Raw genomic sequence first — 57,671 nt, 5'->3', positions numbered from 1 at the left:
GATGAACTGTCATATTTGGAAAGTTTTGCCCCTGATATAATTGGATTAACATCATTTACTCATTATTTCAAAAAAAGCGTCCAAATCAGCAAATTGCTAAAACAAAAATTTCCCCAAAGCTTGCTTGTATTCGGCGGTTGCCATATATCTGTAATGCCTGAGTCATTGCAGGGCGATTTCGATTTGGCTGTAATCGGCGAAGGCGAACAAAGCTTTCTCGAGATAGTGGAAAATTTCTCGGACATCTCCGATTTATCTTTCAAATCTATTGATGGGATTGCGTATCGGGAAAATGGCGGTCTGTTCAATCATCAACCGCTTTATATGATTTAAATTTGATAATCCCCTGTATTATTAATAGCAACCTACTTTTTGAAAGTATTTTAACTGCTATTTTGTGCTTTTTAACCTACGACTTACACCTTTACTATATGCAGCCTGGCATCGTTTAAGATTGTATTTACCTTAAGAAGCTTAACCTTTATACGTATGTGTTATTTTGGTGATACTGCATTACACCCTTACGCTTCCCAGCTGTATGCCAAAGCTATTTGTTTCTTAACTTGATTATTTTTGTGCTGTGTTACCACGCATTTATTATGGCTCGATATTAATATTTTATGCCTCTGCTTGCCTTGGCATTGCCCACATATTGTTTTTATGGCATCCCTTTTACATTCGCATTTTCTTTGATGTATCTGATTACAAATCAGCTCTGTTTCTGACCATTTTCAACTTATAAACTTTTACGATTAAGGCTGTTTGAAAATGCTGGGACATTATGTTCATTCTTTTTGTCATTATTGAAAAATGATCATTCTCCCTTACCAGTTTTTAAAATGACTGTTTACGCGTTGTTATTATTTTTTAATTTTAATTATTTAAAATCCACTAATTACGACTATTTATTTTTATGGTAATTAAAAATAATTTTTTGTGATTGATCAACTATGTTCTTTTTACTTTTTAAGTTGGTTTTACCTTTCCATACAACTCGTCATTTATACGAAATTTTCAACACTTCGTCTATTATTCACTTAAAACATTCTACTCATCAACTTCTCGATCTAACTCTTTCCAAGTATTTACCTCTAACAACTTTAATCGACTTTGACTTCCCGCTCACATGTTCTCACTACCTTTACGATAACCCTACTTTCTGTTATTACCATGTTTAGGCTCGTTATTATTTTCTTTAAATATCAACTACACCTTGTTTCTATTGTTCCTCATTTTAACAACTTCATTTGGTGAGCAATAATACCTTTCGTTGTATTGTTTACTTTAACATGTTCTTCGTTTGCGATATTGCTTTCTAAATGTTGAAGTTCATTTGTGACATATTCAATACCGATTCTTTCATTCCAAAGCTCTCCACTATTGCTGTTCATTCACTATTACCTGTTTCGTCTTTGTTTCATTCGTTTCTAACGACGATTGATGATACGATCAATTTCCTTTATAACACCCACATGATAATAATCCTACTATCTACTTAAGCTTTCTTTACCATTTCATCCTTTATTTCATAGAAACTCGTTCTTGTCGTTGTTAAAACTCGTTTACCACCCTATGTGATGCTTTGGATTACGTTCACTGATACTAAGACCATTTACTCACTGTTTTGATTAAGCTTTTTCACTTCTGTATTCACTGTTTCATACGTGCGTTCTTTTACTACATTTTAATCTGGTGTCTGCTTTGATCTACGTTTCTTTTCCTTTACCTACATTCTGGCGTTTAACTTCTGGAACATTGGCTTATACGGCATTTACCTGATTATAAATACCACCTGTTTCGTATACGTTTCGATCGCTTGTATACGGAAAATTTTATTCCCATGCTTTCTGTACTATTGAACTTTACTTTGTATTAACTTTGTTGTATATTTTTGTTTTTACCTGCCTTGTATTATTGTGCTCTGTTTAAAGATACGTTTTTATCGATCATTATAATGTTCAAATTCTTGGAAGCTGAATTCTGCTAATTCGGCGTTGAAAGTTGCTCGCTCAGTCGCCATGAGCCTTTGAGGAAATTGCTCTCGTCTTCGACTGTTATGTAGGAGCGGTTCGGGTTCATTTTCAACTGCTCAATCAATTCTTGCGCAAAAAGAGTAAATCAATACCTCGAAGAAATTATCCATTTTCTCTTTTTCGATGGATGATTCAAAATCCTTGAGTTTAGCGAAATTATAGCCATACTCAAGCATGAACATAAAGTTTTTAATGGCTTGTTTCTTATTGCCCTCTAATTTAGCTCCTGTATATAGTTTCGGGAATACATTGATTTTCAGGTCTTTGTGTTGAAGAGTGCCAACAAAGTTTTTTGCCTTTATGCAATTTTTAATATCTGCTTTTGTTGGGTGCAAAGTGAATGGCAGATTTTTAGGGAACTTATCTTGAAAATCAAGTAGTGTATCCCACTGTTCTTTATCTACTGGTTGTCTATCGTATTCTACTATGTTAATCGTGTTCATATGTTTAGCACTGCTATTTTAAAACTGTTTTTATGCTTCAATTTCTTCATCTTGCTCTTCCGCTCCGTTAGTCTTTTGATTTGCGTTTTTTCCATACACAGCAAACTCATAAACTTTAGCAAATTCATTTTCAAATTTGCCTTCACTTGCTTTCATTTTCAGTTTCCATTTTTCATTATCTTTCGCAGGTTTTGCAAGATACTCAGACTCGCCTATCACTTTTGCAAGATTGCCATAATCGGCATAGAAATATTCCTGCAAGAGAGGCATAATCCTGTTTTCCCAAGCACGGCGAAGCTCTTCAAAAGTATTCACTTTCATCAAAAATGAATGCCCGATTTGATGTTCGCGGTCGTATTCTTTACAGATTTTTTCGTTAAGTTTGTAGAGGAAAATTGATAAATCTTTATCTCCAATTATCCCTGAATTTGGCCATTTTAATTCATCAATAGCGGTCTTTTCATTGATTATTATGATTTCGTCTGTATGATGATACTTCGGCATCATCTCCTCGAAATCGAAGCGGCGGCGAAGTGCTGTATCGAGTTGGACGAGTGAGCGGTCGGCTGTATTCATTGTGCCGATGATATACAAATTGGGTGGCACACCAAACTGCTCGCCGGAATACGGCAGCGTCCGATGCATCTCTCGTTTATCCTCGCCCAATCGCTTATCTTCTTCGAGCAGCGTTATCAATTCGCCAAATATTTTGGAGATATTCCCGCGATTAATTTCATCAATGATGAGGACGACGGGCTCACGTTTGCTTAAATATTCCTTCCTCTTTTCCTTATCGTCATATTCTTGTAAGAAGTTTTCAAAATCATCAAATCCAATTGCTTCTACACACACTTTCTTAAAGATTCCACCTTTAACGTCATAAATGACAATTTCTTTGTTCCCTTTATCTGTGCAAACCGAAATCCCTTCAACAAATTGTTCGTATGAGAATGATTGGTGAAATGTGATGAAAGAGTTGCTCGACGTACCATCAATTTCTTGAGCTTTGATTTTGCTATTAAACGTTTTCCCCGTGCCGGGAGGTCCATAGAGGATTAGGTTTTTGGCGAAATTTTTGGAATTGCTGGGTCTTAATTTGAGTAAGAATTCAAACTCTTCTTTGGTTGCCTTCAAATTTGTGCCTTGTTTACCAGCTTTCAGATTCTTTAATTCTTCAATGTTCATTATTTCACTTTTTAATATTGGATTGTCAATATAATTATGCGTTATTGTAATTGGAGCTCTTAATCCGCTTGGTTTTGTTGTTTTCCAAAAATGATCATCAGTTTCCAAACCGACTTCTTTTGGGTTGTCGCTTATTTCAGCAAGTGCATAACATCCACTTTTTTCACCTGTCACCCATAAAATTACTTTATCGCCACTCCTAATATTTCCTTTGTTTTGATTTATTAACCAGCTATTGACCTTGTTTTCCTTTAATGCTGAAAATACGTCAAAAATATCAGGATTAGCTTGGAAAATCCAATAGTTGCGGGTATGTATTAATTTTTTATCGAAACATTGATACAAAATATCTTGTGCTAAAAGTAATAAATTATCATCATGAAAATCGTCAGTATCTAATTGGCTTTGGATCAAACCGATGAGCTCTTGGTCATGTTTGATATAATTATCAACTAATTCATTCATCAACCCCAAATAATGATTATACTTTTGCCCCGTTTTTTTTGTGTTGACTTTTATATATTCGCAATAAGCCTCATAAAAAGATGATTTATAAAAGGTGTATTTGGTTGGATTGTGATATGTTAAAAAAGTGGCAGCAGTCCTTTCATCATGTTGATGAGAATGCCTTTCTACAGCTTTTACAGATTTGTATAATTCATCAGCAGTGTCAATAAAAGACCTAATTCTATCATTAAGAGGTTTAGTCTCATCAAATAATTCACTTAAACAACTTTTATACTCTATTGGTTTTGTTTTAACTAATATTTACCACACAAGCCTATATTAAGTATTAAAAATGAAGATTCAAGTCTGTCATATGCCTTCCCTTTATTACATTCACTTCATGATTTACTTGTAAAATGTTACTTTAACTTTATTTATATTATAACTTTTTTGTCTTGTTCTTATATTATGTTTTTCACATTTTATTTAGTTAACAAATATAACTGGTAAAGTACTTTTCTATCCACTATTTGACATTATATAGTCAATTTTCCTCTTAAATCCTCTCCTCTGCCGATTTCAGCAATTAGCCCGTCAGACTTAAAATCAAAAAGAAGCTGGGCACATTTCTTATGATTAGTAAATATTGAAGGAGTAAATAACAAGGAAGCAATATCTCTACCTTGAGCCTGGAAGCCATTAAAATCAATAGAATGAGAACTAAATTTAATATTGAAGTTAGTTGAAATATAGTTTATTGTGTAATCGGATATTTCATTTAGACATTTTTGTACTTTAAGCTGGATTTCACGCTTGTTTTTGAAGTAAAAAATTGTATAAAGCAGTCTAAAGGGCATACTCCAAACTATAAAAGATTTGTCATTGATATTAGAGTTCTTAAGCATACTATTATCAATAATTGGAACATACGTTTGTATAAAAGCAAGATTTTTTAATATTGGCTTTCTTAATTTCTTCAATATCATTATTTGTAATTTCTGTTCCTTGGTTAAGTTTAACTAGCACAATTCTTCGTAACAAATTAACCGGATATACTCGTGTTTTGCTTTGCTTATAATCCTTGTCTAGTAAGCCATTAATTTCATTTTTAGTAAGCAAATTAAGTTGTTTAAATAAAATCTCTGGTATATGATTTCGTTGAAATATTTGGCAGTTTCGACCAAATAATCTATTGAATCTTTGATGTTTCTTTCAATTGCAACTTCCATCTTCCTTCTCCATTTATTATTACACATGTTAAATTTCAATAGTATATTCAACCCCTTCGGGGTAAAAAGCCATCCTAAAAAATTTACTTGTTATAGATTATTAAATTCAGATTTTCTTTGCTAATACGTTCCATCTTTCTTCTCCAAATTTTTGAAATATTACATTTTTACAAATATAATGTTTAGAATGCAGCAATTTGTCATTTTGCAACAAGCGAAATGAAAAATGTGAACTATTTGCTAACCCACGGTTGAAACCATGGGCTATGTTTCGGGCAGAACGCTGTTCTGTCCATACGACACGAGTCTTTCTGAGGCTGTCTCATAAGGGCAGCCATTTTTTATATTTTTGTGGAAAAAAAGAAAATACTAGGTACAAATCGGCGTCATAACGGTTGTAATCAACAATAAGTTAGCGATGCAATGAGACAAGTTTAAATACTATAATCAATCACAAACGTTTCTACTACCTCCATCTCTTGATGAAATGATTAAACTCATCCTGTTAGGACAATAAATAAAATTATTGATGGAAATTGATATAAGCGATATCGAAAACAATTACATCGGTGGTGGCGCGACCAGCTACAGCCCGAGAATGCTTTTTTGAAAATACTCGTATATGCTTATATGAATAATGTTTATTCAAACCGACGAATAGAAAATTTAGTGCAAGAAAATATTCATTATATGTGGCTAAGCGGTATGCAAAGCGGATCCGTACAATCAATCGCTTCACCAGTAAACGCTGGCAAGCGGCTTGAAAGAAGTCTTCACTAAGGTAGTAATGCTACATTCATAATGGGAATTTTGGATATTAAAGATCTATATACAGACGGCACAAAAATAGAAGCAAACACAAATAAATACAGCTTTGTCTGGAGTAAAAATATCCGAACACGTAAAAGAAAAATATTACAACAAGTCAATGAGTTGTGGAAATACGCACTTCAGGTAAGCGCAGAAGAAATGCGAGACGTCCGACCACAGAGCTACGAAAGAGATAATCCGAGTATAACTGAAACAATAGAAGAAATAAATAAAGTATTGGTAAAAAAAGATTGATAAAAATGTACGTGCCAAACTTACAAGTGACTTGGTCTGAACAATTAAGGAAATATGAAGCATACGAAAAGCAAATGAACGGTCGCAACAGTTGTTTAAAAACCGACCCTGATGCAGTATTTATGCGAATGAAAGAAGATACCGTATGCAGAACGGACAACTAAAAGCCGCTTACAACTGGCAAATAAGTACAAACAATCAAATAGTGGTCAATTACAGTATTCATCAAACAGCCGGTGACACTTCCACATTTATTGAACATATAGAATCATATAAACGCCAATATCGTGAATACCCTGAATCAATCACAGCTGATGCAGGTTATGGGGTCATGAATTACAAATGTACGAAGACAATAAAATCAGCCCTATATCAAATACAACTATTTTCATAAAGAGCGCAGCAGTAGCAAAGGCATCAATGATCCGACAATTTATATTACAGCATAGCGGTATATGGTAGGCCAAAAACTGCGTCGGTTACCAGCTGCGATACTTGCCACGAAGGCGCTGACAATCCGAACGATAGAAATGGCAAAGAAACAAAACGAAGCTAAAACTGGCAAATCCCGACTGATGAGTCCTGAAGGTGTGAAAAAACGAAAACAACGATAAATTGAACCGGAAGCGGTTTGGCAATATCAAACACAACAAACAATTTAGAAGATTTTTTACTGAGAGGCAAAGAAAAAGTAGAAATCGAAGTTGGACTATTGGCTCTAGCCCACAATCTGAGCAAATTTGTAGCTTAAAATAGCAAATATCTCACTTTCCCATCCAAAATTGCCTCAAATTAGCATCAAAACATACCAAAAAATGGAATGTACCTACTATATAATAACGATACATTATATTAATTAGTCCCATTTTATCACCTTATTGAAAGCCAAAGAGGCTGCCCTTGTGAGACAGCCTCCTACGATTTCCCACACAAAAAAAAGCTGCCCTTGTGGGACAGCCTCTGTTTTATTTTATTAAGCCAAGTTCTTTGCCGGAGATTTCGAATACTTCGAGTATTCGGTCGAGATGTTCCTTCTCGTGGGATGACATGTACGATGTTCGCATCATGCTCATGTTTGGCGGTACGCCGGGCGGTATGAATGCGTTCACGAATACTCCGCGGTCGAATAGTTTTCGCCAAGTGTAGAGGGCCATTTCGATTTCGCCAACTACGACGGGCACGATTGCTGTTTCGCTATCTATGACGTTGAATCCCATTTTGCCGAATGCTTTACGCATGTAATCAGCGTTTGCAAGGAGTTTGTCAACGAGTTGGGGTTCGCGTTCTAAGATTGTAAGTGCTGCAAGTGCCGATGCACATGAAGCGGGTGTTGGGCTGGCGCTGAAAATTATCGCAGGGGAATTGTGTTTCAGATAGTTGATTACGCGTTCGGGTCCGGCTACGAATCCGCCGAGCGATGCAAATGTCTTTGAAAAAGTTCCCATTATCATGTCGGTTTGGTCTGTGCAATTGTAGTGACTTGCTGTGCCTCTGCCGCCTTTGCCGATTACGCCGACTGAGTGAGCATCATCCACAAGCACTCTTGCGCCGTATTTATGTGCTACTTTTATCATATCGGGCAAGTTGACGATTTCGCCTGTAACGGAAAATACGCCATCGGTGACTATTAATTTTCCGGCTTTCTCGGGAATCGTTTTGAGTAAGCTCTCTAGGTCTTCCATGTCATTGTGCTTGTAGCGTTTGAATTCTGCGAATCCGCCTTTGGCAAGCATACAACCATTTACGATGCAAGCGTGATTTTCCTTGTCGCTGATGATGTAATCACCTTTCAGCACAAGCGATGAAATTACGCCTAATGCTGTTTGGTATCCTGTACTGAAGAGTAAAACGGCTTCGAATCCAAGAAACTTTGCGAGCCGCTCCTCGAGTTCGATATGCAAATCAAGTGTTCCCGTCAAATATCGGGAACCCGAGCATCCCGTTCCATACTTTTCGATAGCATCTATAGCGGCGTTTTTAACTTCCGGATGCGCTGTAAGCCCTAAATAATTGTTAGAACCCGCCATCACCATATCCCTGCCTTCCACCCTGACTACCGGACCTTCATTTTCCTCAATCGGGTGAAAATACGGGTACAATCCTGCGGCTTTAACTTCCTCGACCCTTGTAAAATTGTAACATTTCTCGAATAAATCCACTGTTTACTCCATTTTCTAAAAATTTTAATATAAATTTAACTAATCGTCCAAATTATTCTTGTCGAAAGGTGACCAGTAATGCTTAGTCATATCCACTGACTCGTTTACGAAGCTGATTCCTTCCGATTCCAATAGCTCTCTCATCATGTTGGGAGTATGGAAATAGTTTTTGCCGGTTAGTTGTCCGTTTCTGTTCACTACTCTGTGATAAGGCATAGTAATATTTCCGCGGTCTGAGTTCAACGCCCAACCGACCATTCGTGCCGAAGATTTGATGCCAATCGCTTGCGCAATTGCACCATAAGTTGTAACTTTACCCAAAGGGATATTTTTTACAATTTCGTACACTTTTTCGAATATATTTTCGCCAACATTCATAAAGAAAAAAATATTTTTGCAAATTCTACATTTACCAAACTGAAATATATAATATTTATCTCGATGCTCCAAATTTTTTAAGTGAAACAAACAATTCCGATGCATACTTTTTTTGAAATTATTGATAGATTTAAGCGTTTGGCGGGGTCAAATCTTAGCGGTTTTGATTCGCACATCAAGATGGCGCCTACGTTTCGGGGTGTCAGCTTTAGAAATTTTGCTCCTTCGGGCGAGTATAAAAAAAGTTCTGTGTTGATTTTGCTTTCACAACAAATTAACGACGTTCAAATCCTTTTTACCTTGCGAAGTGAAAAAGTGAATAGTCACAAAGGGCAAATTAGTTTTCCCGGCGGACGAATGGAAGCAGGAGAAACGGCTGTGATGACTGCTTTACGCGAAACGCACGAAGAAACGGGAATCCAACCGTCGCTCGTGAACGTGGTTTGCGAGCTTTCGCCATTGTTTGTGCCACCATCGAAATCGCTCATTACGCCGATTGTAGCATATGTTGATTCGCCTCCGAACATTGTAATCAACCCTGATGAGGTGGAGGATTACTTTTGGGTGAGCATTGATACCTTGCTTGATGTTGATTTACTCAAACACGAAGAATCAAAATTTGAAGATAAACTTGTCACAATACCATTTTGGGATGTGCATCCGAAAGCTAAACTTTGGGGTGCCACTTCGATGATTTTAAGAGAATTTTTAGATATTTATGAACTAATAAGCGTGGAAGAATCATGATAGACCGTACAAAAGCGCCATTTAACAAGGAACCGAACGTGTTCGCATTCCCAAAGGTTCGCTCTTTTGATAGCAATGATGTGACAATTGCATCATACCGAGACGAAACGCAGCCCTTGATTCACCTCAAAGTGGTGTTCGGTCGCGGAAGTTCGGCTGAAAAAATCCCGGGAAGCACACAAATAGCGATGCAATTGCTCCTATCTGCAATCAAAGGTATGAGCGAAAATGATGTTGCCGACAAATATGAGTTTTTCGGAGCGTCCTTGAATGCTTTGGCGTATTGGAATGATGCAGCTTTGACATTTTCCTCGCCATCGGACCATTATTTGAAATGCTTGGATATGCTCTTGCGAAGTGTGACCGATTTGGATTTGAAGCAAAATGAGCTTGATAGCATCAAAAAAAGACTTGTCGCAAATATTGACTATAATCTGTCCGATTCGGGATTTGTATGCCAATTGGCATATAACAAGTACCTTTTGCACGGAACTGCATATGAGCGTCCCCGTTCGGGCAACAAATCGGAAATAATGTCCGTAACTTTAGAAGATTGCAAGAAAATTTTGGTTAATAATATTTTACCATCGCTGAAGGTTATCATCGTAACGGGCAACTTCGCCGATGCGGAACTGAACTCCACCGCAAGCGGAATAATGGGAGCAATCAATAGAATCAAATTTGAAGATGAACATGTAGAAGCAAATTCTGTCAAATCAATCATATTGGCACCTAAGCAAAATGCTTCGCAAACTGTTTTGAGATTGGGCAGAACTACAATTCCGAAAAAGCATGAGGATTTCCCTACATTGCAAGTAGCGAATACAATTCTTGGCGGATTTTTCATGTCGCGAATCAATGCTTACTTGCGAGAGGAAAAGGGGCTGACTTATGGCGCCGGCAGTACAATTGATTCGCTGAAACATTTTTCGGTATTCACGGCATTTTCATCCTTGAATAGCGACGGCATTAACGATTCGATAGATTTTTTGAACAAGGAGTTGAACTCTTTCGCCGAGAATCCTTTTACTGATGTAGAATTAGACAGATGTGTCAAATTTATGTATGGTTCCTTCGTTCGTGGCACCGAAACGCCCGGGCTAATCGCCAACATGGTTCAATCGCTCTTGTCGGACGATTTGGGACTTGATTATTACAATCGTTTTTACGAAAAAATCACAAGTCTCACCGCTCAGGAAGTCACCGCCAAAGCTATCGAGCATCTCTCATCGCCAAACTACACGATTGCAGTTTGCTCCGACGAAAAGACTTTGCAAACGAAATTTGCCGGCATGGAGAATTTGATTTATTATGATATTGGGAAAGAGATGTTATAGTGAGATTTTGTAAGAATGAATTAGGAATGAAAAATTGACAAAAGCATTCTTCATTTCGTTTCAATTTCACATTTAAAGCTTATTCCTAATTCGTCAATCAATTGAAAGTCGTTTATCCAAGAAACCTTCATTTTCTCGCAAACATTAGGAATCTTTATTTTCATCGAGTTTGCTGCTGTTACTTTTTCTTCTTTGGTTACAACTATCGCATTTTCGCTGAGTGCATGAGCAATTACCCAAGGGTCAGCCAATGACCGTGATTTTATATTATCAACTAAGTATTTATGGTTAGGGTCGGCTGAATAGATGTCCTTCAGACATTTTGTAACTTGTTCATCAATCTTTTTAATCGGAATCATACTTGATTTCAACCATTTTGATAGGTCATCATCTGTTTTCACTATTTCGTCAAATACCATCTCCGGCATGAAGATGATATTCTGAATTCCAAGAGAATTAAGCACGTCCCAATAACTCGGGCATATTTTGGGAGAATAGTATTTTTGCCATGCTTGAATAAGCACATTAGCGTCTAAACAATATCTTTTGACAGCCATACTCACCTATTCATTTGTGCTTCAAGTTTGGGAAACCTGTTTACCTGAACATTTAATAAGTTGCTTGCAAGTGAGGGTTCAATAGCGCCTCCTCGAAAAGCATCTAATACTGTTTGGGTAAACAAGCGGCTATTTCGGTTTAGCTGCAGCAAAAAATAATCAGGACCACCTGGATTTTGTTTTTGTTTAATCTTCTTTGATTCTTCTCTTCTTAAAAATTCATGGAAATCGATGTCTGCAAAATGCTTCAAATTTTTATAAGTTCTTAAAGAAATGATGTTGAGATTTAATGCCCTGACCAACAAAGCAAATGAGCTAACACCGATTGCTTTTGCATTTTTGAAAACTTCTTTCGCATTATCAAAAGCGCTTTTATCAAGGTTCTCAATGAACTCACTTGGCATTAAGGCATTAGCCGCAACTTCGTTGCAGAATAATTCAATTGGGTTTTTGTTCCTTTGATTTTTGATTGTTGGCTCAATGTCATTTGATATACCCGTTTCAGCAATCCAAAGGTGAGCGAGTTCATGAACTAAGGTAAATAACTGAGGTGCATTCCAATCATCTGAATTTATAAAAACGAAAGGTGCATATTTATCCGCAATTGCAAAACCTTGAATCTCATTTGAGTCCAATTTAAGTCTTGAATGGATGAAACTCGTCCTTGAAATAAAGACTCCATGAGATTCTGCTTTATCAATCCATTCCAAAATTGGATTATTTGATTTGTAATTTAGTGGGTTAATATTTAGCTCAATCAAAATGTCTTGAGCCACTATTTTCGGGTTGTCCTTTATTGAAAATCTTCCAATGAATGGAACCTTGTTTTCATTGTTTTCCTCATTTACTTCACTTATCCATGCTTGTTTTTGTTGAATTTCACGAATAATAAAAATTGAGGACGTACTCAATTCTTTTGAGCCGGTTTTTCTGAAGTCTTGTAAAGGTTGAAAATCATTCGGCACATCAGGTAGAAAGAATAAGGCGAATGGTCTTCTATATGCTTTCGCCAGTTTTTGTGCTTGTTTTATTGTAGGGTATGCTTCCCCATTTTCCCATGCTTTGAATCTATCAACAGACACGGCAACTTTAGATGCAGCAATTTCTTCAGTCATTTTAGCTGATTGTCTCGCCCATTTAAAAACCTTTGCCGTTATGTATGCTTTATCTGCCATATAATGCAAAAATACAAATTTTTATATCAATCATAAATGTAGAAAGAATAAAATGTATATCATCTACAATGACGTAGCAAAAGAGATGTTATAACCTCAGTCTCTCTATCTTCGCCTGCTCCTTCTCCGTGAAGTTTTGCTGCTTCAAGAAGTTGGTGATTGCTGTTTTGAATTTTTCATTTTCTGCGAATTTTTGCATTACTTCTTTGGCGGCATTGCTCAATTTGAATTGCCAATCTAAATAAGCTGATATTAGGTTTGAGACTACGTGACGGTCGTAATAATTTAAGTTTTGCAAGGCGTTGAATGCGTTGATGCGAGTTTCGAAATCGAAGCTGATGCTTGTGTAATCCACCAATTCTGCTGTATATTCCAGTTGCCCTTTGGCAATCGCCAATTCAATCCATTTGATACGAATATTTTTGCCGCGCCACCCGATTTCATCTTTTGTCTGTGTCAGATAATCATTGTCGGGGAAAGATTTTGTCAGATTTTCCAAAGATTTTTCAACATTGATATAGCAAGAATCTATGAGTATTTTCCGATACTCCTTTTCGAGCTTTTGCGGTACTTGGGTGATGTTTGTTACGATTGAGCGAACTACCCACTCATCACCGGAGTTAATCGCTTGAACAAAAATATCGTGAGATTTATCATCATTTGCGATTTGGCGAATGATTTCACTTCGTATCAAATGATATTTCTCCTGTTTGAAAGCTTTGTGCAATGTTGCTCGCTTATCGTCAATAGGGAATTTGTCCAATTCGAGCAGGGCATCGTAACGGTCAATCATATTTTTCGCCATCAGTGCTTGCGATTTAATTTGCTCAATTTCGCGAATGTGGGTGAGTTTTTTCAATATTTTTCTTTCCGGGTCGAAGACTACGAAAAGGGGCTTTTCCTTTACCGGAAAATCACGCACCAAATTGGAATCAACCCAAATATTGAACGACTCGGATTTGCCGTCTTTGTAGTAAACATCGAGTTGCAAAGGCACTTTGAAATATCCGATTAATTCGCTTCTCGGGTGGATTTGAGCAATATCGCAACGGATGACATTCGCTCCATCGCTTGATTTTGTATAATCCCATTTGAATTGAAAATGCGGCTCTCCCCCACGCAAAATCCATTGGTCGAAGAACCAATCCAAAGCCATTCCTGTTGATTCGCGAATTGCTTTGAGCAAATCATAGGTCTCAGTTACTTTGTGCGAATGTTGCTCGGCGTAATATTTGAATGCAGTTCGGAACAATGTGTCGCCCATGAAATTTCGCATCATATCCAGCACTAATGAGCCTTTGGGATACCATCTGTCGGTGCCACCCTGAGAATGTCCGACGGGCAAATCGTTCACTTTTGCAGCATTCATTGTGCGTTCATATTCTTTAACTCGCTCCCATTGATAGTAATCTTCGCCAAAAATTTCCCGCTCGAAAATTTTCGCATAATAAGTTGCAAAGCTCTCTGTGAGCCAAACGTGCTTGTTGTTCAGATGCGATATAAGATTGCCGAACCACTGATGATTTAACTCGTGTACGTTGACGTTTACGTAATTCCGCATCCACCATGCTCGAGGGTCAATGTACATGTAATCACCGAAAACGGTTGCCGTTGTGGTTTCCATTCCGCCGTAAAGGTAATTGTTCAGAGGTGCTTGCCTGTAAATGCTCCAAGGATATTTGATGCCGATTTCCTCTTCAAAATAGTCAACCATTGCTTCCATGTGCATATAAGTAGTTTCAAAACGGTCTTCCAAGTCGGGATAATACCACATTTCGAGCGGAACTCCGCTCTTGGAATGCAATGTGCGATAGTTGTACTCTCCAATCACAAGACAAATCAAATAAACTACGTGCGGTTTGTCCAATTTATAATGCCATGTTGTCGTGCCGTCTCGATTGTCACGTTCCATCAATCTGTCACCGTTGGAAAAGACTTTATACTTAGAATCAAAAGTTACGATGAATTCGCTTGTCAAAATGTCATGCTTTTGATTAATAAATGGCATCCAATTCCCGGGGCTGTGTGCCCAAATTTGCTTTCTCATTCGGTCGCTCGGGTCTCTCCAACCTGTGAAATATAGCCCCTCTGTTGGCGTTGCACGGTAATCAATCACCATTTCATAAACACCTTGATAATCCAAATTATCCTTTGGGTATGCAATTGTTTGATTACCCACGATTTTGAAATCAATGCTGTCGTTTTGGATTTTAATGGATTTAATCACGATTTCCGGACTATGAAAAATCAGAGAGTCTATTCGAGGTCGCAATGTGCGGAATGACATAGTCGCAATGCCATCTACGATTTGACCGACAGGTTCGATTTTGAGCTCGCCTTTGAGGTGAATAATGTCAACGGTCATATCAACCGGCTGTTTGTAAGCGTCGAACGGATAGGACTCGCTTTTGGGGTTTTTTTGACTAAAAATCTCAGTGCAAAAAGCTAAGAATATTAAAGTTGTAAATAAGATTTTCATGATTTATTTGAATTTTTAAAATTACAAAATGTGAGTATGCAATTTAATCATTGATTTTCAAATTTCTAACAATGCCTTTGCATTTTCAGAAAAATCAATGTGGGAGAATTCTATAAAAATTGATTATTTTAGCTAAATGAATTTGATTAATTCCTAAATATTTTCGGAAATGTCCAAAAAGAAAATTACATATTATCCATTTACGCATCAAGAAATTGAACGCTATCAGAGTGAGACATCGTCTGAGCATATGCGTCACGAAGAGCTGACCAACAAGGCTCTCGTTGCTTTGAAACGCACTTTCTTGAACGAAATGCAAAACAACACTAAGCTGAAAAGCACAGTGAATCATTTCTCGAAAGTGACAAAAACGAAATCTGTTGAGGAATTAGCAAAGTTGATAAGAATCCTGCTAGCAAAATCCTAAGAGTGGCGAAGTTCAAATCGGACAAATGAAACGGTCATTTTGATGATTGATTTGTCAATCTCTTCTTCAAATTTAGCTTGAAGTTCCTTAGTTGTTATGTCGGCATTCTTTTTGTAAGCAGACTTAACTTTTGTATAAATTTTTTCATCTAAAAACAATTTCCGGTTTATATAGTGGTCGGCTTCGAGCAGTTCGATTATGCAATTTGCAGCCATTGTCTTATTGCCACCGAAAAGACGCTTTTGCAAATCATCAAATGTATATCCTTGCTGAATCATTGTCAGAGTATCTTGGGCTAACTTCGAGACCTTGTGCTCTTTGGGTTGAGTCCGTATCTTCTTTAGTTCCTGCAAAAACACTTTTGCATACTTTTGGACAAAAATTTGGCTCAATCCGGATATTTTCTTCAAATCTATTTCCGAATTCGGCATTGATCTAAATTTTCGGAGTGCTGTGTCGCTTATTATTCCCGCGGCACTACACCGGCAATTTCAGCTATATCTCTCAGTATTACTAATCGCGAAAATACGAATTCTGCGTCTGGTGCTTCCATATCTTAAGCCTATTGCCTTTACTTTTGTATTATCTTCAAAAAACTTAATGTATTCTTCAAACTTAGATTATTCTTTTTCAATTTTAATTAAAAAAGTACAAAAATAATAAAAAATTTAGAAATAGAATGAATTTTCTTTTATTTTTATTAAATATTTTTTCATTTTTGACTTTTACAATAATAAAAGTTACTTTCGTTTCAAAAATTATCGTTAATATGACATCATCTTATCATAAATATCAAGGAGTATGCTATGAAATTATTCATAATACTATGTGCTATGGCGTTTATCACTACTGACGCATCTGCTCAGGGTTTTCTTAACAAGTTGAAGGAAAAGGCTGTGAAAAGTGCGACTAAAAAAACTGAAGAACGAATTGAGAAAAAAATGGACGAAAAAATTGACGAAGGCTTAGACGAAGCCGAAGATTCGATGAAAAGCAGCGGTGAATCATCCACGAATCAAAACGAAGACCAAGACGCTGCTGCTGCAAGAATGATGAGCAAAATGTTTGGCGGTAGTGCTGACGTTAAATTGCCCGAAAATTATAATTTTGACGGCTATTTCGCTATGGAGACTGAAACGGTACAAGGCGACAAGCGTAAACTTAATACCAAAATGATTATGCACCTCGACAAATCCGGCGATAACGTTGGAATGGAAATTATCGAAGCGGACGGAAAAAAAATGGACGAAAAAGCTAAATCCTTCATGATTTTCGATAATGATTTGAAATCCATGGTTACTCTTACACAAAGCGGTGACATGAACATGGCGATGATTATGAACCTTGAGGGATTCGGAGACATGGCGGATTCGCTCGTTGAAGAAAAATCTGAAAATGTCAAAATCAATAAAACAGGAAAAACTAAGTCAATTTTGGGCTATAAATGCGAGAACTATATCATCGAATCTGAAGAGGGTACTACTGACGCATGGATTAGCCATGAAATCAAGATGTCCACATTCAAAGCTTTTCAGTTTTTGCAATCACAACAAAAGAAGAAGAACTCCCCTTACAGTAGCGTTAGAGATGGTTTTGTGCTCGAAGCTGAATCTACTATGAAAGGTGAAAAAGGCAAAACCGTTATGAGAGTTACCGATGTTAATTTGAACAAAAAATCAAGCATATCTACCAAAGGATATACTGTGATGAATTTCGGAAATATGGGCAAATAAGCCAAATAAATGGAAGAAATTAACGAAGAAAATGACGATTTGCTTGTGATAGGGCTGGCAGGCGGAATTGGTGCCGGCAAATCTGCCGTTGCATCAATTTTCGCCGGACGCGGCTTTGTAGTGATTAATACTGATGATTTGGCTAAAGATGTTATGGCAAGTAACTCTGAAGTAAGCAATTCTATCAGAGCTGAATTTGGCGAGAAAGCATTCAAAGACGGCAAGCTGAATTCACAATTTTTGGGAAGTATCGTTTTTGGCGACGACAGCGAAAAGCTCGACCGTCTGAACAGAATTGTTCATCCGCCCGTTATTGAAGCGATGATTGCGAGAATCGAAGAACTGCACAAATCGGGCGAAAAGGTGATTTTTGTCGAAAGTGCGCTGATTTATTCTGCCGGAATTGATGATGGATTTGACTATGTAATCGCTGTGGTGGCTGATGACGAACTTCGTATCAAGCGATTGACGGAAAGTCGCTCGATGAACGAGAGCGAAATCCGAAAAAGAATGAGCACGCAAACTTCGAAAGAACAATTAATTTCTTTGGCTGATTTTACTATCGAAAACAATGGCTCCATCAATGATTTGAGCCAATCTGCTAATTTCATTTTGTCTATGATTCAGTCATTACCTCCTAAAAATTTTCAAAATATAAAAGAAAATATTTTGTAGATTCCCAAAAACCTATTATTTTTGTATTCCTATTAAATGTAATAGGATACTGGGACGTCGCCAAGTGGTAAGGCAGCGGGTTTTGGGTCCGCCATTCGCAGGTTCGAATCCTGCCGTCCCAGCTTTTTCTATCGTAAGGTCTATTTTTAAGATGCATGATTTCAAAGTAGCCTCCGGCAGGTCCAATATTGGGCTCTCCAACAAAGTTGCAGGGCACCTTGGTATTGAATTGTCCGAAACTACAATCCGCAATTTCTCCGATGGGGAAATATGGGTCAAATTCGAGGAGAACGTCCGCGGAGTTGACTTATTCTTGATTCAATCAACCTTTGCTCCAGCGGATAATATCTGGGAGTTGCTGATTATGATTGATGCTGCCAAAAGGGCTTCGGCTAAGCGAGTTACGGCTGTGCTACCCTATTACGGATATGCCAGGCAAGACCGCAAAGACCAACCGCGTGTATCGGTGACAGCTAAATTGTTAGCAAATTTGATTACTCGTGCAGGCGCTGATAGGGTCATTACAATTGATTTACATTCGTCGCAAATTCAAGGATTTTTCGATATTCCGCTCGACCACTTGTATGCTTCGCCTGTACTGATTAGGGCTTTTCGGAAGATGAATCTCGACAATTTGATTGTCGTGGCGCCGGATGTCGGTGGGGCAAAAACTGCTCGCTCTTATGCGAAAAGATTGAATACGGATTTGGTTCTGCTTGATAAACGTCGTCCTGCTCATAATGTCTCCGAGATTATAAATATTATCGGCGACGTCCAAGGCAAAAATGCAATCATTGTGGACGACATGATTGATACAGGCTCTACTTTTGTGAAATGTGCCGAAGCACTCAAAGACAAGGGCGCTCTTGATATTTACGGTATTACTGTGCATCCTGTCTTTTCGGGCAATGCAATAGATTTAATCGAATCCAGCGATGCTGTCAAAAAAGTTTTAGTAACCGATTCGATACCTTTGTGGAGAGAATCGGAAAAGATTCAAGTTGTCACTGTCGGTGAATTACTTGCCGAAGCGATTATTCGCACTCATGACAATAGGTCTATCTCATCACTTTTCGAGATTGAAAGATAAGAAATTAAGATAATAAAGGATTTAATAATATGATGCAAGAAATTACATTAAACGCTAAAACCCGCGATACAGGTAAAAAAGGCGCCAAAGCTACTCGTAATGAGGGCTATGTTACCGGTGTTTACTATATCAAAGGCGAAGAAAACATCAGCATTAAAGTCAAACCTATTGACTTGCGCCCGATTGTTTACACTAATATCACAAAAATCGTTCAATTGAACGTCGAAGGACATACAGAACCATATCAATGTCTTTTGAAAGCTATTTCTTTCGACCCCGTTACTGATGCTATCGTGCATTTCGATTTATTGGGCTTGAAAAAAGGTCAAAAAATCACTGTCGATTTGCCTATCAAGGTGGTTGGTCAAGCTGTTGGCGTTCGCTTAGGCGGTAAGTTGATGCATACTTTGCACAAAGTCAAAGTCCATTCATTACCTTCCGACCTGGTCGAAGCTTTCGAAGTTGACGTTACCAAACTAAACATGGGCGATAGTATAATGTTGAGTGATATTGATTTCGGCAATATGGAAATTGACCTTCCGCTCGATACCAATATCGTTCAAGTTACCAGACCAAGAGGCGGTACAGTTACCACTACAGGAACTGAAGCTGATACTGCCGTTTAGTTCCATTCTCTTTTCATAGAATTTACACCCTTTGCCCCTGCTTTTCTTCGAGCAGGGGCTTTTTTTTTGGCAAAAATATATTGACTTAACACCAGAGGGAGAAAGGCTTTTGAGGAATATTCAATCATTCTTTGTCATTCTGAACGAAGTGAAGAATCCATATATTTTTGAAAACTTGATTCTTCGCCTTCGGCTCAGAATGACAGTACAATTTTGCCTGCCTCGTCCTAAAAAAATTAACAGAAAACAACCGGCTATCTAAGTAAATTTACTTAGACGCCGGTTTCAGGTATGAAATATTTTACATTTCTTATATGTGACAAAGGGAAAAGAAAATTTTTCTATATAAATAATATGTGATAATTGTGGATAATTATTTAAAATATTATTTGGTAGTTTACTTCTTTTTAGTATCTTTGTTGTCCGTTTATAAACAAAATCAAGTGCTAATGAAAAATTTTTGTATAATAATCCTTGTATTTAGCCTTAACGTTAGTCTGGGCTATGCCCAATTCATAGTTAATGCTCAGACTGAAACTGAAATTTATGTCACAGTCGCCCCTGTGGCTAATACAGCTATCTCTCTCGCTTTCCGCAATCTTGACTCTCCAAAAATTATGATGACCTACGATTCGACTAATCATGTGGCTTTAACAAAAGTAATGCCTGCCGATTTCGGCAAAATTGCTTATTCAAGTGCAAAATTCCATGATATCGCAATCGAAAATCTCAAACCCGCTACTGAATATGTCGTGGATTATATTGTTTACGACAAAAAATCAAATAAAATCACTAAGATTGATTCTATTATAATCAATACCTTTGATACAGAACCGGTTCAACCGGCTCGCGCTATCGCATTCAAAAACAAAAGCTACAACAATGTAGGATTGCTTTGGATAGCCGGAAACGGCTCCAATGTACTCGTTACAGTCTCCGAAAACGCTCCGGGTGCCACGCCTACCGACGGAGCCGAATATTTTGCTGATGCTACTTTTGGCAACCCCCAATCTCTAATCCCAGGCACTAATACTTATGTGCTATACAGCGGACCGAACACAGGTAAGTTGGACATACAGGTGACGGGATTGAAATATGCCGAGTATCATTTCAGAATTTTCGATTATAACGGCGAAGGTAAATTTACAAACTATCTAATTAATACTTCCCAAAACAATCCACGCTCTACGTTCACGCTGATTCCGCCGCCTAAGAATTTGAGGGCGCTAATCGGCACTGACGGCGAAAGTGTCTTGCATTGGGACGGAGTTGACGGTGCGGAATCTTACGTTATAGATATCGCATTAGACGAAAGCTTTATTCAAAAAGTTGAGCCTTATGCTGAGGCTAATATTGGGAGCATTTCTGAAATTCCGATTGTTGTTTCGGATGAAAAAGGTCCCTTGAGATTGTTTTGCCGCATCAAAGCTGTCGGCAAAGCCTCTGTTAGTCCGTATTCTAAGGTGCTCGTCGTTGAAATGAAGCAGTAACACTAAGAAAATTTTGTAGTCTTAGCGAAAAATTAATTTTGCTATTATTCAAAAAATATTTATTTTATATCAAGAATCAGCCCCAAAGTCTGATTTTTGTTCTGTGATTTGCATTTTTTATGATAATTCGTTAATTTTTTGGAAAATTATCACTTCACTTTTTACACATTTTGTTTCATTTATTAAAGGAAGTTTTTTTATGAAAAAACTTACACTAAGTTTGGCTCTCGTCCTATTGGGAGTCTTACTTTCGTGCTCCGACATGTTTGCCGCAAGCCAGCAAGCGCGTTATATTTTCATGCAAAATATAACAGCTAATAGCGCTACTGCTAAATGGCTATACAATGGCGATGGAGCAGGAAGACTTGTTGTCGTGAGAGCCGACAACAGTTGGGGCGATACCGAAACAGCACTTGGTACCACAACTTCAGCTTTTGCTGACGTTAACGGTTCTTACGGTACGGCTCCACAGATTGGCGCTACAGGCTCATATGTTGTGGATGTCCATACAGGAATCTCAAAGCAAATCGCTTTGTCGGGACTCGCATCCGGAACTACGTATTGGATACGCATCTTCGAGTGGGATGAAGATGCAGGTGAATACGACTACTTCACCACATCCGGCGGATTTAATAACCCGCGCAGCTTTGTTACTCTGACGGCGGTTCCTCAACCTCCAACAGATATCACTATCACTGCAGGGAATTGCGACTTTGACATTAGTTGGACTGCCGGAGTAAATTCCACAGGTACAATTATGTCTCTATTTTACGATGATACTGATAGTTTGTGTGCAGACATACCAACAGGTGTATTAGGAACCTTCAGTGCTGTAGCAGGTGATACAATTCCAACTGATTGGATTGACATTGACCTCGGTGACTTGACTTCTATTGAAGGTTTCCCAATTGAAAACTTTAATGCTGACCACCTTGTTAGAATGTGGGGTTATAACGGAAATGTTGATAATGTAAGTTCTACATTTACAGATGAAATGTTTACCCCTATCGAAGATTGCGACGGTCCTACTTTTACAATTACAGTTTTCCATCTAATTTGGCAGGATTCGGTTTGGGTCGTGGGTGACTCAGTTGGTCCAGGTGCTTGCGAAGTTGGCGGAAGATACCGCGTTTATGTCAATTGGACAGAACCCGTTGAAGACTTCGACGAAACGAGTATTATTTTGGCTGGTGCAACTATGGTCGGAGGTACTTGGATAGCAAGTGAAAATCTTGAGGATTACCAATTCGACATAGAAACATCCGGATTAACCGGCGAAGTTGGAATTGATATTGACGGTCTGTATGCTGATTGCGTTGGCAACGAAGGCGGCAGCGGTGAATACAATATTCCACCTTTGAACTTGCTTTCTACTGAAAACTTTGCCGTTCTTTCAGGCGCGGGAATCACCGGCACTACTAACACTGCCATAACAGGTGATGTCGGTACAAGCCCAATAACCTGAGCAAGTATAACAGGATTTGACGCTTCAAATGTAACAGGTATTATGTACACTGTTGATGCAGCCGGTCCCGCAGGTTCGGTACCAAATGCTACATTATTATCTGCAGCGAAGGGCGATTTGACAATAGCATATAATGATGCTGCAGGTCGTACTCCAATTCCTACAGGTACTTTCTTGAATCCTACAGCAGGCACTTCACAATTGTCCGGTACGATAGCACCGGGTTTGTACAAATTTACTACTGCTACTGCATCAATCCCTGCAAGTATTATTCTTGATGGTGGAGGCAATCCTAATAGTGTTTGGATTTTCCAAATCGCTGCAGCATTTAATGTTGCAAATAGTGTAGTTATTACTTTACAAAACGGTGCATCAGCTTCAAATATATTTTGGCAAGTAGGTACATCAGCTACAATCGGCACGACTGTTCAATTCGCAGGTACAATTCTTGCTGACCAAGGAATTACGATTGGAACGGGTTCTACAGTAAATGGTAGGTTATTGGCTTTTGAAGCATCTATTACATTAGATGATGCTGTTGTTGTGACCCATCCGGGTTCATTGCCATTTGACTTTGCATTCTCATTTGATAACGTTGCTCCGGTATTTACAACAGGTCCTGAATTTACAGATTCACTACAAGTAACTTGCATATCGGTTAATAATTGGAGTTTCCCCGATTCTCCTTTACCAACGAATGCAGTTAACGCACCCGATAGTGTTGATGTCGAAATCGGTTTCGATGTCTTTGACATTGGTTGCTGCGGTGATGCAACTCCTACAGTTAACCTTCAAGTTTGGGACCCGAATGTTGACACAACAGGCGCTTGGGTATATCATGCAACTAGCTTGACATTAGGCTCAGATGGTTACGACTATACAGCTACATATACAGTTACATCAAGCACTCCGGATGGAGATTACCAGTTTGAAGTAATTTTAGCTGATTGTAACGATAATGAAACAACTTGGACAGGTCTTCCTTTCACAGTTGACAACACTCCTCCTGATGGTTATCAAGTTGAATGTGCAGTTGTTGAAGAAGAAACAGTTTGCACAGAAGTAACAGAATGGGATGCACCATGCTTAGGCGAAGGTGATACTCTTACTTTATGTACAGCAATTATAGAAGAAGGTTGTGGCACATTCAATATTGATTCAATTGCTATACCTGGAGAAAACGGTTTGGGATTGTTTTTTGACCCGATACCATCAAATGCGGTTATTACAGACATATCAGGTACGGGAACAACAGAAGACCCATATATTTTATGTGTCACTGTTATTGTTGATTCTACCGATATAGAAGGTTCTTATAACGTTGGCGTCTGGGGAACTGACCCTGCAGGCAACTTCGCATTTCAACTTGACTCAGGTAAATTCACAATTGACATGACTCAGCCTGTAATTGATGAAGACGATTTGTTATCATGTTATGGCGATCAAGACACTGTGAACTTTACATTAACTGTAACAGATTCACTTGGTTGTGGACCATTGACAGTTACAGCTATATGGACTTTTGCAGATTCAACAACTCTTGGAATGACATTAGACGTTACGGAACCTTTCTACAACTTTATTTATCCTGTAGTATTAGGAGTAACACCTGAAGGACCTGCAACTCTAACATTAACTGCAACAGACGGTGCCGGAAACGAAACAGTAGTTGAACAATTTACTACATTCGACTTTACAGCTCCTGCTTTAGTAGGCGAAGTTATGTGGCCCGAAGATGATTGTTTGAGCGAAGGTCAACAATTCTGTGTAACATTTACAGTAGAAGACCTCGGTTGCGGACTTGACTTTGGTACACAATACGTTGATTGGACTTCTTATTCAATATCAGCTACCGAAAGTTCAGAAGGAGGAACTTGGGAAATTACAGTATGTTATGATATAAGTACTGAAGAAAGCGGCTCATATGATTTCTGGTATGAAATATCTGACTATGCAGGAAATGGTTTCCTAATAGACGAAACTTCTGCATTCTCAATTGATAATACTGACCCTATTGTTACAAATTTGATGATTGATGACGATTGCGTTACAACTACAGATGTGGTAACAATTACTTTCAACGCAGATGATTCATTTACATGTTGTGCAGTTGACTCATTCTTTGATGTATATGTAACTCTAACGTTTTCAGATTCAGAAACTGCAAGTGCTACATTCGTAAGTGTTGTATCAGGAAGCAGCGGCGGATGGGACTATACATTTAATTATACAGTTCTACCGGCTGACGCCGAAGGTGCTGTTATGGTTGAGGCGATAGCAGAAGATTGTGCAGGCAACGAAGGAATGGACTTTGACGGATTCCAAATTGACCGCACAGCACCTGTAGTATCAGGTCTTGTAGTTGCGCCTAACGATTGCGTTGCTCCGGGAGTTGATTTAGTTTTGACTTTCAACGCAGAAGACATTGGCGGTTGTGGTATTCTTGATTGTGATGCGGCATGGGCTGTATTGACATTCTCGAATTCTACTACAGTCATGGTTGACTTAGTTGAAACTGAGGGTGGAAATTGTGAAGCTGTCATCATTGAAGGCGCTACCGCTTATACAGCTACATATACAGTTGGAGAAAACGACCCATCGGGTCCTGTAACTGTAACAGTATTTGTACAAGACGGAGCAGGCAATACCGGCTCACAACAACTACCAAATGCAGTTACAATTGATAACACTGCCCCAGTGGTAGCAAACATCACTGTTGATGAAACTTGCGTAACAGCAACAGACATCGTAACAATTTGCTTCGATGCAAGCGACATTGGTTGCGGCAGTTTTGACGACGCAAACTTGGAAGTAGTTGTATGGTTTGGCGAAATGTCATGGTCAGCAACTTATTCAAGTGACTTTGAAGGCAATTATTGCTATACAATTACAATTGGCGATAGCATCTCATTCCCATCGGGACTATATGATGTAGCTGTTACAGCTACTGACGTAGCGGGCAACGAAACCACAGCATCTCTTGAAGATGCATTCCAAGTAGTTCACGCACCTGTTACGGCTGATTGGTCAGTAGATTACAACGAAGATTGCGATGTAACAAATGCAAATCCAATTTGCTTCGACTTTGATTTCGACCGCGAAGTATTCGACTTCACATCTGAAGATATTTATGTTAGCTACGGATTTGAAGTTTCAAGCGTCACAGGCGAAGGCAGCAGTTGGACAGTATGCGTAAGTGCACTTTCAGGCTCGGGTACAGGTACATTATATATGTATGTATCGGAAGTTTATGACTGTGCAGGCAACGAATATACAGCTTATGATATCTCCGCAAACTACGACTACGATGCACCAAGTGGCTACACAGCAACATTTACTAATTCTACAGGCGGTCCAATTGACTATATCAATGCCGAAACTTGTGACGAAATTTATGTCACTATCACAGGTGGTGTAGTTGGTGAAGTAGCAGATTGGGAAATCACAGTTGGTTTAATGACTTACTCAGGTTCGACATTAATTACAACAAGCCCACAAATAGTGCAGTTAGGAATTGACCAATATATTGACTTCACTGGTCCATTTGCTCCCGGAAATTGGGATGTTGTAGAAGAAGAAAATTCCATGGCTGAATTTATCGGAAATACTATTTTGTTAGTAACTTCGGCAGATAATGAAGAAGAAGCTTTAGGAGAAAACGACGTTGACGTAACAATTACAATACCCGCAAATGGTACAATATCATTTGATTGGTATTTTGAGACATATGATGTCGGTGGCTCAGGTTTTGACCCATTTGGTTATACAATTGATGGCGATTTCACTCAGCTTACTACTAATGGTGATTATGATCCACAGTCAGGCAGTGAATCAATTCCTGTTCTGGCAGGCGAAGTATTCGGATTTAAGCAAAGAGCAACTGATACTTGGTTGGGAGTTGGTATAACCGAAATTGATAACTTCATGTTTGAAGGTGATTCAGAATTACCGGTAGTAATTTGCGACGACACAGAAGGACCTGTTGATTTAGCAGTTACTTTGACTGATTGTGCAGGTAATACAGGCATTGATGCAACAGACGAAGTCATTCTTGACGTTACTGCTCCTTGCCTTGTAATTGATGCTCCGTCACATTCAAATGTTAACTTTGAAGTATCATTTACTTGGACTGAAGATGTAATCGACTTTGACGTTAGTGACCTTGTGGTAACAAACGGCACAACTTACGATTTCGCAGGTTCAGGTGCTGATTACACAGTAGGAATTGCTCCTACAACAGAAGGTCTTGTAATGATTGGTATCTATTCATCAGGTCACGGAATCACTGACTTAGCAGGCAATCCGTTCAATCCTGAACAAGAAGATTGTTACGCTCCTGCTGAAACCATCTATGACATTACTCCTCCGGAATTTTATGACATAGCATGGAATAATGACAACGTAGAACTTACAATTTGGTGGAATGAAGATGTAATGGGTAGTGTTGATGATGTCGTCTTAGGCGATTTGGCATTGACATTCGTCCAAAACGGTGGTACAGCTACCGGTGCATCTATTACAGCAATTAACCATACAGCAGGCGATGATTTTGCATACTTGACAATCGCAGTAGTTGGAACTCCTAACGGTTGCGAAGTATTAGAATTCAGACCTACTACAGGTGCTTCGGTATATGACTTAGCAGCAAATGCTCAAGTCGTTACTGATATGATTTCTATCAACCTTGTTAATGCAAGCCAAGCAACAGTACAAGCAAGTGGCGGTTTTGCCGACAATGTGTATGCAGTTCAAGCTCAATTGAATTGGACACGCGGCGATGGCGATGCAGTAATTGTTATACTATTCGAAGATACTGATTGCGAAGTTGACCCTGTTAATGGCGTTAGTTACTATGCAGACAGCGAATTTGGATATGGCGATTATTTAACATGTACTACAGGTGGTAGCGGTTATGTAGTTTACTACGGAACAGGCACACAAGTAACAGTTGATTATTTGACAGGATGTACTAATTATCGTGCAGTAGTTTATGAAGTAGTCGGCGGCGAATGTAACAATCCAAATTACTTGACTCCGGGTCATTCATTTGAATTTGAAACAGGTCCGGTCGCTGAATACTTGTTTATTACGCATATTAATGGTGTTGAATATGACTATGATTGTGATTTGACATTGCCATCAGCAGAAGTATTCAGCGTTACAGTTGGATTGTTTGCTGAACCATGCGATGGTGGAGTAAACCTTGTCCCAGCTTACTTAGATTATGACCAAGACTTCTATCTTGACCACTATGCAAATTATGGTACTCCATTAGCTGACGAAAATTGGCCCATAAGCCAAACTTCTAAGACATTTACCAATTTGCAATTCGGTTTAGACAACGAGTGTAGTAATATCGAAAGCCCACTCGGCAAAGACTCATACTATGACTGGTGGTGCGACGCATTATTTGCTGAGTTAGATGGTGGTTGGGATTATTACGATGACGGACCTTTGAGTTTCTTGGGTGGCGAACCAGGGCAACAAGCTTATGGTATCACATTCTCAGGAACAACGAATAGTAAATTCGATATTAGTTGGTTGAAATCAGGCGCTTCTACAGCCACCGGCGAAGGTAGTTTGCTTGTAATCAAACAAGGAAGTTCAGTCAATGTATTCCCATCAGACGGTAACGTTTATGGCGCTGAAATGGGAGTTACATCAGTAGCCTTCCCAACTGATGGCGAAGACATTGGTTCGGGCAACAGAGCATTGTACTATCAATTGGATTGCGCTTGCGACGAAGCCTTTACACCAAGAGCAGTTACCGTAACCGGATTGAATTCGAACACTACTTACTATGCAAGAGTATTCGAATTCCGTTATGATGTTTATTTTACTAATTATGGCGGATTCTATGGAGATGATATTCCTCCACCAAATGGAGACCAAAATGGCGGTTATTGCGAATATCTCCAAGAAAACTTCAAATACCAAGAACAAGTAGTAAAATACAGAACAACGACAGGAACCGGTAACCCACGTAGCAAGAAAACATCTTCGATGGAAGGTATGTTTGCAGGTCTTGAGTTAATCGGCTTTGACGGACGTTCATTCGAAAGCAAAGTAGAACTCGCTTGGGCAACTGCTTCAGAAGGTGGAAGCTTAGGCTTTGAAATCTACCGTGCAGACGCTGAAACATTCGAATTCGTTAAGATTGCCAACGTTGCCGGAAATGTAAACGGTGGTACATATAAGTTGCTCGACGATGACTCACGTCTCGAAGTGGGCAAAACTTATGTCTATCGCTTAGCATACATAGCCAAAGACGGTACAATCGAAGACCTTTCGGAAATCGTAGTGCCAATACTATCAATGCCTAACTCAATGCAAAGTATCTATGTTTCACAAGTAACTCCGAACCCTGTTACAGATTTCGGTAAATTACAAGTCGAGATGACAACTGAGCAAAACTTACGCATTGAAGTCCGCAACGCAGCCGGTCAATTAGTATCCGTACTATCTGACCAAATTCGTGGCGCTGGCGTTCACAACTTCAACATAGACCTTACGAATCGTGCACAAGGAAGCTATAGCATCCTTATCAGCACAGATTACGAAGCTATTTACGTACCATTCATGTACGTCAAATAAGCCTCAGGTTTGATTTAAATAATAGAGACCGGCTCGAAATGAGTCGGTCTCTTTTTTTTTTGCTAATAAATTTAGCATAAGTCAATAAACTTGAAATATTTATTGGCACCTTTCGTTTTTATTATCAAAGCAAATTTAATATTTCGTAATGAGGAAGCTACACTCTATATGAATTTTTTAAAACATTGTGCCGTTAAAGCAATCTTACACATGTTATTCTTTGCGGTCTTACTCAAAGTAAGCGCCCTCGTTCTTACGTGGTTTTGGAACAGCTATTTGATAAGATACAGCGATTTAGAGCCAATAAACTTTCTCGAAGCTGTCGGTGTAGTAGCTTTTGGCTATTTAGTGTTTGCCGGAATCCGTTTTGGATTCAACCAATATGAGTTAGCACAACAAAAAATTGACATACTTGCCTCCGAAGATATCCCAAATTGTAAAGAATGTGCTAAGGCAAATGAATATGCCACTTTGTCTAAAATTCGTAACTTTAACCGTGCCGACCAAGAAAAGCTCAAAGAAGCAATTGCAAAATATTGCGGAATCAACCACCACTCGCTCAAAAACAATTCCCAAACTGCCTCCAATACTCCTTATAGCAAATCTCAACTTACAGAAACCGAGATTTAATTTTTAAATCAACTTTTTCACGTAAATTTCGTCTATTTTTAGTAGTTTTGTAATGCAGCATATAGTATCTTTTCGGAAGGATTGATAAGGAAGTCCTATTTCCTGTCGAAATTGATACACATTATTGAAAATAGGATGTCTCAAACAATATGATAACACGAATACTGTTGTTTTTTGTGGCATTTAGTACATTTGCAAATGCGACTGTATTGGAGATGCCAATATCTTATGGAACGCAACTGACCGACAAGAGCGAAGCATACTTCGAGCGTGGTTTGATGCACCTTAGCGAATATAAGATACTTGATAAAATCAAGAATTTCCCCGATGACCCATCGGGTGACAAGGCAGAATTGCTCCGCGCCGAACTCGATTTGGTAGCCGGAAACCTTTCTATGGCAGATTCGCGTTTGGCAGAATTTGCCAAAACACGAACAAATTCGCCCTTTGTGCCTTTTGCTCTCATTCAACGCGGGTTTATCGCTTTTAAAGCTAAAAAATTCGAGAAGGCAGAGTTGCATTTTACCTCAGCCAAAATATCTTCACTCGAAGCTTTCAGCACTCGTAACGATAGCGACTATTACTATAACGCGCACATTTCCAATTATCTTTTGGCGTTGTCTCTGTCCCAGCAAGGAAAGCACCTCGATGCCATCCCTGTGCTTTTTGATGGAGTCGCAAATTTATCCCAAGGGCAATATACCGATGATTCGTATTTCCTTTTGGGCAGAATTCACGAAATTAATAGGAACTACGATTCGGCATTGGTTTACTACCGGATAATCGAAAATAAATATCCGGGAACGCCCGTTATGCTTGTCTCGCTCGTCCGAACCGCAAATAGTAATATTGCACTTCGCAAACCGACAACGGCTTTGGTAGCTTTGGAGAGAGCGGAAACTCTGCATAGAAAGTTACAAAGCGAAGAAATCGGTTTTTCAGACAAACAAAATTATTTTGTAGAAGATTTGCCGGAACAAATTTCATTTCTAAAAGGAGAATCATACAATCTTGCAAAAAATTACGCCGAAGCGGAAAGAGAATTCAACTATTTGCTCGAAAAATATCCGAATTCCGAATTTAGATACGATGCCTTGAACAGCCTCGGCTGGGCATTGATGAATTTGGAACGATACGACGATGCAATATCAAAATTTGATTTGGTTATCAATTCTGATTCCGAACTTTCGCAAAGGGCAGTTCCCGTTGCATCGCTTTATAGAGCCGTTTCGCTTAAGCGTGCAGGGAAAAATGAGCAAGCGCGGAGAGAATTTTCAGCTCTCGGAATGCAACCTGCATACCCATTTTTAGGGCTTGTGCTCTTGGAAGTTGGGCAAATGCAATACGAAGCAGGTGAATTTGACCAAGCTATGAAAACACTCGAACGTGCAGCCCGCGAAACCCAAGATGCACGTACTTCCGTTAGAATAAGTTTGATTTTGGGTGCTACATATATCGAGATGAAATTATGGGAACGCGCCGCAGGTGAATTCAAAAAGGCTGAACTCTTAGCGGAAAATGCAACAGAGATAAATATGCCTAATAAGAAATATTATCTCGCACTGACAAAATTGAATCAAGGCATAACATTAGTGAAATCTCGCCGCGCTACAGAAGCAATTCCGTATTTGCAGGCTTATATTGCCGAGAACAAAGACGGTGCCCGAACAGATGAAGCTCTCTTTTGGCTTGGCGAAGCTTATTTCCGCACAGATTTGCTTAGAAATTCAATCGAAGCTTACGACAATTTGTTGAACAGATACCCAATGACAATCCGAAAAGAAGAAGCAATGTATGGTCTGGGATGGTCACACTTCAGGTTACGGGACTTCAACAATTCTTCGAGGGTTTTCGATAATATGATTAGAGAATTTCCAAAGTCAAAATACGCCGTAGAAGTACTAACAAGGCAAGGCGATGGCTATTATTTGGACAAAAGTTTCGGCAAAGCGGCTGATTCGTACAGACGAGCAGCCAGAATGTCACCGGGAACGGAAGAAGGACAATACGCATCGTACCAACTCGCTCACGCTCTTTACCGAAATAATAGTTGGGAGCAATCCATCACTTCTCTATTAGATTTTGTTCGGCTTTACGGACGCTCTTCGTATGCACCAAATTCGCTATATCTAATCGGTTGGATTCGCTTCCAACAAAAAAAATATACGGAAGCAATTGATAATTTCCATTTCCTAATTACCGCATATGCCCAAAGCACTTTGGTCCCGAGAGCATATTATGCAATCGGCGATGCTTATTATAATATGGGTGAATTTGAAAAATCAATAGAAAATTATAAAATAGTGATTGAATCATATCCGGGCAATCAGCTTGCTCCTGAAGCAATCAGGAGTGTGCAATATAGTTTGATGGCATTGGGACGCGAATCCGAAGCTATCGAAATTGCCAACAAATATGTCGCGACAAATCCCGAATCGCCATTTGCTCCCGTTTTCCAAAAGAAAATTGGTGAAATGTTTTACCAAGGCGGGAAATTCAGAGATGCAATCTCGGAATATGAACGATTTGTAGCAAAAAATCCGAATAACGAGAATGTGCCTGAAGTGCTCTATATGATGGCAAAAAGCTACAGCAGCTTGAACGAAACCGACCAAGCAGAGCGAATGTTCAGCAAAATAATTCGCGAACACCCACAGAGTCAGTACGCTCCAATGTCATTAATGGAAGGCGGTTTGTTGCAAATCGAGTTAGCGAATATCCAAAAAGCGGATTCGCTTCTTCGCCATTTGCAAATTACTTACCCTGAGAATGAATACGCAGGACAAGCAGGATTTGAACGAGCAGTTATAAAATACAGAATTGGTGATACGACATCCTCACTCGCAATTTTTGAGGAAGTCGCCACAAGATACAAGGATAATGATTGGGGCGACCAATCAAGATATCGTATAGCTATGCACTACCGCACACTGGGACAATATGATTCGGCAAGACATCATTTCCAATTCATTGCCGATATTGACGACAATCCCAAAATTTCGTCCGAATCTCGGTACAGAATTGGTGAATTATGGATGCGTGATAAGAACTACATTAAAGCTATTGAATCATTTTTGATAGTAAAGGACAAATTTGAGGGGTATGAAGACTGGTATTCGCAATCATTGCTCAATCTGGGCGAATGTTACGAAAATCTCGAACAATTCGATTCCGCACGCGAAATTTACCGTGTGTTGGAAATAATCAGACCGGACGATGATTATGGTAAGACTGCTAAAAGCAGACTAAATAGAATAAAAAATAAATAATGATGAATATGAAAAAGTACATTTTAATATTTGTAATTTCTACTTTGGGACTTGTGGCTCAAGAATCGGAAAAGCCGACAACGACTGAACCGATTGATTTGCCTACCTTCATTATTCGTGGCGATTTGCAACTTGATGTAAATGCAGGAATTAAGCAAGACCCAAGTAACCCGATTCCACTTACCGTAGGTGAGTTGGATTCCTTAAATTCTTTGGATAAGATGCCGATTAAAGCTCTCAATCCACCTTCTTTACCTGTTGATGTAGGCATTGCAGTTCCGGCTGATGCTTTTGTTAAAGGGCAATTCGGGCGATACGGCACCGCCGCTATCGGAGCAGGTGGCGGTATTAAAATCAACGGCTATGATTTGTATGCAACAGGTAATTTCGAAAATTCCACAGGACATGTGAAAAATTCTGAATATTCCAAATTGGATTTCAAACTCACAAGTGATTTCATCGCCCCCGAAAAATTCTTTATATTCGGTGGCAGCCGCACGCGTACAGAAGTCAATTTCATAAGTCGTGACTATATGCTTTATGGCAGCACATTGGCATTGGAGAGAGACATCAAGAATTTCGGTGTAAATGTTGACGTTGACGGCACTTTCAGCGAATTGAATTTCAACGCTGGAGCAGGTTTCAATGGTTTTGGGATGAAAACTGACGGCATAAGAACTGCCGATAACAATTACTTCGGCTATTTGAAATTAGACAGACTTTGGAATAATTTCTTTGTCTCTGCAAATTTATTTATGGATATGCACAATTTGCGAAGTAATTCTGCTCAATTCATCCAATTGGACGGCGAGATGTCCTTGCTGACAAATAAATTGACTATGACAGGAGCAGTCGGATTTCAAATTGCAAGCAATGACAATGACATAAGTCGTGGTGGATTGCTGATTTTTGGCGAAATTGAATACAGAATGAATGAATTATTCACTATTCGCGGAAATGCTCGGAGTGGGTTGAAGAACAATAATTTCAAAGAACTTGTATATACCAATCCTTACACTTCGCAATATGCCTCATTCGATTATTCCTACGATATAATCAATGCCAAAGGGATTCTGAATTTCCATCCTACTCATAAAATCGGTGTCAATGCCGGATTTAATTTCCGTCACGTGGACAGATTGCCTGTCTATTTGAATGATTTAATCTTTATTCCCGGTGCGTTCGTGATAAATTACGAAAAAGCTACAATTATCAGTTCGGATTTTGAGTTTTATTGGAATTTGACTGAAAGCGATAAAGTAATCGGAAATCTAACTGCCACAAAGGCTACATTGTCTGATTACGACGGGAATTTTGTGCCTTATTATCCCGAATTGAAAATTTCCGGAAATTATTCAAGAAAATGGTCAGAAAAGTTTGGCACTAAAATTGGAATTGATTATTTTGGTGAAAGATTTGCAGATTTGGAAAATACTATAAAAATTAGTTCTTTTATAAATTTGAAAACTGAATTAAATTATAATGTTGTTGAATCTTTATTGCTTTTTGCTTCTTTGGAAAACTTGACTAACAGCGACATTGTGATATTTAATGGTTATAAGGAGAGAGGGGTTTTCTTCAATTTTGGTATCATGTGGCAATTCTAATATGGCGAAATTGCAAAAAGACATATTGAGCGAAGAGGAAAGATTGAGCGGATTCGACGTTGGCGAACCCGACGACGATACTTTTGCTCTTGGAAATTCTGACTATATCGAGGATATTGAAGAGATTTTTGACATTCCGAAAGAGCCCGAGCAAATTTCTGACATTGATACTGGAGCTGATTACAAAGTTCTGAAAAATGTCGTTGAGCAATCAGACAAGCCCGAAGTTTCGGTAGCGGAATCGCCTGAAGATGTATCGGTTCCAACTCCACCCAAAGAAGCTGTCTTAGTGATGGACGATGATTTCAAGGATTTTGTTAAAGATTTATTAGATAAAGATAAAGTTCAGACTGTTAAGCCAAGCTTACCAGTTGATGATACTCCTATCGTAGATAATTATGACCATGACAAAGAATTATCCGGTGCAGAAAAAATTTATCTCGACGAAATAGCCCCCGACGACAAAGATACCGATACAGACGATTCCAATGCTTCAGCAGCAGCAGTGCCACTGATAGTGGAAATGCCCCAATCTGACGAAGCTAAAGAGGATGCTAAAAAAGATGATGAAGAAGATGAAAAAAAGCGAAAAGTATTCCCGATTTTATTGATTGCAGGAATTGTAGCTGCTTTATTACTGATTTCTCTTTCTGTTATTTATTTTGTGTATTTGCCATTATCTGATCAGCAAAGTGAAATTGCTACTGATACGGCAAAGACAATTCAAGAATCACCACCTGCTCAAGTCGAAAAAGAGGCAGAACCGGTAGCAGTAATTACAATAGATAGCGTTGAACAATTTGTAGAGCCCGAACCTGAAACTATGGCTGAAGTTATGGTTGAGAAAAAACTTGATGTGCCACCGAGCAAACCCCAAGCGGCACCCGTTAAGCCTGTTCAGCAACCAAAAGCGAAGACTACCACTGAGGCACCAAAGGTTCAAACAGATAAAGTAATTGCAGACAAAACACATGCTGCAAAGACTGAAATACCAAAAGCAAAAGAAGCACCTAAGAAGCACGAAGACCTAGTTTCGATAATTCCTGAAAGAAAAACTGAAACTAAACAGCCCTTTGTACGTGATAACGTTAAGGAAGAGTTTACTGTGCAAATATATGCTTCACCATCGAAGGAAGATGCAAATAGATGGTTGGAGAAATTGAGAGCCAAAAGCGTTAATGATGCTTTTATCAGCGAACAAATGATTCGTGATGTAAAGTGGTACAGAGTAAGATTCGGGACATATGACACGAGGGAAGAAGCGAGAGCAGCAGCATTGAGATACGGATTTGCACAAACATGGATTGATAGAGTAAAATAAAAAAAAGTGATTTTGGGGGGATTTTGAAATGCTGAGAAAGGCAACATACGAACAAGAAAAAGCTGTTCAGATTAAATTACCTTGGGATGAAAATACTGCCAAGGGATTTGGTATTGCCCTCGCGATAACATTAGTGTTTCTGTTGATTGCTCCGAGCCTGTATTATCAAAATCCGGGTTATCGAAATATTCAGATTAATTCCGTTCCGCTCACGCTATTAAATTTTGGCGATGGCGACGGCACAGGTTTGAGCAAAGGCAATTTAACTGCTGAGGGTATGCAACGCAAAGGTGGCGAAGCGTCTTCGATTTTGCAAGATGCCGAATCGCCTTCTATAACGCGTTATGATAAAAATGTTGATATTAAAGACCCAATGATGGCTAACCCTGTTGCGGTTTCCGAATTAAGTTCCGATGCTAAGACCAAAGGTACGGACAAAGGCGAAGGCAGACTTGATATTGGCGTCAGAGATGGCTCTACAGACGGCTCAGGATTGGGTTCGAGAGGTTCCGGCAAAGGTAAAGGCTTGGGCTTTGGCGATATTGAATGGGGCGGCGGCGGCAATAGAATTGTGCTACAGAAGCCCTTGCCGAAATTCCCTGCAGGTGTAAATACTAACGCTGAATTGAAATTCCGATTTACAGTTTTGCCTGATGGTTCGGTCGGACGTATTATTCCCTTGCAAAAAGCTGACCCGAGACTTGAAGCTGCGGCTATGGATGCTTTGAGGCAATGGAGATTTAACCGTCTGAATAGTGATGTTATTATGGAAGGCATTATTCCTTTAACTTTTATATTGCGATGATTGACGACATAGTAATGTTTTATACGCAATTGCCACTTTTTGGCAAAGTTTTGATAATTCTGATTCTTATTGGAAGCGGTTTTTCGTTACTTAAAAATCTTGTAAAATTGGCTATTATGTTAGTCATATTAGCGATTTTGGTATCACTGCTTTTCAAAATTTTGGATATCTAATCTCAGCGCATTTTACTCAATATCTGCGAATCGCAATAAAACTCCGATGCTGCTGCACAAGTCAAGCAAATATGTGCCGGAAGTATTGCTATCGTGTCCCTTATTTCGAGTGAATCAAACAACTCTTTTTCGGCTACTAATATTCCATGTTCTTGTGAGAGTTGCCTGATATAAGACTGCGCATAAATTTTTTCAATTTCAAATTTTGAGTTAACTCTTGCCGGGATTCCATAAATAACCTGTCCTGAAGAATCCTTTGCAAAATCTTTTGATAGATGTATTGCACCGGCGTGAACCAATATTTCGCCACGTTGCGGATATTTTGATATTACTTTAGAAATCAAATATGCAGCGATTTCCTCAATCTTGCAAACTCCCAAAAAATACTGCTGCAAATCATTGAAAATAAATACACCGGGACGCATCTCATCAATTCCCTCGAAATTATCAATCAGCGACATCGAAGGCGAATCTCCCATTGAAATCACAGAATTAATGCCAAATTCTATTTGAATTGACTTTTTCAACTCTGTAATTTTTTTGAGCGATTTCTCATGAATTGCCCTGATTTCATCCGTATTTTTTGCGGTATATGTCAATCCGTCATGAACGGCAAATCCAATAAAATTTAAATGATTAGAATTTTTGATAGTTCTGATAATTTCAAAAATTAATTCAATATCATCCGAATCAACTCCCGACCTTTTGTAACCATTGTCAATTTCGATATATATTCCAATTGGATTGAGCATCTTTTCTGCCAATATTTGAACAGATTCTACGCTATCTACAAAAATGCTGATTTCAGCTTTTGATGCCATTTGATTGAGATTTTCAATTTTGCTCACATCTAAAAGAAATGCAATCGTTATGTTGCGTACTCCATTTGCAACAAAATATTCAGCCATCTGAATAGATGATACAGTAAACTCCGTTATTCCAAGCTCGTAATAATATGGCAAAAGTGCTGCAGAATGATGCGTTTTGAGGTGTGGAACGAATTTGCAACCGCTCGAAACTGCTTTGCGGTGCATCATTTCCAAATTCTTAATCATTTTATTTTTGTCAATCGCTATGAAAGGTAGCTCAATCATTTCCATTTTCTTTTAAATCTGCAACATAAATATTTCCAAAGATAATTAAATGTAGCGTCATACTTTGTTTTAGTTGCTCAAAAAGACTTATTTTTACATTTTGATTTTAACAAAAGAAAATGAAATGGTAAAATTCTTAGACTTAAAAAAGCAATATTTGTCTATCAAAGGCGAAATAGACCACGCAATCTCATCGGTAATTAACGATACTGCCTTCGTAGGCGGTAAATACGTCAAGCAATTTGAAGAATCCTTCGCAGAATATCTCAAAATCAATCACTGCATCGGTGTCGCTAACGGAACTGACGCTCTCGAAATCGCTATCGAAGCGCTCGATTTGCCCAAAGGCAGCGAAATTATCGTTCCGGCAAATTCTTTCATAGCTTCATCGGAAGCTGTCACGCGTTCGGGCTGCAAAGTGCGGTTTTGCGACGTTGGCGATGACTACAACATTGACCTTGCAGACTTAGAAAAGCAAATCAATCCAAACACTTCGGCAATAATGGCAGTCCACCTGTATGGAAATCCCTGCGATATGGATGGATTGATTCAAATCGCCAATAAGCACAAATTGAAATTAATCGAAGATTGTGCCCAAGCTCACGGCGCCACTTATAAAGGCATCAAGGTCGGCAATTTCGGTGATATTGCTACATTCAGCTTCTATCCGGGCAAAAACTTGGGTGCTTACGGCGACGGCGGAGCTATTGTGATGAAGAATTTCGATTATGCACAAAAATGCAGAATGATAGCCAATCACGGAAGTGCTGTAAAATATCATCACGATTTTGAAGGTCGTAACTCGAGACTTGACGGTATTAATGCGGCAATTTTGTATTTCAAGCTGTATCATCTCGATAAATGGAACGCCATCCGTAACGCCGCAGCTGAATATTATATCGAGCGCCTTGGCGGCATTGAGGGAATCACTTTGCCCAAAAACACCGACGGCAAATATCATGTTTGGCATTTATTCGTTATCCGTAGCCTACAAAACAAGCAATTAGCAGACTTCTTAAACAAAAAAGAAATTCAAACAGGCTATCACTATCCCGTCGCTTTTACCGCGATTGAAGGCTTATAGTTATATCAAGCAAGAGACAAGCTACATGAATGCTGCAAATGGGACTCGCAACTTCTGGAGTTTGCCCATGGGCGACCACTTGAATAGCGATGACGTTGCCAAAGTATGCGATGCTGTGCTCGAATTTACGGGTCAAGACTGATGCGTTGGAGAAAACTGAATAATCTTTTGCATCGGGATATTGGGTATTTTTTTGTTGGTATGACATTGATTTATGCAATTTCCGGAATTGCTATCAATCATCGCAGCGATTGGAATCCGAGTTTTAATCTCAGAATCGAAAACACAAAAGTTGAAATCCCATCTCACCACGTAGATATTTTCAAAGACGACATTTTGAATGTGCTTTCAAAATTTGACCAAGAAAATCATTATAAAAGTTTCTTTTTTGAGGACACGACTAAAGTGCTCGTTTTTTTCGGATTTCACAATATGGAAATTGACATCCGAACAGGCGACGCAAGAATTGAATGGCTGACGAAAAAGCCACTTTTGTGGGAAATGAATTTTTTGCATTATAATCCCGGAATTGTTTGGACTTTATTTTCAGACTTGTACTGTTTGGGATTGATTTTATTGGCAATAACCGGAATGTTCATTTTACAGGGAAAAAAAGGTATCACAGGTCGTGGGAAATGGTTTGTTTCTGTTGGGATTATTCTTCCAATAATTTTATTATTAATGTATATTTGAAATTGATATATTAATAATTAACACAAACTTAACATTAGATTAACATGTAAGTTATATTTAATTGTTACATTTAATTTACTTTACTATTAAAAATATAAATATTAAATAATGGATTTATACGAAACTATCGGCACGATGTTAGCCGGAATTGGGATGTTTTTCAGCGGTGTGAAAATCGTAGGAAATAGCCTGAAAAACATGACAAGCCATAAATTTAGGATATTAGTATCCAAATGGACAGGCAATAGTTTCTTAGGTGCATTATGGGGATTTTTATCAGGGGCGATTTCCCAAAGTAGCTCCAATACTACATTCATACTCATTAGCTTGGTAAACAGCGGATTAGTAAAAGTGCGAAATGCCTTGCCGATTGTAGCCTGGTCTAACGTTGGTACAACTTTGCTGATTTTCCTTGTTGCTATCAACATGAAGCTTGCTATTTTAGTCATGCTCGGTTTGAGCGGTATCATGTACGGTTTCGATAAGGGAAGCCGCAGAGAGCATGTTTTCAGCACCGTATTCGGAATTAGTCTTTTGCTCTTTGGGTTTCAGCTACTCAAGACAGGCTCCCAACCCTTCGCGGAATTAGATTTCATCAATTCACTCTTCTCCTTTACATCAAATTCCTATATTTATCCGATATTACTCGGGGCATTTCTTCGTTTCATTATTCATTCCTCATCTACCGTAACGGTATTAATTATGACTATCAGCCATGCCGGATTGATTGGATTGGAGCAAGTCGTACTCATGATTTTCGGAATGGGATTTGGCGAAGGATTGATTGTATATATTATGTCTGCGGGAATGAAGGGCACTTCGCGGCAACTCTCATTATTCAAGGTTTACGAAGCCTATACAGCTTCTGCGATAATGCTTCTGCTGTTTGCAATCGAATCTGCGACACATATTCCATTGTTTTATAGTCTGATTTCCACAATAGGAAATACAATCGAACAACAAACTGCATATGCCTTTTTTGGAGTTAAAATTGTCCCCGTCATTATTATGACATTCTTTTATGGTCCCATCTACAAAATGCTCGTCAGAGTTAGCCCGCCGTTGACTGAAGAAAATTTATCTAAATTGCAATTTATCAACGAACATTCTCTGCGCGATGTGGAAACCGCTCTGACACTCGTGGAAAGCGAACAAGAAAGAATTATTAAGCGATTTCCGATTTATTTGGAAAATGTGATGAAAGATGGAATTAAAAAAGATTTGACTGATTTGAATGTGCTTCATAAATCAACTCTACCACTATTGGACGAACTTGACAATTTCCTCAAAAATGTAATTAATATGAATCTTTCGCATCAAACTTCGGAACGATTTATCAATATTCAAAATCGCCAAAACCAAATCCGCTCAATGGAATTAAGTTTGTTCAACCTTGCCGACACAATCAGACTTTCCAATATTCAGGGAAGCGTTAATCAATTGCTCGAAAATCTTGTTCAATCACTTCACGCAAATATTTCGCTCGTAGCCGATGCTGCCAAATCACGCGATAATTTCGATTTGATAATGGTAATCAACGCAACTAATGACCGAGGCGATTTGATGGAACGCATCCGCAAGCAATATCTCAGTTTGGATTCAGATATTCAAGCGGAAGATAAACCTCTGCTACTCTACATCACCGACCTTTTTCAACGAATTATTTGGCTATCCAACAAATGGGCTACACTTCAGAAAGCCGCAATTAGCAATTAGTTTGCATGATTCAGTGGTGTATTTGGAAAATTGGGAATGTTTTGTTATGTTTGCATATCATTTATTGAGAGTTCGTAGATAAATGAGTTACCGCCAATTAAAATAACAACATGAAGCAAATTACAAAAACATCATTAACAATAATAGGACTGATAATTACAAGCATGTTGCACGCTCAAACCTACTATGTTGATGTCAACTTAGGGGATGACAATGCTGTGGGAAGTTTCTCCAATCCTTGGGGAAATATTGACACTGCGATAAACCGCCTAAATACTGGTGACACCTTATTCATCAGAGGTGGGGATTACACGAGTTATGGTCAAATAACATTTCAAAAAAATGGTACTTCAACACAGCCGATTGTCATAAGTGGCTATCAAAATGAATACCCATTGGTTCAAGGTTTTACAATAGGTTATAGTTCTTGGCTTGAAATAAAAAAAATAGACTTCAAAGGCCCTCAAACGCTTCCTGTTGGTTGGCTTGATATGCCGAATATTGTAATTGACAATCCTGCTGTAAACACAAACGACACAATCACATGGTCAAGTCCAGGGTTTAGAGTTGATAGCATTTTAACCAAATATTCCTCTTATGCAAATTTCTTTAATTATGCATGGAATACTAATCCTACATGGGAAAGCAATGCCAGTTATGGTTTAAATATTGTGGATTGTCAAAATATAGAAATCATTGCAAACAAGTTTTCACTTCACACATACGGTATCAGAATCCGAAATAACTCAAAGTATATTAATATCAATCAAAATGAATTTACTCATTGCTTAGATGCTATTGCAGGTTATTGTGATGTTGGAAGTTACCAATATAGTTTTGGCTTTTCGAGCATTACGAATAATGATATAACTCAAAGTCTACGAAATGGAATAATGTTGAATTATGGAGCAAACAACAATCTGATTGATAATAATATTGTTACCTACTCAGGTCAAAATCATATTAGTACATTTAATCTTGATATTCTAAGTGATTCGGCAGGATATAATACTGTTTCAAACAATTTTGTTGCCTACGGTGGTTATTATGCCGACTTTATGAAGTTTCCTGGTCCTTCAGGAATTAGTTTGCACTCACCTGGACCTGGAACCAAAGCAATAGGTAATTATATCGCCTATCAAGTTACCAACGCTTATAGAAAAACGAATTTAATTGACGGAAACGGTTTAATTTCTGATAATAACCCACACGGCTCTGAGTTTATTAACAATGTTTGCTTCAGACCCATGGGTAATGGATTTTCAATAGTCAAAGCAAAAAATAACACTTTCGTTCATAATACTGTGATCCATGCTGGCTATGGTGACCCAACTTCACTTAACAACGGAATGGCTATAAAAATTGTTGAAAGTGGAGACACAAACAATGTGATTTACAACAACATTTTTACAAATGCTGAAAGAGGCGGAATTTATTCTCAGCATCCAACTTTTTCTAGCCAAACAGCAATCGATTACAATCTTTATTATGGGATATCTCCTTTTGCGGCTGACAGTTTCTATACAGGCGGTATGTACAATACAATTCCATATGAAATCAATGGTTTAAACATTAAACCAGATATTACAGACAGTCTTGGAAACATCTCAAACACTTCTCCCGCTATTCTAGCAGGAAACGGTCTGTACTCTTACCCAACCGACAAAATTGGGACTTCAAGAAATTCATCCCAACCAACTATCGGTGCATATGAAAACTCGTACGTTTTAGGAATTGAGGATGTTTTTGAAGATAAAAAGGAATATCGTGTTTACCCAAATCCAGCAACTAACATCTTGATTGTACCACCATTATTGAGCAGTAAAACTAATTTGAATGAACTTTTTAAACTTTATTCGTTAAACGGAGTGCTTGTCTATCAAAAATCCATTAGCACTAGTGAAGTGAACTTTATACGACTGGACACATTGAATAGTGGTACTTATATTTATCAATATGGAGCAGCGTCTGGTAAAATCATTAAGCAATGAAAACAAAGTCCGAAAAAATAGAAGTTGAAAACATCAATGTTCCTAGTTACAAGTCAAAAGTCGATAAGGAAAAATATACTGCCATAAAAAATGCTATGATGAAAGTGCTCCCTAAATCATCTCCCGGATTAAATCAGAAGGAAATGAAAGAGAAGATAGCTTCAATGGTTCCTGAAAAATTATTTCCAAACGGAGAAAAAGTTGGTTGGTGGGCAAAAACCGTTCAACTCGACCTAGAAGCAAAAGGAATAATCAAAAGATTGAACAAGAAACCGTTGGAATGGACAAAGAATGAATAACTGGCGGTAACATTGTATAAAAGCAATAGCGGGTGAAGTAGTAAAATCAAGGTCAGTGCATTTAATAAACTTTGGTAGTTGCGGACAGGTAATCGCCTTGAAATCCGCTACTGCTCTTATACTTGGCCGTTATGGCTCATTTAAAAAAGACACGACACTAATGAAAAAAACTATAATATCAATATGGATACTCCTTTTTTTGTTTTCTGCACATCAAACCTTTGGACAGCAGAGAAAAATTGATGTTACAATACATTCACGAGTGGACACTACGCAAAGAGAGATAAAAGAAGTAGCTATGCTTTGGATAAATTATTTGAATTCTAAGCCTGACAGTTTACACGACAATCCATATTGGAATAATGCTGAAAAAGTTAAATTCAAGAATTTTGACCTTTCTACACCATATATGTATCAATTTCCATCAGAACAGCTACTTAACTACTACAAACCGACAATTTTATCCATTGAAAAGGAGGGCGAATATTATGGAATTAGAACTATTTTTTCGGCAGATGCACTTCAAGGAGAGTATCGAAAGTCAAATCCTTGGTGTATCACAAAACTTTACGCAGTAAAAGAAGGTGGCAAGTGGAGACTTAAGAATGCTTTGCCAATAATTACCGAAAAATGGAATAAGAGGACAATAGGAAAAATTACCTTCATTTATCCACCACATCATAAATTCAATAATGATCTTGCAACAAAAGCAAGCCAATTTTGCAACGAAATAACTGAGAAGTTTAAATTCCCTGAGTGGGAACCATTTGACTTCTATATCACAGACAGTGGAGACGAGTTGGGTAAACTACTAAATTTTGATTTCTACTTTGCGGGTTATACTACAGGAATTGGAATGAATGATAATCGAATACTTTTAAGCGGTTTTGGGTCAGAATATTATCCTCACGAATTTATTCATTTAATAGTGCCAAAGTTTGACAGACACGATTTGATTGAAGAAGGTTTTGCAACTTGGAAAGGCGGACAAGGTGGGAAAACATTTGAACAAAGTGCAAAGCTATTTGCAAATGAACTTGCTAAAAATGATACGGTCACTTTTTTAGACGTCTTGAATAGAAAATGGGGATGGCAATATGCAGCATTTTATACCACAGGAGCAATTTTATGCAATTTTGCTTTTGAAAAAGGTGGAGTAAAGCTTGTAAATGAATTATTGAATATACCCAATGATACCGAAAATCTTGTTGACAACCTTTGTTTAGTATTCGGGATTGACAAAAAGGACTTTGACAAATTTTGGAGGAATGAAACATTGAAATTCACAGACAACTAAATGAAAAAAAACGAGCCATAACAGCACCTACCCAAAAGTGGCGGTTCAGTGGTTAAATCAAGCTTTTTGCTTCTATGAAAGTTTCTGCTTGGTTGACAGTGAAGTGCTCCGAAATCGCCACCTTCGGGTAGCTGCAAAACGTTAGCGGTATTTTAAAGACTACCAAATTTGACGTTCATAATCAACGCCACAAACGACCGCGGCGATTTGATGGAACGCATCCGCAAGCAATATCTCAGTTTGGATTCAGATATTCAAGCCGAAGATAAACCACTGTTGCTCTACATCACCGACCTTTTCCAACGAATCATTTGGCTCTCCAACAAATGGGCAACACTTCAAAAAGCCGCAATTAGCAATTAGTTTGCAGGATTAATCAATAATCTTTATTTTAGTTGAATTATTTTTCGCTAATTCGGATTTAATTATGCAAGACGAACGTGGGCTTTGGAGTTCGAAATTTGGATTTATAATGGCGGCGGCAGGCTCTGCAATTGGTTTGGGCAATATCTGGCGCTATCCGTATATCGTTGGCGAAAATGGTGGCGCCGCATTCGTAGTGCTATATCTCATCTTCATTCTGCTTATTGGTTTGCCCTACATGTTGGCTGAATTCTCGCTCGGCAGAGCCACTCAACTCAACGCCGTCGGTGCAATTGACAAAGTCAAACCCGGCACCAAATGGCGAATCGCCGGATTTATGGGCATCATCACAAGTATCGGGATTTTATCTTTTTACGGTGTAATTGCAGGTTGGACGTTCGGCTTCATTTTCAAAACTCTCGTCGGCGACTCAAGCGATTTCGGGGCTTTTATTGCCAATCCGCTAATCGAAATCGGGCTGTACGCCGCATTTATCTTGATGACAACGCTCATCGTTTACAAAGGAGTCGCAAGCGGCATCGAAAAGTGGTCGAAAATCCTAATGCCGGTGCTTTTGCTGATTATCATCGGGCTTATCATTTATGCCAATTTATTGCCGGGCTCATCCGCCGGATTGGAATTTTACCTTCTCCCCGACTTTTCGAAAATCACTTTTAAGACCGTGCTCGCAGCTCTTGGGCAGGCGTTTTTTTCCTTAAGTTTGGGATTGGGACTGATGGTCACTTTCGGCAGTTACATTCCCAAAAGTACAGATATATTTTCCGCAGCAATCATCATAGCGCTCACAGATGCAGCCATAGCAATTATGGCAGGATTAATTATTTTCCCGGCACTATTTGCAATGGGCGAAAACCCCGCATCGGGTCCGGCGCTTGTATTCATCGTATTTCCGCAGCTATTCATGCAAATGCCGGGCGGAGCAATCGTTGGCGCCTTTTTCTTCGTTTTGCTTTCGATTGCAGCGCTCACCTCGACCATGTCATTGCTCGAAGTGCCGGTGTCCTACTTAGTTGACCAAAAGAAGCTGAGACGCTCCAAAATTGTGTGGCTCGTAGCGGCATTTGTTTTCGTCGTCGGATTGCCATCGGCGCTGTCGCAAGGTTCGGTGGACTTCTTCACCAATTTCGGGCTAATCCCACTCAGCTTGTCGCCACCCGATTTCTTGAGCCAAATGAGCTTCATTTTCGGCGATATGTTCCTGACAATCGGCGCCCTGATACTGTGCATTTTCATAGCTTGGGTGTGGGGAGCTGACAAAGCCGCCCGCGAACTCGAAATCGGCAGCCCCCTATTCGCAAAGTTCGCCCCACTCTGGAAAATTCTAATCAAATATCTAATCCCAATCGTAGTCTTCGTCATTCTGCTCGGCATCTTCAAAATATCGGGGGTGTAAGGAGTATAAATCTATATTTTATGTTTAGATACATTAAATTTGGAAGTATAGATTTTTTCATTATATTTGCATAGAGGAATATAATAATTTGGTTTGTGAATAATATTTTCGCGATAATCTTAGAAGTGCCTCTGTATTAAGATGATTTTGATTTGAATTTGACAATAGTTAATATAAGAGTGATAATGAAAAAAAACTATTTCTTACTCGATATATTTCCGGCAGCTTCTTGCACTGCCGGTGCAGTTCAAGTTGCTACCGGTACTTATCTAACAAAAAATTCATATTTATATTTATTTGCCTAACATTTATTGAGAGTACGTAAATAAATGAATTATAGCACATGCTAAAGAAAACTAAACCAAAGCAAAATTATGTACCTAAAAAAAGAGCTTTACTCGCTAATCCAGTCTGATGAAAGCCTTTTTGATTTTATTCAGGAAAGTTCATTAGACGGTTTATGGTATTGGGATTTGGAGAACCCCGAAAATGAATGGATGAACGCCAAATTCTGGACGGTTTTAGGCTATAATCCCGACGAAATGCCGCATAAATCAAGTGCTTGGCAAAATATTATAAATCAGGATGATTTAAAACTTGCATCAGATAACTTTACCAAACACTGCGAGAACCCAAATTTTCCTTACGATCAGATTGTAAGATACACACATAAAAACGGCTCCACTGTATGGATACGCTGTCGCGGAATGGCAATTCGTGATAAAGATGGAAAGCCCATTCGAATGTTGGGTGCACATCAAGATCTAAGCGATATCAAAAATAGAGAACAAGAGCTTATAGAAGCGAGTGAAAAAGCCCGCGAAAGCCAAGAAAAATATCTCGCCTATTATAATAATTCACCACTTTCATATCAATCGTTGGATGAAAATGGGTGCTTTATTGACATTAACCCAATGTGGTCAAAAACGCTTGGCTATGAAAGAGATGAAGTGATTGGGAAATGGTATGGTGATTTTTTACATCCCGATTACGTGGAACATTTCAGGATGAATTTCCCTGCTTTCAAGAAACGCGGCTACATTTCTGACGTAGAATTTAAACTGAGAAGAAAAGATAATTCATACATTTATGTCTCATTTGAAGGTTGCGTTGGCTACACTCCCGAAGGAGATTTTAAACAAACCTATTGCGTTTTTAAAGATATTACGGAGCAAAAAGCCCTTGAAAATGCTATAATTGCAGCCAAAGAAAAAGCCGAAGAAAGCGAAGAAAAATATAAATTATTGCACGAAAATGCAGGAGTAGGAATTGGTTATTATAGTTCAGACGGAATTATTCTTTCATTTAATCAAATAGCAGCAAAGAACATGAATGGAATTCCCGAAGATTTTATCGGGAAATCAATTTTCGATTTGTTCCCAAAACAAAGTGCGGATTTCTATTTTAATCGGATTCAAAAAGCAATTGTTTCAAACCAATCAATGGTTTATGAAGATTTTGTTCAATTGCCGAACGAAGGAAAATGGTTTTTGAGCACATTTACAAAAATAGTGAATTCACAAAATAAAGTATTTGGTGTTCAAATTATCTCTCAAGACATTTCAGTATTGAAAAATACTGAAATAGAGTTGCAAAGAGCCAAAGAAGAAGCCGAAGAAAGCGAAAGAGAGTTGCAATTTAAAAATGAAGAATACGAAGCAATTAACGAAGAATTGCTACAGACGTATGGTGAATTATTTGTAGCTAAAGAAAAAGCTGAAGCAGGTGAAAGAGAGTTACAATGTAAAAGTGAAGAATACGAAGCAATTAACGAAGAATTGCGACTGACCAATAATGAATTGTTCTTAGCTAAAGAAAAAGCTGAAGCAGGCGAAAGAGAGTTACAATGTAAAAGTGAAGAATACGAAGCAATTAACGAAGAATTGCGACTGACCAATAATGAATTAATCGCAGCCAAAGAAAAAGCCGAAGAAAGCGAGACTCAAACCAAAAGTATTCTTCAAACTGCAATGGACGGTTTTTGGATTGTTGATATGGAATCTAGAATTATTGATGCTAATGAAATGGCATGTAAAATGTTGGGTTACTCCTATGAAGAAATGTTAGAATTGAGAATATCAGATATTGATTCCGTAGAAACTGGGGAGCAAACCCAAAAACGTATATTAGAGATTATTGAAAAAGGAGAAGCCAGATTTGAATCACAACATCGACGCAAGAATGGTAAAACAATAGATGTAGAATTGAGTGTTAAGATGCATCCTGCAAAAAATTTAGCGTTTGTTTTTATCCACGATATTACCAAACGGAAGAAAGCAGAGATTCATCTTCAGGAAATAAACGAAAATCTAATTCAAAAAAACGCGGAAATCAAATTAAACAACGAACGACTTGAAAGCCTGTTAAAAATTTCTCAATATTCTACAAATTCCATTCAGGAATTGTTAGATTTTGCACTTGAGGAAGCCATTAAATTAACCAACAGTAAAATCGGATATATCTATTTTTATCAGGAAACTACACGTCAGTTTATTTTGAATACATGGTCGAATGATGTAATGAAGGAATGCACTGTTATGAATCCGCAAACGGTTTATGATTTGGATAAAACCGGATGCTGGGGCGAGGCTGTGCGACAACGAAAACCCATTGTAATAAATAATTATCAAGAAGTTAATCCAATCAAAAAAGGCACTCCTGAAGGGCATGTTCAATTATTAAAATTCCTGACTATCCCGGTAATTATGGAAGGAAAAATTGTTGCAGTTGCAGGAGTTGCAAACAAAGATACAGATTATGACAATGCCGACATTCGCCAGCTAACGTTACTTATGGATAATGTCTGGAAGATTTCTGAAAAATTGGAATTGGTAAATAACTTGGAAAGAGCCAAAGAAAAAGCTGAAGAAAGCGAAAATAAATTGAAGAGTATATTTCGAGCGGCGCCCAACGGAATTGGCGTTTTAATAGACCGGACTTTCGTCGAAGTCAATCCTAAGGTCTGCGAAATGACTGGATATTCTTCAGATGAACTGTTGGGGCAGGACGCAAGATTTTTATACCCAACACAAGAAGACTATGAGTTTGTTGGCAGGGAAAAGTATAAGCAGATTGCCAAACACGGAACCGGAACAGTTGAAACACGCTGGCAACGTAAAGATGGCAAAATTCTGGATGTTCTTTTGAGTTCTACTCCCTTGGATTCCAATGATTTGTCAAAAGGAGTAACCTTTACAGTGCTTGATATTTCCAAACAGAAAGCCGCACAAAGCGAACTACAGAAACTTTCGAGTGCTGTAACCCAGAGTCCCGATTCGATTATAATTACCGACAAGGAGGGAAAAATTGATTATGTGAACCCAAAATTCACGCAATTAACCGGTTATGAAAAGGAAGAAGTTCTCGGCAAAAATCCGCGTATTTTAAAATCGGGAGAGCAACCGGAATCTTATTATAAAGAACTTTGGGATACAATTTTAGCAGGTAACGACTGGCACGGAGATTTACTTAATAAAAAGAAAAATGGTGAGCTTTTTTGGGAAAGCGCCAACATCTCTCCGTTGGTGAACCATGAGGGAGAAATCACCCATTTTGTAAGTGTAAAAGAAGACATTACGGAAAGGAAAAAAAACGAAGAGTTATTAAAACACCATTCTGAACTTCAGCAAATTCTTTTAAAAATTGCTTCTGAATATATTCATGTTCGTTTAGACGACTTCGAAAAATCGGTAAATGAATCCCTTGAAGAGATGGGCAGGTTTGCAAAGGCTGATCGCGCATATATTTTTGAATATAATTGGGGAAAAGAGCAATTAACCAATACGCATGAATGGTGTGCTGAAAATATTATTCCGCAAAAAAATGTACTTCAGAATTTACCTGTACAAAATCTTCCTATTTTGGTAGAAAAGCATCTACAGGGAGAAGATGTCTTTATATCCGATATTAATTCCCTTCCTGAAGACAGCAATCTTCGTAGAATAATGAAAGAACAAGAGATAAAAAGCCTGATTACGTTACCTATGATGGATGGTAAAGATTGTATTGGATTTGTGGGATTCGACTGGGTAAAAAGCCAACATGAATATTCTGATGAAGAAAAGTTATTGTTGAGCCTTTTTGCGCAAATGCTGGTAAATGTAAAAAGCCGGTTAACCCTAGAACAAAATCTGATTATTGAAAAAGAAAAAGCCGAAGAAAGCGACCGGTTAAAATCGGCATTTCTGGCAAATATGAGCCACGAAATACGCACCCCAATGAATGGCATACTTGGGTTTACTGAATTGTTGCTTGATCCTGACCTAACCAGCGAAGAAAAAGAGGAATACATAAGCATTGTAAAACAGAGCGGGCAGCGAATGTTGAACACAGTTAATGACATAGTGGAAATCTCGAGAATCGAAGCAGGTATTGTTACCGTTGTTTTAAAAGAAGTTGATGTTCAGCAACGACTTGCTGAAATTATACGGTTTTTTACTACCGAAGCCATTAACAAAGGGTTGAAATTGATTTTGGAAAATGAGGTGCCAAAAACAGTTACCGTAATTTCTACCGACCAAAGTAAACTGGATTCCATCCTTACTAACCTGATTAAAAATGCCATAAAATATACCGAATCAGGAATGATAAAAGTGGGTTGTATGATTCAGGAAGACAGCTTGGAATTTTACGTAAAAGATACAGGTATCGGTATTCCCGCCGAACGGCAGCAAGCCATTTTTGAGCGTTTTATCCAAGCTGATATCGTTGATAAAATGGCAAGGCAGGGCTCCGGTTTGGGATTAGCCATTTCTAGAGCTTATGTGGAAATGCTCGGTGGCAAAATATGGGTGGAAAGCGAAGAGAGCAAAGGCTCCACATTCTATTTTACATTGCCATGCACAAGCAAACCGGCTGCGGAAACCATTGACCGCCAACCTAAACCTTTAGAGAAAATCAACGATGTTAAAAAACTAAAAATTCTAATTGCCGAAGACGATAAACCCTCAAGGGATTTTATTTCGATTATAGTAAATGATTATAGTGCGGAGATACTGGAAGCCGGAACAGGAGTTGAAACGGTTAACCTTTGTCGCAACACCCAAGACCTTGATGTCATACTTATAGATATTCAAATGCCTGAAATGAACGGCTACGACGCCACCCGTGAAATCCGTAAATTCAATAAAAAGGTTGTTATAATTGCCCAAACGGCTTTCGCACTAGCGGGAGACATGGAAAAAGCGCTGGAAGCCGGATGCGATGACTATATTACAAAACCAATTTTGAAAGGTAAATTACTTTCACTATTACAAAAGTATTTCAAAAATAATTAAAAGTTGGCAGACAATTAAATAATTATATTATTAGACTTGCCTAACCATTTATTGAGAGTACGTAAATAAATGAGTTATAGACAAGGCTGAAATAAAAGACTAATATGGATAAAGAAACTACATTATTAAAAGAAAGAATTGAAAAGCTTGAAATTGAGAATGCGATTCTTAAAAAAGAGCAAATTGAAATTTCTCAAGCAAAAGAATTGTACTTAAAAATTTTCGAAGAATTTCCTGCTTTGATTTGGCGTTCCCGTTTGGACAAATTATGTGACTATTTTAATAAGACATGGCTTGAATTCACAGGGAGAACAATGGAACAGGAATTCGGAAATGGTTGGGCAGAAGGTGTACATCCTGACGATTTTGATTTTTGCGTACAAACATATGTGACTGCCTTTGACAAAAGAGAAGCCTTTTTAATGGAATATCGCATGAAAAACAAATATGGCGAATATCGTTGGATACGTGATTTTGGGAGACCATTTTACGATTTAGATAATTCCTTCTTGGGATATATCGGCTCATGTTACGATATAACCGAAATCAAAGACAATGAATTAAGATTGATTGAATTGAATGCGACAAAAGATAAATTCTTCTCTATAATTGCTCACGATTTGAAATCACCATTCAATTCAATTATTGGATTTAGCGATTATTTGTTTGAAGAAATTAAAGAGAAAAACTATCACAAAATTGGTGAAATTGCAGGTGTCATATCAAATTCTTCTAAAAAGGCAATGGATTTATTATCCAACTTAATGATATGGTCGCAAATAGAATCCGGTAGAATGCCTTTTAGCCCTAAATACCTAAATATCTCCAATCTTATAAGCGATGTACTTTTGTTAGTAAAATCAACTGCTGAACAAAAAAATATCGTAATTGAAAACCGGATGCCTTTAGATGCTCAAGTTTTTGCAGATAGTGAGATGATAAGTACGGTATTGAGAAATATATTAACAAATGCCATAAAATTCAGCTATCCCGGAGGGAAAATATCAGTTCTATCCTCATTCCACAAAAATGATTTGACAATTACTATAATTGACAATGGAGTTGGAATATCTAAAGAAAGAATTGATAACATATTCACGATAGGTGATAATAATTCAACTCATGGTACTCAAAATGAAAAGGGAACCGGATTAGGATTAATTCTATGTAAAGAATTTATCGAAAAGAATAATGGAAAAATCTGGGTGGAATCAAAAGAGGACCTTGGAACAACGTTTTATTTCAGTTTGCCTACAGAACAAGCAACTTCTAAAAGGGCAGAACAATTAGTTGAGCCGGTAGCTGAAATACATGATGCAACAGATAAAAGGTTGAAAATTTTGGTTGTTGAGGATGATGAAACCAACTATTTGCACTTATCTATCATTTTAAAGAATATTGCAGGCAAAATGCTACATTCATATTCCGGAACAAAAGCTGTTGAAATGGCACAGTCAAATCCTGATATCGATGTTATTTTGATGGACATTAAAATTCCCGGCATGGATGGATACGAAGCCACAATGCAAATTCGAAAATTTAACAAAGAGGTTGTCATTATTGCACAAACCGCTTATGCCCTTCAAGGCGACCGGGAAAAAGCCCTTGCAGCCGGTTGCGACGATTACATCTCCAAACCAGTAAATAAGGTAGATTTGCTGAAATTGATAAAAAAATATTCAGAACATGAAACACTAGTTCTCACTATAAATAATTAAACCGGAAAAAACATGAAAGACAGCAATACAAAAGCCATCACCCCAAAGGATAATCCTGTCATAATTACTGAAGACCAAATCAAGGCATTCGGATGGGTGCACTATTTGCTGCTTGCGCTGCTGCTTATTTTAATTTCTTTTTCGATTGTTAATATTTTATTGCCGCAACTTTTCTGGAATTATACAGATGTTGTCGATTATCCATTACATTCATCAATTGAAGCGGTGGGAGCAATAGCAGCCATATTGGTTGCATTTATGCCTTTGCAGGTGTTATTTGGGAAATATAAGTCCTCTTATATATTCCTTTCTGCCGGTTTTTTAGCTATGGGACTTTGCGACTTGTTTCATTCCTTTTATAAAATAAGCCACGGATTTGTTTTCACCCATAGCATTGCCTTGTTGGCAGGCGGTTTCTTCTTTGCCTTGTTTGTTCTTCCGTGGAAAATAAATGCAGATAAAGTCAAATCTAAGTTATTGCTTGTGGTTGGTAGCATCACGATTTTGCTGGGCATTATATCCTTGCTTAACCAGGATATATTTCCTGAGATGGTTCACAACAATGTGTTTACCCCAACTGCCAACCGGATAAATTTAATAGCAGGATTGTTCTTTCTAATAAGTGCTATTAAAATAATAAGCATTTACATTCAGGAAAAAAATCTGGGAGTACTCCTTCTTCTTTTTACGGCTGTCTCTTCTGCCATTGTAGGTTTTACTTTTCAGTATTCGGAGGCATGGTCCGACAGTTGGTGGTTGTGGCACATTATCCGTTTAATTGCATTTTTGGCTTTTTTGGGTTACTTATTCTTGCGAATTCAAACTATCAATAATGAAAAAAATGAAGCACTACAAATCATAGAAGAAAAACAAAAGCAGTTAATGGAAAGCGAAGAACGCTTTAGTCTAGTAAACGAAGCCACCAGCCATGGTTTGTGGGACTGGGATGTTTTTAATAATGTAGTCTATTTTTCACCCGTCTGGAAAATGCAGGTGGGATACCGCGACGAAGAATTGGAAAATGATTTCGGTAATTGGGTAAAACTCCTTCATCCTGAAGACAAAGAGCGCATGCTAAAAGCAGTGGACGATTACCTGAAAAATCCAAGCGAAAAATTTATCGTCGAATTCCGGTTCCGGCATAAGGCAGGCTATTACGTGTGGATTCACAATGAAGCTGCATCAGTAAAAGATGAAAAGGGAAATGTAACCCGCATGTTTGGCGCGCATACCGATATAACAGCGCAAAAAGAAGCAGAAGAACTCATTAAGCAAAGTGAGAAAAAATTTAAAGGGCTGTTTGAAAACGACCCGAGCGCAATACTAATTGCTGACCCATTAACCGGACTGGTGCACGATGTAAATCCTGCTGCCGAACGATTGATGGAGATGAGCCGCGACGAATTGATCGGATTGCACCAATCGAAACTGCATCCGGAAGATATCATGCAGGAGCAGGTTGAAAAATTCAATAAACTACAGGGGCAACCCAACGTTTCAGTAAATTCCGAAGTAATGACCAAAACGGGCAAACGGAAACAGGTGCAAATAAAAGCCTCCATGGTCGAAATTGAAAAAAAACCCTATATACTCGGTATTTTCCACGATATATCGAAGTTGGTGGAGGGGCAGCAAAAACTGAAGCAAAGCGAGGAGAAACATCGTTCCATTTTTGAATCGGCAACCGATGCCTTTATCATTGCCAGCATGGAGGGCAAAATAGTTGAGGCAAATCCTTCTGCATGTAAAATGTACGGGTATGCATACGATGAAATGATTGGCAAAACAGCTACCGAATTAATACACCCCGACCACCATTATAAATTTTCAGAATTCATTAAAGATATTCAGGATAAAGGATTTTATGAGGGCGAGACAGAGGATGTGCGAAAAGACCAAACCACCTTTTTCACCGAATTTCACGGTTCGCTTATAAACTTCAATAACCAAGTACACATGCTGGCAGTTATTCGTGATGTAAGCGAGAAAAAACAGCAGGAAAATGAATTGATATTAAAAAATCTTGTTTATGAATCTTCTGTTGCAGCTAATAGTACTGCCGATCTTGCAGGGAATTTAACCAGTGTAAACCAATCATTTTTAAATATTTGGGGATACAAATCAGAAGATGAAGTACTGGGACAACCCATTCCAATTTTTATTAAATATGAAGAAGAAGCCGGAAAAATTCTCGCAGGGTTAACTACTGAAGGAAAATGGCAGGGCACTTTTACCGCATTGAAAAAAGACGGATCTACATTTATTGCTCAGGCCAATGCAAGCATTTTGTACAATTCCAATGGTAAAAAAATTGGCTTTCAGTCCTCGGTTTTTGATGTAACGGAAGCTGTCGAATCTGAACAAAAGCTAATAAAGAGCGAAGAAAAATTCCGCAACCTCTTTAATTCAGTTTCCATCCCACTTGCTCATGTTAAGGAAGACGGCAAAATGGAATCCATAAACAATCGCTTCAAAAACCATTTAGGTTATTCTCTCGAAGATATCCCAAGCATTGACCAATGGTGGGAAAAAGCCTATCCTGATAAAAAGTACCGCGAATGGGTCCTGAAAAACTGGGATGAGGCAGTTCAGTATTCCATCGAAAATGGAACCGACATTAAATCGGATGTTTACAATGTAACTTGCAAAAACGGAGAAGTCAGGCAAATAATTATTTCCGGTATTACATTCGGAAAGGATGTTCTGGCAACTTTTATCGATGTTACCGAACAACGAAAAGCAGAAGAAGCCATTATTCGTGAAAAAGAGTTTAGCGAAACGGTTGTCAATGCACTGCCCGGTATATTTTACCTGTTCAACGAAAATGGGAAATTCATCAAATGGAACAAAATGCTGGAGGAACTTTCAGGGTTCTCTCCTCAGGAAATAGCCGAAAAATCGCCACTCGATTATTTCGCCGATTACCATAAAGATATAATCACCAATTCCATTGAGTCTGTGTTTAAAGAAGGAGAATCTTCCGTTGAGGGAGATTTGATGGTGAAAGGCAAAACCCCCACCCCATTCTACTTTACCGGACGTACCATTGAAATTGAAGGAAAACCGCATTTATTGGGTGTTGCCCTCGATATTTCGCAGCGTAAAAAAATCGAAAAAGAAAAAGAAAAGGCACAGGAACAACTAAAAGTTTCGATAGAAAACCTCCGGCGCTCCAACGAAGAACTGGAACGTTTCGCTTATGTGGCATCGCACGATTTGCAAGAGCCGCTGCGCATGGTTGCAAGTTATACCCAATTGCTCCAGCGCCGCTACAAAGGACAATTGGACGAACGCGCTGATAAATACATTTATTATGCAGTGGACGGCGCCAACCGTATGCAAAATCTGATTAACGACCTGCTCGACTTTTCGCGCATCTCCACCCGCGGCGATGAATTCACCCAAACCGATACCAATGAGGTGGTGAAAAATGCCTTAAAAAACCTTCATGCGCGGATAGATGAAACCGGCGCCCAAATTAAAATTGGAAATTTACCGCTAATTAATGCCGATTCCTCGCAAATCGAGCGCTTATTCCTGAACCTTATCGGCAATGCCTTAAAATTCAGCAAGCCCGATGAGAAACC

At 38.5% G+C, this 57,671-nt stretch carries 44 protein-coding genes and 1 tRNA gene (2 of these 45 cut by a window edge); 32 read left to right on the top strand and 13 right to left on the bottom strand.

Annotated features, from left to right (window positions below; genetic code table 11):
- Window positions 1-333, top strand: partial view of a cobalamin-dependent protein gene (locus M9949_02265; protein MCO5250229.1) — the 3' portion only. 144 nt of this gene lie to the left of the window's left edge; the window shows 333 of its 477 coding nt (coding positions 145-477); the start codon falls outside the window, past its left edge; its stop codon occupies window positions 331-333.
- Window positions 334-1,229: 896 nt separating this feature from the next.
- On the opposite strand, the gene M9949_02260 is transcribed toward M9949_02265, so the two are convergent.
- The 6 genes from M9949_02260 to M9949_02235 all read right to left on the bottom strand — a co-directional run bounded on the left by M9949_02260 (window position 1,230) and on the right by M9949_02235 (window position 5,337).
- On the bottom strand, window positions 1,230-1,391 hold the full coding sequence (locus tag M9949_02260) for a hypothetical protein (GenBank protein MCO5250228.1): 162 nt from the start codon (window positions 1,389-1,391) through the stop codon (window positions 1,230-1,232).
- 592 nt (window positions 1,392-1,983) lie between these two features.
- Window positions 1,984-2,079, bottom strand: coding sequence for an McrC family protein (locus M9949_02255; protein ID MCO5250227.1), 96 nt, complete (start codon window positions 2,077-2,079; stop codon window positions 1,984-1,986).
- A 10-nt stretch (window positions 2,080-2,089) separates the two neighbouring features.
- Window positions 2,090-2,476 (bottom strand): hypothetical protein, encoded by a 387-nt coding sequence (locus M9949_02250; GenBank protein MCO5250226.1) that lies wholly within the window; start codon window positions 2,474-2,476, stop codon window positions 2,090-2,092.
- Window positions 2,477-2,506: 30 nt separating this feature from the next.
- Window positions 2,507-4,126 (bottom strand): EVE domain-containing protein, encoded by a 1,620-nt coding sequence (locus M9949_02245; protein ID MCO5250225.1) that lies wholly within the window; start codon window positions 4,124-4,126, stop codon window positions 2,507-2,509.
- A gap of 518 nt (window positions 4,127-4,644) precedes the next feature.
- Window positions 4,645-5,094 carry a hypothetical protein gene (locus M9949_02240; protein MCO5250224.1) on the bottom strand — a complete coding sequence of 150 codons (450 nt, stop codon included), beginning with the start codon at window positions 5,092-5,094 and terminating at the stop codon, window positions 4,645-4,647.
- Window positions 5,095-5,193: 99 nt separating this feature from the next.
- Window positions 5,194-5,337 carry a hypothetical protein gene (locus M9949_02235; GenBank protein ID MCO5250223.1) on the bottom strand — a complete coding sequence of 48 codons (144 nt, stop codon included), beginning with the start codon at window positions 5,335-5,337 and terminating at the stop codon, window positions 5,194-5,196.
- An 810-nt stretch (window positions 5,338-6,147) separates the two neighbouring features.
- Between M9949_02235 and M9949_02230 the strand changes: the two genes are divergently transcribed.
- The 4 genes from M9949_02230 (at window position 6,148) to M9949_02215 (ending at window position 7,153) form a co-directional block, all read left to right on the top strand.
- Entirely contained in the window at window positions 6,148-6,402 is a 255-nt protein-coding gene (locus M9949_02230) for a hypothetical protein (GenBank protein MCO5250222.1), read from the top strand.
- A complete protein-coding gene (locus M9949_02225) occupies window positions 6,399-6,566 on the top strand; it encodes a hypothetical protein (protein ID MCO5250221.1) in 168 nt (55 codons plus the stop codon). Before M9949_02230 ends, M9949_02225 begins: the two co-directional genes overlap by 4 nt.
- Window positions 6,548-6,796 carry a hypothetical protein gene (locus M9949_02220; protein MCO5250220.1) on the top strand — a complete coding sequence of 83 codons (249 nt, stop codon included), beginning with the start codon at window positions 6,548-6,550 and terminating at the stop codon, window positions 6,794-6,796. The genes M9949_02225 and M9949_02220 overlap by 19 nt, the downstream gene beginning before the upstream one ends.
- Before the next feature lie 237 nt (window positions 6,797-7,033).
- Window positions 7,034-7,153: a transposase gene (locus M9949_02215; GenBank protein ID MCO5250219.1), complete on the top strand. Its 120-nt coding sequence runs from the start codon at window positions 7,034-7,036 to the stop codon at window positions 7,151-7,153.
- A 214-nt stretch (window positions 7,154-7,367) separates the two neighbouring features.
- On the opposite strand, the gene M9949_02210 is transcribed toward M9949_02215, so the two are convergent.
- Together M9949_02210 and M9949_02205 are read right to left on the bottom strand one after the other, a co-directional pair.
- On the bottom strand, window positions 7,368-8,561 hold the full coding sequence (locus tag M9949_02210; GenBank protein MCO5250218.1) for an aminotransferase class I/II-fold pyridoxal phosphate-dependent enzyme: 1,194 nt from the start codon (window positions 8,559-8,561) through the stop codon (window positions 7,368-7,370).
- A 39-nt stretch (window positions 8,562-8,600) separates the two neighbouring features.
- Window positions 8,601-8,939: an MGMT family protein gene (locus M9949_02205; protein MCO5250217.1), complete on the bottom strand. Its 339-nt coding sequence runs from the start codon at window positions 8,937-8,939 to the stop codon at window positions 8,601-8,603.
- Between the two features lie 99 nt (window positions 8,940-9,038).
- On the opposite strand from M9949_02205, the gene M9949_02200 reads away from it, so the two are divergent.
- Together M9949_02200 and M9949_02195 are read left to right on the top strand one after the other, a co-directional pair.
- Window positions 9,039-9,686 carry a CoA pyrophosphatase gene (locus tag M9949_02200; GenBank protein MCO5250216.1) on the top strand — a complete coding sequence of 216 codons (648 nt, stop codon included), beginning with the start codon at window positions 9,039-9,041 and terminating at the stop codon, window positions 9,684-9,686.
- On the top strand, window positions 9,683-11,023 hold the full coding sequence (locus M9949_02195; GenBank protein ID MCO5250215.1) for an insulinase family protein: 1,341 nt from the start codon (window positions 9,683-9,685) through the stop codon (window positions 11,021-11,023). Before M9949_02200 ends, M9949_02195 begins: the two co-directional genes overlap by 4 nt.
- 50 nt (window positions 11,024-11,073) lie before the next feature.
- On the opposite strand, the gene M9949_02190 is transcribed toward M9949_02195, so the two are convergent.
- The 3 genes from M9949_02190 to M9949_02180 form a co-directional block, all read right to left on the bottom strand.
- Window positions 11,074-11,580, bottom strand: a complete 507-nt coding sequence (locus M9949_02190; GenBank protein MCO5250214.1) for a DUF4411 family protein — start codon at window positions 11,578-11,580, stop codon at window positions 11,074-11,076.
- A 2-nt stretch (window positions 11,581-11,582) separates the two neighbouring features.
- Entirely contained in the window at window positions 11,583-12,755 is a 1,173-nt protein-coding gene (locus tag M9949_02185; protein ID MCO5250213.1) for an XRE family transcriptional regulator, read from the bottom strand.
- 88 nt (window positions 12,756-12,843) lie between these two features.
- Entirely contained in the window at window positions 12,844-15,234 is a 2,391-nt protein-coding gene (locus M9949_02180) for a M1 family metallopeptidase (protein MCO5250212.1), read from the bottom strand.
- A gap of 169 nt (window positions 15,235-15,403) precedes the next feature.
- On the opposite strand from M9949_02180, the gene M9949_02175 reads away from it, so the two are divergent.
- Window positions 15,404-15,661, top strand: coding sequence for a hypothetical protein (locus M9949_02175; GenBank protein ID MCO5250211.1), 258 nt, complete (start codon window positions 15,404-15,406; stop codon window positions 15,659-15,661).
- Here M9949_02175 and M9949_02170 read toward each other — a convergent pair.
- Window positions 15,658-16,092, bottom strand: a complete 435-nt coding sequence (locus M9949_02170) for a hypothetical protein (protein ID MCO5250210.1) — start codon at window positions 16,090-16,092, stop codon at window positions 15,658-15,660. The genes M9949_02175 and M9949_02170 overlap by 4 nt on opposite strands.
- A 375-nt stretch (window positions 16,093-16,467) precedes the next feature.
- On the opposite strand from M9949_02170, the gene M9949_02165 reads away from it, so the two are divergent.
- The 13 genes from M9949_02165 to M9949_02105 all read left to right on the top strand — a co-directional run bounded on the left by M9949_02165 (window position 16,468) and on the right by M9949_02105 (window position 36,966).
- A complete protein-coding gene (locus M9949_02165; GenBank protein ID MCO5250209.1) occupies window positions 16,468-17,394 on the top strand; it encodes a DUF4412 domain-containing protein in 927 nt (308 codons plus the stop codon).
- A 9-nt stretch (window positions 17,395-17,403) separates the two neighbouring features.
- Window positions 17,404-18,069 (top strand): dephospho-CoA kinase, encoded by a 666-nt coding sequence (gene coaE, locus M9949_02160; protein MCO5250208.1) that lies wholly within the window; start codon window positions 17,404-17,406, stop codon window positions 18,067-18,069.
- 50 nt (window positions 18,070-18,119) lie between these two features.
- Window positions 18,120-18,191, top strand: a tRNA-Gln gene (locus M9949_02155).
- Between the two features lie 29 nt (window positions 18,192-18,220).
- Complete coding sequence (locus M9949_02150; GenBank protein ID MCO5250207.1) at window positions 18,221-19,159, top strand: ribose-phosphate pyrophosphokinase; 939 nt, start codon at window positions 18,221-18,223, stop codon at window positions 19,157-19,159.
- Between the two features lie 29 nt (window positions 19,160-19,188).
- The gene (locus tag M9949_02145) at window positions 19,189-19,785 is read left to right on the top strand and encodes a 50S ribosomal protein L25 (GenBank protein ID MCO5250206.1); all 597 of its coding nucleotides are present in this window, start codon (window positions 19,189-19,191) and stop codon (window positions 19,783-19,785) included.
- Between the two features lie 449 nt (window positions 19,786-20,234).
- Window positions 20,235-21,275 carry a hypothetical protein gene (locus M9949_02140; protein ID MCO5250205.1) on the top strand — a complete coding sequence of 347 codons (1,041 nt, stop codon included), beginning with the start codon at window positions 20,235-20,237 and terminating at the stop codon, window positions 21,273-21,275.
- A 199-nt stretch (window positions 21,276-21,474) separates the two neighbouring features.
- Window positions 21,475-22,740 (top strand): hypothetical protein, encoded by a 1,266-nt coding sequence (locus tag M9949_02135; GenBank protein ID MCO5250204.1) that lies wholly within the window; start codon window positions 21,475-21,477, stop codon window positions 22,738-22,740.
- A gap of 42 nt (window positions 22,741-22,782) precedes the next feature.
- On the top strand, window positions 22,783-29,334 hold the full coding sequence (locus tag M9949_02130; GenBank protein ID MCO5250203.1) for an ice-binding family protein: 6,552 nt from the start codon (window positions 22,783-22,785) through the stop codon (window positions 29,332-29,334).
- A gap of 168 nt (window positions 29,335-29,502) precedes the next feature.
- Window positions 29,503-29,964, top strand: coding sequence for a hypothetical protein (locus tag M9949_02125; protein ID MCO5250202.1), 462 nt, complete (start codon window positions 29,503-29,505; stop codon window positions 29,962-29,964).
- 149 nt (window positions 29,965-30,113) lie between these two features.
- Complete coding sequence (locus tag M9949_02120; protein ID MCO5250201.1) at window positions 30,114-33,233, top strand: tetratricopeptide repeat protein; 3,120 nt, start codon at window positions 30,114-30,116, stop codon at window positions 33,231-33,233.
- An 8-nt stretch (window positions 33,234-33,241) separates the two neighbouring features.
- Window positions 33,242-34,840, top strand: a complete 1,599-nt coding sequence (locus tag M9949_02115; protein ID MCO5250200.1) for a hypothetical protein — start codon at window positions 33,242-33,244, stop codon at window positions 34,838-34,840.
- A 1-nt stretch (window position 34,841) separates the two neighbouring features.
- Complete coding sequence (locus M9949_02110) at window positions 34,842-36,161, top strand: SPOR domain-containing protein (protein MCO5250199.1); 1,320 nt, start codon at window positions 34,842-34,844, stop codon at window positions 36,159-36,161.
- Window positions 36,162-36,189: 28 nt separating this feature from the next.
- The gene (locus M9949_02105; protein MCO5250198.1) at window positions 36,190-36,966 is read left to right on the top strand and encodes an energy transducer TonB; all 777 of its coding nucleotides are present in this window, start codon (window positions 36,190-36,192) and stop codon (window positions 36,964-36,966) included.
- A gap of 175 nt (window positions 36,967-37,141) precedes the next feature.
- On the opposite strand, the gene M9949_02100 is transcribed toward M9949_02105, so the two are convergent.
- Window positions 37,142-38,233: an alanine racemase gene (locus tag M9949_02100; GenBank protein ID MCO5250197.1), complete on the bottom strand. Its 1,092-nt coding sequence runs from the start codon at window positions 38,231-38,233 to the stop codon at window positions 37,142-37,144.
- A gap of 124 nt (window positions 38,234-38,357) precedes the next feature.
- Between M9949_02100 and M9949_02095 the strand changes: the two genes are divergently transcribed.
- The 11 genes from M9949_02095 to M9949_02045 all read left to right on the top strand — a co-directional run.
- Window positions 38,358-39,317 (top strand): DegT/DnrJ/EryC1/StrS family aminotransferase, encoded by a 960-nt coding sequence (locus tag M9949_02095; protein MCO5250196.1) that lies wholly within the window; start codon window positions 38,358-38,360, stop codon window positions 39,315-39,317.
- A 141-nt stretch (window positions 39,318-39,458) separates the two neighbouring features.
- The gene (locus tag M9949_02090; protein ID MCO5250195.1) at window positions 39,459-40,010 is read left to right on the top strand and encodes a PepSY-associated TM helix domain-containing protein; all 552 of its coding nucleotides are present in this window, start codon (window positions 39,459-39,461) and stop codon (window positions 40,008-40,010) included.
- Window positions 40,011-40,118: 108 nt separating this feature from the next.
- Window positions 40,119-41,726: a Na/Pi symporter gene (locus M9949_02085; GenBank protein ID MCO5250194.1), complete on the top strand. Its 1,608-nt coding sequence runs from the start codon at window positions 40,119-40,121 to the stop codon at window positions 41,724-41,726.
- 164 nt (window positions 41,727-41,890) lie between these two features.
- A complete protein-coding gene (locus M9949_02080; protein ID MCO5250193.1) occupies window positions 41,891-43,717 on the top strand; it encodes a T9SS type A sorting domain-containing protein in 1,827 nt (608 codons plus the stop codon).
- Window positions 43,714-44,016 carry a hypothetical protein gene (locus M9949_02075; GenBank protein ID MCO5250192.1) on the top strand — a complete coding sequence of 101 codons (303 nt, stop codon included), beginning with the start codon at window positions 43,714-43,716 and terminating at the stop codon, window positions 44,014-44,016. Before M9949_02080 ends, M9949_02075 begins: the two co-directional genes overlap by 4 nt.
- Before the next feature lie 160 nt (window positions 44,017-44,176).
- A complete protein-coding gene (locus M9949_02070; GenBank protein ID MCO5250191.1) occupies window positions 44,177-45,313 on the top strand; it encodes a hypothetical protein in 1,137 nt (378 codons plus the stop codon).
- 168 nt (window positions 45,314-45,481) lie between these two features.
- Window positions 45,482-45,676, top strand: coding sequence for a hypothetical protein (locus tag M9949_02065; protein MCO5250190.1), 195 nt, complete (start codon window positions 45,482-45,484; stop codon window positions 45,674-45,676).
- A 64-nt stretch (window positions 45,677-45,740) separates the two neighbouring features.
- A complete protein-coding gene (locus M9949_02060; GenBank protein ID MCO5250189.1) occupies window positions 45,741-47,090 on the top strand; it encodes a sodium-dependent transporter in 1,350 nt (449 codons plus the stop codon).
- Window positions 47,091-47,464: 374 nt separating this feature from the next.
- Window positions 47,465-52,366, top strand: coding sequence for a PAS domain S-box protein (locus tag M9949_02055; GenBank protein ID MCO5250188.1), 4,902 nt, complete (start codon window positions 47,465-47,467; stop codon window positions 52,364-52,366).
- Window positions 52,367-52,470: 104 nt separating this feature from the next.
- Window positions 52,471-54,084, top strand: coding sequence for an ATP-binding protein (locus M9949_02050; protein MCO5250187.1), 1,614 nt, complete (start codon window positions 52,471-52,473; stop codon window positions 54,082-54,084).
- 12 nt (window positions 54,085-54,096) lie between these two features.
- Window positions 54,097-57,671 carry the 5' portion of a PAS domain S-box protein gene (locus M9949_02045; GenBank protein ID MCO5250186.1) on the top strand. The gene runs 256 nt beyond the window's last position, so 3,575 of the gene's 3,831 nt are visible here — the first part of the coding sequence; its start codon is at window positions 54,097-54,099; the stop codon falls past the right edge of the window.

It is taken from the genome of Candidatus Kapaibacterium sp., from assembly GCA_023957315.1.
GTDB lineage: Bacteria > Bacteroidota > Ignavibacteria > Kapaibacteriales > UBA2268 > PGYU01.
Note: the sequence above shows the minus strand (reverse complement) of the source record. Positions and strands in the feature narration are given on the sequence as shown.

Excerpts from the sequence above, each read along its gene's own strand:
- M9949_02260 (MCO5250228.1), bottom strand. The coding sequence starts at position 1,391 with ATGAACAGCAATAGTGGAGAGCTTTGGAATGAAAGAATCGGTATTGAA.
- M9949_02070 (MCO5250191.1), top strand. The coding sequence starts at position 44,177 with ATGAAAAAAACTATAATATCAATATGGATACTCCTTTTTTTGTTTTCT.
- M9949_02105 (MCO5250198.1), top strand. The coding sequence starts at position 36,190 with ATGCTGAGAAAGGCAACATACGAACAAGAAAAAGCTGTTCAGATTAAA.
- M9949_02240 (MCO5250224.1), bottom strand. The coding sequence starts at position 5,094 with ATGATATTGAAGAAATTAAGAAAGCCAATATTAAAAAATCTTGCTTTT.
- M9949_02170 (MCO5250210.1), bottom strand. The coding sequence starts at position 16,092 with ATGCCGAATTCGGAAATAGATTTGAAGAAAATATCCGGATTGAGCCAA.
- M9949_02195 (MCO5250215.1), top strand. The coding sequence starts at position 9,683 with ATGATAGACCGTACAAAAGCGCCATTTAACAAGGAACCGAACGTGTTC.
- M9949_02180 (MCO5250212.1), bottom strand. The coding sequence starts at position 15,234 with ATGAAAATCTTATTTACAACTTTAATATTCTTAGCTTTTTGCACTGAG.
- M9949_02140 (MCO5250205.1), top strand. The coding sequence starts at position 20,235 with ATGAAAAATTTTTGTATAATAATCCTTGTATTTAGCCTTAACGTTAGT.
- M9949_02250 (MCO5250226.1), bottom strand. The coding sequence starts at position 2,476 with ATGAACACGATTAACATAGTAGAATACGATAGACAACCAGTAGATAAA.
- M9949_02165 (MCO5250209.1), top strand. The coding sequence starts at position 16,468 with ATGAAATTATTCATAATACTATGTGCTATGGCGTTTATCACTACTGAC.
- M9949_02125 (MCO5250202.1), top strand. The coding sequence starts at position 29,503 with ATGAATTTTTTAAAACATTGTGCCGTTAAAGCAATCTTACACATGTTA.
- M9949_02080 (MCO5250193.1), top strand. The coding sequence starts at position 41,891 with ATGTTGCACGCTCAAACCTACTATGTTGATGTCAACTTAGGGGATGAC.
- M9949_02145 (MCO5250206.1), top strand. The coding sequence starts at position 19,189 with ATGATGCAAGAAATTACATTAAACGCTAAAACCCGCGATACAGGTAAA.
- M9949_02255 (MCO5250227.1), bottom strand. The coding sequence starts at position 2,079 with ATGAACCCGAACCGCTCCTACATAACAGTCGAAGACGAGAGCAATTTC.
- M9949_02115 (MCO5250200.1), top strand. The coding sequence starts at position 33,242 with ATGAAAAAGTACATTTTAATATTTGTAATTTCTACTTTGGGACTTGTG.
- M9949_02095 (MCO5250196.1), top strand. The coding sequence starts at position 38,358 with ATGGTAAAATTCTTAGACTTAAAAAAGCAATATTTGTCTATCAAAGGC.
- M9949_02075 (MCO5250192.1), top strand. The coding sequence starts at position 43,714 with ATGAAAACAAAGTCCGAAAAAATAGAAGTTGAAAACATCAATGTTCCT.
- M9949_02150 (MCO5250207.1), top strand. The coding sequence starts at position 18,221 with ATGCATGATTTCAAAGTAGCCTCCGGCAGGTCCAATATTGGGCTCTCC.
- M9949_02060 (MCO5250189.1), top strand. The coding sequence starts at position 45,741 with ATGCAAGACGAACGTGGGCTTTGGAGTTCGAAATTTGGATTTATAATG.
- M9949_02120 (MCO5250201.1), top strand. The coding sequence starts at position 30,114 with ATGATAACACGAATACTGTTGTTTTTTGTGGCATTTAGTACATTTGCA.
- M9949_02085 (MCO5250194.1), top strand. The coding sequence starts at position 40,119 with ATGGATTTATACGAAACTATCGGCACGATGTTAGCCGGAATTGGGATG.
- M9949_02220 (MCO5250220.1), top strand. The coding sequence starts at position 6,548 with ATGCAGAACGGACAACTAAAAGCCGCTTACAACTGGCAAATAAGTACA.
- M9949_02175 (MCO5250211.1), top strand. The coding sequence starts at position 15,404 with ATGTCCAAAAAGAAAATTACATATTATCCATTTACGCATCAAGAAATT.
- M9949_02190 (MCO5250214.1), bottom strand. The coding sequence starts at position 11,580 with ATGGCTGTCAAAAGATATTGTTTAGACGCTAATGTGCTTATTCAAGCA.
- M9949_02185 (MCO5250213.1), bottom strand. The coding sequence starts at position 12,755 with ATGGCAGATAAAGCATACATAACGGCAAAGGTTTTTAAATGGGCGAGA.
- M9949_02100 (MCO5250197.1), bottom strand. The coding sequence starts at position 38,233 with ATGATTGAGCTACCTTTCATAGCGATTGACAAAAATAAAATGATTAAG.
- M9949_02090 (MCO5250195.1), top strand. The coding sequence starts at position 39,459 with ATGCGTTGGAGAAAACTGAATAATCTTTTGCATCGGGATATTGGGTAT.
- M9949_02235 (MCO5250223.1), bottom strand. The coding sequence starts at position 5,337 with ATGGAAGTTGCAATTGAAAGAAACATCAAAGATTCAATAGATTATTTG.
- coaE (MCO5250208.1), top strand. The coding sequence starts at position 17,404 with ATGGAAGAAATTAACGAAGAAAATGACGATTTGCTTGTGATAGGGCTG.
- M9949_02205 (MCO5250217.1), bottom strand. The coding sequence starts at position 8,939 with ATGAATGTTGGCGAAAATATATTCGAAAAAGTGTACGAAATTGTAAAA.
- M9949_02110 (MCO5250199.1), top strand. The coding sequence starts at position 34,842 with ATGGCGAAATTGCAAAAAGACATATTGAGCGAAGAGGAAAGATTGAGC.
- M9949_02245 (MCO5250225.1), bottom strand. The coding sequence starts at position 4,126 with ATGAATGAATTAGTTGATAATTATATCAAACATGACCAAGAGCTCATC.
- M9949_02130 (MCO5250203.1), top strand. The coding sequence starts at position 22,783 with ATGTACACTGTTGATGCAGCCGGTCCCGCAGGTTCGGTACCAAATGCT.
- M9949_02135 (MCO5250204.1), top strand. The coding sequence starts at position 21,475 with ATGAAAAAACTTACACTAAGTTTGGCTCTCGTCCTATTGGGAGTCTTA.
- M9949_02200 (MCO5250216.1), top strand. The coding sequence starts at position 9,039 with ATGCATACTTTTTTTGAAATTATTGATAGATTTAAGCGTTTGGCGGGG.
- M9949_02055 (MCO5250188.1), top strand. The coding sequence starts at position 47,465 with ATGTACCTAAAAAAAGAGCTTTACTCGCTAATCCAGTCTGATGAAAGC.
- M9949_02050 (MCO5250187.1), top strand. The coding sequence starts at position 52,471 with ATGGATAAAGAAACTACATTATTAAAAGAAAGAATTGAAAAGCTTGAA.